The organism is Streptomyces iconiensis, from assembly GCF_028657195.3.
GTDB lineage: Bacteria > Actinomycetota > Actinomycetes > Streptomycetales > Streptomycetaceae > Streptomyces > Streptomyces iconiensis.
In genome coordinates, this window is sequence record NZ_JANCPR020000044.1 from 1 (window position 1) to 57,406 (window position 57,406).

The 57,406-nt window shown below is 71.9% G+C and carries 49 protein-coding genes (1 of these 49 cut by a window edge); 19 read left to right on the top strand and 30 right to left on the bottom strand.

Annotated elements, in window-relative coordinates; all coding sequences use genetic code 11:
• Nucleotides 1–127 precede the first annotated feature (127 nt).
• The 4 genes from NMN56_RS32825 to NMN56_RS32840 form a co-directional block, all read right to left on the bottom strand.
• Nucleotides 128–484: a hypothetical protein gene (locus tag NMN56_RS32825; protein ID WP_274040800.1), complete on the bottom strand. Its 357-nt coding sequence runs from the start codon at nucleotides 482–484 to the stop codon at nucleotides 128–130.
• Nucleotides 481–849: a WhiB family transcriptional regulator gene (locus tag NMN56_RS32830; RefSeq protein ID WP_274040801.1), complete on the bottom strand. Its 369-nt coding sequence runs from the start codon at nucleotides 847–849 to the stop codon at nucleotides 481–483. The genes NMN56_RS32825 and NMN56_RS32830 overlap by 4 nt, the downstream gene beginning before the upstream one ends.
• A gap of 133 nt (nucleotides 850–982) precedes the next feature.
• Complete coding sequence (locus NMN56_RS32835) at nucleotides 983–1,258, bottom strand: hypothetical protein (protein ID WP_280842670.1); 276 nt, start codon at nucleotides 1,256–1,258, stop codon at nucleotides 983–985.
• A 217-nt stretch (nucleotides 1,259–1,475) separates the two neighbouring features.
• Entirely contained in the window at nucleotides 1,476–3,680 is a 2,205-nt protein-coding gene (locus tag NMN56_RS32840; protein ID WP_274040803.1) for an ATP-dependent DNA helicase UvrD2, read from the bottom strand.
• A 152-nt stretch (nucleotides 3,681–3,832) separates the two neighbouring features.
• Between NMN56_RS32840 and NMN56_RS32845 the strand changes: the two genes are divergently transcribed.
• A complete protein-coding gene (locus tag NMN56_RS32845; RefSeq protein WP_274040804.1) occupies nucleotides 3,833–4,075 on the top strand; it encodes a mycoredoxin in 243 nt (80 codons plus the stop codon).
• A 143-nt stretch (nucleotides 4,076–4,218) separates the two neighbouring features.
• Here NMN56_RS32845 and nudC read toward each other — a convergent pair whose 3' ends face one another.
• The 5 genes from nudC to NMN56_RS32870 form a co-directional block, all read right to left on the bottom strand.
• Entirely contained in the window at nucleotides 4,219–5,175 is a 957-nt protein-coding gene (gene nudC / locus NMN56_RS32850) for an NAD(+) diphosphatase (protein ID WP_274040805.1), read from the bottom strand.
• Nucleotides 5,176–5,292: 117 nt separating this feature from the next.
• Entirely contained in the window at nucleotides 5,293–6,702 is a 1,410-nt protein-coding gene (locus NMN56_RS32855) for a dipeptidase (protein WP_274040806.1), read from the bottom strand.
• A gap of 10 nt (nucleotides 6,703–6,712) precedes the next feature.
• Nucleotides 6,713–10,153 (bottom strand): ATP-dependent helicase, encoded by a 3,441-nt coding sequence (locus NMN56_RS32860; RefSeq protein WP_274040807.1) that lies wholly within the window; start codon nucleotides 10,151–10,153, stop codon nucleotides 6,713–6,715.
• Nucleotides 10,154–10,195: 42 nt separating this feature from the next.
• Nucleotides 10,196–13,831 (bottom strand): ATP-dependent helicase, encoded by a 3,636-nt coding sequence (locus tag NMN56_RS32865; protein ID WP_274040808.1) that lies wholly within the window; start codon nucleotides 13,829–13,831, stop codon nucleotides 10,196–10,198.
• 161 nt (nucleotides 13,832–13,992) lie between these two features.
• Complete coding sequence (locus tag NMN56_RS32870) at nucleotides 13,993–14,385, bottom strand: MGMT family protein (RefSeq protein WP_280842672.1); 393 nt, start codon at nucleotides 14,383–14,385, stop codon at nucleotides 13,993–13,995.
• 170 nt (nucleotides 14,386–14,555) lie between these two features.
• Between NMN56_RS32870 and NMN56_RS32875 the strand changes: the two genes are divergently transcribed.
• The 3 genes from NMN56_RS32875 (at nucleotide 14,556) to NMN56_RS32885 (ending at nucleotide 21,420) form a co-directional block, all read left to right on the top strand.
• The gene (locus NMN56_RS32875) at nucleotides 14,556–17,561 is read left to right on the top strand and encodes a flippase-like domain-containing protein (protein WP_274040810.1); all 3,006 of its coding nucleotides are present in this window, start codon (nucleotides 14,556–14,558) and stop codon (nucleotides 17,559–17,561) included.
• A 365-nt stretch (nucleotides 17,562–17,926) separates the two neighbouring features.
• Entirely contained in the window at nucleotides 17,927–19,636 is a 1,710-nt protein-coding gene (locus NMN56_RS32880) for an alpha/beta fold hydrolase (RefSeq protein WP_274040811.1), read from the top strand.
• An 89-nt stretch (nucleotides 19,637–19,725) separates the two neighbouring features.
• Nucleotides 19,726–21,420: an alpha/beta hydrolase gene (locus NMN56_RS32885; protein ID WP_274040812.1), complete on the top strand. Its 1,695-nt coding sequence runs from the start codon at nucleotides 19,726–19,728 to the stop codon at nucleotides 21,418–21,420.
• A gap of 151 nt (nucleotides 21,421–21,571) precedes the next feature.
• Here the strand turns inward: NMN56_RS32885 and moeZ are convergent, their stop codons facing one another.
• The 7 genes from moeZ to NMN56_RS32920 all read right to left on the bottom strand — a co-directional run bounded on the left by moeZ (nucleotide 21,572) and on the right by NMN56_RS32920 (nucleotide 31,032).
• Nucleotides 21,572–22,750: an adenylyltransferase/sulfurtransferase MoeZ gene (gene moeZ / locus NMN56_RS32890; RefSeq protein WP_274040813.1), complete on the bottom strand. Its 1,179-nt coding sequence runs from the start codon at nucleotides 22,748–22,750 to the stop codon at nucleotides 21,572–21,574.
• A gap of 84 nt (nucleotides 22,751–22,834) precedes the next feature.
• On the bottom strand, nucleotides 22,835–23,632 hold the full coding sequence (locus tag NMN56_RS32895) for a spherulation-specific family 4 protein (protein WP_430542773.1): 798 nt from the start codon (nucleotides 23,630–23,632) through the stop codon (nucleotides 22,835–22,837).
• Nucleotides 23,620–24,606 (bottom strand): NAD-dependent epimerase/dehydratase family protein, encoded by a 987-nt coding sequence (locus tag NMN56_RS32900; protein ID WP_274040814.1) that lies wholly within the window; start codon nucleotides 24,604–24,606, stop codon nucleotides 23,620–23,622. The genes NMN56_RS32895 and NMN56_RS32900 overlap by 13 nt, the downstream gene beginning before the upstream one ends.
• A 175-nt stretch (nucleotides 24,607–24,781) precedes the next feature.
• On the bottom strand, nucleotides 24,782–25,942 hold the full coding sequence (locus NMN56_RS32905) for a hypothetical protein (protein ID WP_274040815.1): 1,161 nt from the start codon (nucleotides 25,940–25,942) through the stop codon (nucleotides 24,782–24,784).
• Nucleotides 25,939–28,089 carry a DUF3492 domain-containing protein gene (locus NMN56_RS32910; protein ID WP_274040816.1) on the bottom strand — a complete coding sequence of 717 codons (2,151 nt, stop codon included), beginning with the start codon at nucleotides 28,087–28,089 and terminating at the stop codon, nucleotides 25,939–25,941. Before NMN56_RS32910 ends, NMN56_RS32905 begins: the two co-directional genes overlap by 4 nt.
• 196 nt (nucleotides 28,090–28,285) lie before the next feature.
• Nucleotides 28,286–29,986: a DUF3152 domain-containing protein gene (locus NMN56_RS32915; RefSeq protein WP_274040818.1), complete on the bottom strand. Its 1,701-nt coding sequence runs from the start codon at nucleotides 29,984–29,986 to the stop codon at nucleotides 28,286–28,288.
• Entirely contained in the window at nucleotides 29,986–31,032 is a 1,047-nt protein-coding gene (locus NMN56_RS32920; protein ID WP_274040819.1) for an alpha/beta fold hydrolase, read from the bottom strand. The genes NMN56_RS32915 and NMN56_RS32920 overlap by 1 nt, the downstream gene beginning before the upstream one ends.
• Nucleotides 31,033–31,224: 192 nt before the next feature.
• Between NMN56_RS32920 and NMN56_RS32925 the strand changes: the two genes are divergently transcribed.
• The 4 genes from NMN56_RS32925 to NMN56_RS32940 all read left to right on the top strand — a co-directional run bounded on the left by NMN56_RS32925 (nucleotide 31,225) and on the right by NMN56_RS32940 (nucleotide 33,094).
• Entirely contained in the window at nucleotides 31,225–31,452 is a 228-nt protein-coding gene (locus tag NMN56_RS32925) for a hypothetical protein (RefSeq protein WP_274040820.1), read from the top strand.
• A 120-nt stretch (nucleotides 31,453–31,572) separates the two neighbouring features.
• Nucleotides 31,573–32,196: a TetR/AcrR family transcriptional regulator gene (locus tag NMN56_RS32930; RefSeq protein ID WP_274040821.1), complete on the top strand. Its 624-nt coding sequence runs from the start codon at nucleotides 31,573–31,575 to the stop codon at nucleotides 32,194–32,196.
• Between the two features lie 159 nt (nucleotides 32,197–32,355).
• Nucleotides 32,356–32,583, top strand: coding sequence for a DUF3107 domain-containing protein (locus NMN56_RS32935; RefSeq protein ID WP_274040822.1), 228 nt, complete (start codon nucleotides 32,356–32,358; stop codon nucleotides 32,581–32,583).
• Nucleotides 32,584–32,725: 142 nt separating this feature from the next.
• Entirely contained in the window at nucleotides 32,726–33,094 is a 369-nt protein-coding gene (locus NMN56_RS32940) for a hypothetical protein (protein ID WP_274040823.1), read from the top strand.
• Here the strand turns inward: NMN56_RS32940 and NMN56_RS32945 are convergent.
• Nucleotides 33,045–33,791, bottom strand: a complete 747-nt coding sequence (locus tag NMN56_RS32945; protein ID WP_274040824.1) for a ferritin-like fold-containing protein — start codon at nucleotides 33,789–33,791, stop codon at nucleotides 33,045–33,047. The genes NMN56_RS32940 and NMN56_RS32945 overlap by 50 nt on opposite strands.
• A 495-nt stretch (nucleotides 33,792–34,286) precedes the next feature.
• On the opposite strand from NMN56_RS32945, the gene NMN56_RS32950 reads away from it, so the two are divergent.
• Together NMN56_RS32950 and NMN56_RS32955 are read left to right on the top strand one after the other, a co-directional pair.
• Nucleotides 34,287–35,960 carry a DEAD/DEAH box helicase gene (locus NMN56_RS32950; protein ID WP_430542774.1) on the top strand — a complete coding sequence of 558 codons (1,674 nt, stop codon included), beginning with the start codon at nucleotides 34,287–34,289 and terminating at the stop codon, nucleotides 35,958–35,960.
• A gap of 85 nt (nucleotides 35,961–36,045) precedes the next feature.
• Nucleotides 36,046–36,963, top strand: coding sequence for an alpha/beta fold hydrolase (locus NMN56_RS32955; protein ID WP_274040825.1), 918 nt, complete (start codon nucleotides 36,046–36,048; stop codon nucleotides 36,961–36,963).
• Here NMN56_RS32955 and NMN56_RS32960 read toward each other — a convergent pair.
• From NMN56_RS32960 to NMN56_RS32970, 3 genes are all read right to left on the bottom strand, one after another.
• Nucleotides 36,935–37,543, bottom strand: a complete 609-nt coding sequence (locus NMN56_RS32960; protein ID WP_274040826.1) for a MarC family protein — start codon at nucleotides 37,541–37,543, stop codon at nucleotides 36,935–36,937. The two genes, NMN56_RS32955 and NMN56_RS32960, sit on opposite strands and share 29 nt — an antisense overlap.
• 152 nt (nucleotides 37,544–37,695) lie before the next feature.
• On the bottom strand, nucleotides 37,696–38,541 hold the full coding sequence (locus tag NMN56_RS32965; RefSeq protein WP_274040827.1) for a PHP domain-containing protein: 846 nt from the start codon (nucleotides 38,539–38,541) through the stop codon (nucleotides 37,696–37,698).
• 214 nt (nucleotides 38,542–38,755) lie between these two features.
• Entirely contained in the window at nucleotides 38,756–39,394 is a 639-nt protein-coding gene (locus NMN56_RS32970) for a DUF6758 family protein (protein WP_274040828.1), read from the bottom strand.
• 190 nt (nucleotides 39,395–39,584) lie between these two features.
• On the opposite strand from NMN56_RS32970, the gene NMN56_RS32975 reads away from it, so the two are divergent.
• The gene (locus tag NMN56_RS32975; RefSeq protein WP_274040829.1) at nucleotides 39,585–40,829 is read left to right on the top strand and encodes an MFS transporter; all 1,245 of its coding nucleotides are present in this window, start codon (nucleotides 39,585–39,587) and stop codon (nucleotides 40,827–40,829) included.
• A gap of 90 nt (nucleotides 40,830–40,919) precedes the next feature.
• Here the strand turns inward: NMN56_RS32975 and NMN56_RS32980 are convergent, their stop codons facing one another.
• A complete protein-coding gene (locus NMN56_RS32980; protein ID WP_274040830.1) occupies nucleotides 40,920–41,513 on the bottom strand; it encodes a suppressor of fused domain protein in 594 nt (197 codons plus the stop codon).
• Between the two features lie 463 nt (nucleotides 41,514–41,976).
• On the opposite strand from NMN56_RS32980, the gene NMN56_RS32985 reads away from it, so the two are divergent.
• Both NMN56_RS32985 and NMN56_RS32990 read left to right on the top strand, forming a co-directional pair.
• Entirely contained in the window at nucleotides 41,977–43,104 is a 1,128-nt protein-coding gene (locus tag NMN56_RS32985) for a magnesium and cobalt transport protein CorA (protein WP_274040831.1), read from the top strand.
• A gap of 28 nt (nucleotides 43,105–43,132) precedes the next feature.
• On the top strand, nucleotides 43,133–43,681 hold the full coding sequence (locus NMN56_RS32990; protein ID WP_274040832.1) for a hypothetical protein: 549 nt from the start codon (nucleotides 43,133–43,135) through the stop codon (nucleotides 43,679–43,681).
• 118 nt (nucleotides 43,682–43,799) lie between these two features.
• On the opposite strand, the gene NMN56_RS32995 is transcribed toward NMN56_RS32990, so the two are convergent.
• Complete coding sequence (locus NMN56_RS32995; protein WP_274040833.1) at nucleotides 43,800–44,564, bottom strand: hypothetical protein; 765 nt, start codon at nucleotides 44,562–44,564, stop codon at nucleotides 43,800–43,802.
• 227 nt (nucleotides 44,565–44,791) lie between these two features.
• Here NMN56_RS32995 and NMN56_RS33000 point away from each other — a divergent pair, with 227 nt between their 5' ends.
• From NMN56_RS33000 to NMN56_RS33010, 3 genes are all read left to right on the top strand, one after another.
• Entirely contained in the window at nucleotides 44,792–46,090 is a 1,299-nt protein-coding gene (locus tag NMN56_RS33000; protein WP_274040834.1) for a magnesium transporter MgtE N-terminal domain-containing protein, read from the top strand.
• The gene (locus tag NMN56_RS33005; RefSeq protein ID WP_274040835.1) at nucleotides 46,083–46,586 is read left to right on the top strand and encodes a DUF1003 domain-containing protein; all 504 of its coding nucleotides are present in this window, start codon (nucleotides 46,083–46,085) and stop codon (nucleotides 46,584–46,586) included. The genes NMN56_RS33000 and NMN56_RS33005 overlap by 8 nt, the downstream gene beginning before the upstream one ends.
• Before the next feature lie 176 nt (nucleotides 46,587–46,762).
• On the top strand, nucleotides 46,763–47,920 hold the full coding sequence (locus NMN56_RS33010) for an Mrp/NBP35 family ATP-binding protein (protein ID WP_274040836.1): 1,158 nt from the start codon (nucleotides 46,763–46,765) through the stop codon (nucleotides 47,918–47,920).
• Between the two features lie 150 nt (nucleotides 47,921–48,070).
• Here the strand turns inward: NMN56_RS33010 and NMN56_RS33015 are convergent, their stop codons facing one another.
• From NMN56_RS33015 to sigE, 5 genes are all read right to left on the bottom strand, one after another.
• Complete coding sequence (locus tag NMN56_RS33015; protein WP_274040837.1) at nucleotides 48,071–48,724, bottom strand: hypothetical protein; 654 nt, start codon at nucleotides 48,722–48,724, stop codon at nucleotides 48,071–48,073.
• 210 nt (nucleotides 48,725–48,934) lie between these two features.
• Nucleotides 48,935–49,516, bottom strand: a complete 582-nt coding sequence (locus NMN56_RS33020) for a sec-independent translocase (RefSeq protein WP_274040838.1) — start codon at nucleotides 49,514–49,516, stop codon at nucleotides 48,935–48,937.
• A gap of 84 nt (nucleotides 49,517–49,600) precedes the next feature.
• Nucleotides 49,601–51,637, bottom strand: a complete 2,037-nt coding sequence (locus tag NMN56_RS33025) for a S1C family serine protease (protein WP_283742532.1) — start codon at nucleotides 51,635–51,637, stop codon at nucleotides 49,601–49,603.
• Nucleotides 51,638–51,742: 105 nt separating this feature from the next.
• Nucleotides 51,743–52,786, bottom strand: coding sequence for an anti-sigma factor family protein (locus NMN56_RS33030; RefSeq protein WP_274040840.1), 1,044 nt, complete (start codon nucleotides 52,784–52,786; stop codon nucleotides 51,743–51,745).
• Nucleotides 52,783–53,556 (bottom strand): RNA polymerase sigma factor SigE, encoded by a 774-nt coding sequence (sigE, locus tag NMN56_RS33035; protein WP_274041078.1) that lies wholly within the window; start codon nucleotides 53,554–53,556, stop codon nucleotides 52,783–52,785. Before sigE ends, NMN56_RS33030 begins: the two co-directional genes overlap by 4 nt.
• A 148-nt stretch (nucleotides 53,557–53,704) precedes the next feature.
• Between sigE and NMN56_RS33040 the strand changes: the two genes are divergently transcribed.
• The gene (locus tag NMN56_RS33040; RefSeq protein ID WP_274040841.1) at nucleotides 53,705–54,391 is read left to right on the top strand and encodes an O-methyltransferase; all 687 of its coding nucleotides are present in this window, start codon (nucleotides 53,705–53,707) and stop codon (nucleotides 54,389–54,391) included.
• A gap of 198 nt (nucleotides 54,392–54,589) precedes the next feature.
• Here the strand turns inward: NMN56_RS33040 and NMN56_RS33045 are convergent, their stop codons facing one another.
• Complete coding sequence (locus NMN56_RS33045; protein ID WP_274040842.1) at nucleotides 54,590–54,757, bottom strand: DUF3117 domain-containing protein; 168 nt, start codon at nucleotides 54,755–54,757, stop codon at nucleotides 54,590–54,592.
• Between the two features lie 309 nt (nucleotides 54,758–55,066).
• Between NMN56_RS33045 and NMN56_RS33050 the strand changes: the two genes are divergently transcribed.
• Nucleotides 55,067–55,855, top strand: coding sequence for an enoyl-CoA hydratase-related protein (locus NMN56_RS33050; RefSeq protein WP_274040843.1), 789 nt, complete (start codon nucleotides 55,067–55,069; stop codon nucleotides 55,853–55,855).
• Between the two features lie 72 nt (nucleotides 55,856–55,927).
• Here the strand turns inward: NMN56_RS33050 and NMN56_RS33055 are convergent, their stop codons facing one another.
• Nucleotides 55,928–56,599 (bottom strand): DNA-3-methyladenine glycosylase I, encoded by a 672-nt coding sequence (locus NMN56_RS33055; protein WP_274040844.1) that lies wholly within the window; start codon nucleotides 56,597–56,599, stop codon nucleotides 55,928–55,930.
• The gene (locus NMN56_RS33060) at nucleotides 56,596–57,006 is read right to left on the bottom strand and encodes a cell division protein DivIVA (RefSeq protein WP_274040845.1); all 411 of its coding nucleotides are present in this window, start codon (nucleotides 57,004–57,006) and stop codon (nucleotides 56,596–56,598) included. The genes NMN56_RS33055 and NMN56_RS33060 overlap by 4 nt, the downstream gene beginning before the upstream one ends.
• A gap of 146 nt (nucleotides 57,007–57,152) precedes the next feature.
• Between NMN56_RS33060 and folP the strand changes: the two genes are divergently transcribed.
• Nucleotides 57,153–57,406: the beginning of a dihydropteroate synthase gene (gene folP / locus NMN56_RS33065; RefSeq protein WP_274040846.1), read on the top strand. Its footprint extends 625 nt past the window's final position; 254 of the gene's 879 nt are visible here — the first part of the coding sequence; it begins with the start codon at nucleotides 57,153–57,155; its stop codon lies off the right edge, out of view.

Consider the following 57,406-nt stretch of genomic DNA (forward strand, 5'->3'; position numbering starts at 1 on the left):
GGCCCCGAGAACGGCGGAGAGCCGGGGCCATGGACCCCGGCTCCCCGGTGTGAATCGTTCACGTCGCTGGCTCGCCTGACCGCGGTGGTCGGTACGGCGGTGCAGGACGTCGCACGTGTCGCGGGCGTCACTGCATGACAGCCATGGCGAGTGCTCGCCGGGCGCGGCGCGTGGCGCGCTCGGCCTTCCGCTGGAGGCGCCGCGCGTTGACTACCCGCAGCGCCCTGCGTTCGGATTCGGCCTCGCGCGATCTGTGTTGCATCTGCGCCCGGGCCATGGATTCTGGCAGGAGTTGCATGTCACGGGTCCTGTTCTGACGGACGGCTGTCGCGTCGGAGTGTGTACGGGTGGTGGTTTCGTGGGTGGTCGCCATCGTGGGGTCCTGCTTCGTGAGGTGATGCGTACGCGGGTCGAGCGCCGACGGGTTGTCGATCGTTCCGGCCGCCGGGCGGCGGGCGGGCCTTCCGGGCCGGCGGGTGTTCACGCCGACACCGGGTTCTTGCGGGGACGCCCGCGGGGCCGCTTCTTGGGGACGACGACACCCTGGACGAACAGCTCGCCGCCCCAGACTCCCCAGGGCTCGCGGCGGTCCTTGGCACCCGCCAGGCATGCCTCGCGCAGCGGGCAGGTCTGGCAGAGCGACTTGGCGTACTCCACGTCGGCCGGGGACTCGGCGAAGAAGACCTCGGGGTCGTAGGAGCGGCAGGGAACGTCGACGCCGAGACGCTCGATGGCGTCGTCGAGTTCGGTGAGAGTGGTGAGCGGGGCAGTCAAGGTGTCCTCCGTGGTGGCATCGGGCGGCAGAGAAGGCGCGGGGCGCAGCGTGTGTGTGTGCGTCTCGGTGTGCACTGTCGGTTCTTCCTCGTCTGTTGGTGTCTGTTGTCTTGTCGGTCCGGCTGGTGGCCGGTCGGGGCAAACAGAAGGGCCGCGGATCCCTGTATGGGTTCCGCGGCCCTGGAAGGTGCCGACCTGATCTCGCCGATCAGGCTGGATCTCTCCAGGGTTCGAGCCCACGGAAGGCCCACATCGTCTGGTGCTGCGTCTTCTGGTGTCCCTCACCGGCACCGTTGACCGCGACGGCAAAGACATCGGCGCGTGCCTGTGCCTGTGCTGCTGCTACCGCGGGTGCCTTGGTCGGTCGCTCATTGCCGCCGGGGACGACACCGGACACACCGGTGCTGTAGAGGCGAGAGCCGAGCAGGCAGGTGTAAACGACCGAGTGACCGGTCATTTTGGTGATCGTCATGAGTTCGCTCACTGGTCTCGCCTCCTCTCGGCGTCTCAAGGGACCGGCCGCGAGGCCAGTCCGGGAATGTTCGGGACTTAGTACAGCATGGATCAGGCAGAAGCGAAAAGCCCCGCCCTCTCCATGTCCGGAAGGCTATGAGGCTTCGGACGGCAGGCGCAAACTATTTTTCCCGGCTTTCTGTCACAGCTTCTGTGACATGGACGGGGCCGCCGGCGGGCGGGCGGGGTCAGGGGGTTCCGGTGTCGTCCTGCTGTGCCCTGTGCAGCTCCTCGCCTGCGCACAGGGCGAGGACGTCGGCCCCGAACTGCTGGATCTTGCGGCCTCTGACGCCCGAGATCCTGGACAGCGCGGCCTCGTTGTCGGGCACCGTCTCGGCGATGGCGAGGAGCGTCTTGTCGGTGAAGACGCAGTAGTCGGGCTGGCCGAGCGAGGTGGCCTGTTCCGATCGCCACTGGTGGAGCCGCTCGTAGAGCAGTTCGTCCAGCTCCGAGGGGCAGTCCTCGCAGCGCATCAGCTTCACCTCGCCGGGGTCGGTGAGGGAGCGTCCGCAGATCCGGCAGCGCGCCGGGGCGCGCCGCACGCGTGTACGGGAGGCCGTGCCGGGGCGTTCGGCGCCGCCGGTCACGCTTCCGGTGGGGGCGCCCGCACGCGGGGCCGCACCGGAGCCGCCGGGGCGCAGGCCCTTGAGGAAGCGGCTCGGCTGACGGTTCGGGCGGCCTCCGGGCGAGCGGGCGAGGGCCCAGGAGAGGGTCAGGTGGCGGCGGGCGCGGGTGACGCCGACATAGAGCAGCCTGCGCTCCTCCTCTATCTGTTCCTCTGTCTTGGCGTAGGTGATCGGGAGCATGCCGTCCGTGAGGCCGACCAGGAAGACGGCGTCCCACTCCAGGCCCTTCGCCGCGTGCAGGGAGGCGAGGGTGACGCCTTCGACGGTCGGGGCGTGCTGGGCCTTGGCGCGCTCGTCCAGCTCGGCCACCAGGTCGGAGAGGGTGGCCTCGGGCTGTGCTGCGGAGAAGTCGACGGAGAGCCGCACCAGTGCGGCCAGGGACTCCCAGCGGTCGCGGACGGCGCCGGAGCCGGCGGGGGCCTCGGCGGTCCAGCCCTTGGTTCCGAGGACGGCGCGTACCTGGGAGGGGAGGTCGACGGCGTTGTCGAGCAGCGCGTCGTTCCCTCCTGCGCGTGCGGCTCCGCGCAGGGCGACGCCCGCTTCGCGGACCTCGGGGCGCTCGAAGAAGCGCTCGGCGCCGCGGAGCTGGCAGGGCACGCCGACGTCGGCGAGCGCCTGTTCGTAGATCTCGGACTGGGCGTTGATACGGAAGAGCACCGCGATCTCGCTGGCGGGGACGCCGGCGTCGATGAGGCCGCGGATGCGCCTGGCCGCGCCTTCGGCCTCGCCCGGTTCGTCGGCGAATTCGGCGTATACGGGGTCGGGGCCCGGGTCGCGCTGGGAGATCAGTTCCAGTCGCTGGTCGGCGGCGCGGCCACTGGCCTGGGCGAGCAGTCCGTTGGCGAGGTGGACGACCTGGGGGGTGGAGCGGTAGTCCCTGACCAGCTTGACGACGGTCGCGCCGGGGTGGTGGGTGCGGAAGTCGAGCAGGTGGTCGGGGGTCGCGCCGGTGAAGGAGTAGATGGTCTGGCTGGCGTCGCCGACGACGCACAGGCTCTCGCGGTCGCCGAGCCACAGCTCCAGCAGGCGCTGCTGGAGCGGGCTGACGTCCTGGTACTCGTCCACCACGAAGTGCTGGTACTGGCCGCGCACGGTCTCCGCGATGTCGGGCCGGTCCTGGAGCACGCCGACCATGAGGAGCAGGACGTCCTCGAAGTCGATCACCGGACGCTCGCGCTTCAGCTGCTCGTAGAGCGCATAGATCCGGCCGATCTCGGCGGGGTCGCGCGGGGCCGCACGGCCGGCCTTCGCGGCGGCTGCCGGGTAGTCCTCGGGGACGGTCTGGGTGACCTTGGACCACTCGATCTCACCCGTCACGTCCCGCAGTTCGTTGCGGTCCAGCCTGATGTGGTGGCGGGCCGCCGCCTCGGCGACGAGCTGGACCTTGCGCTCCACCAGCGGAGGCAGCTCTCCGCCCACGGCGCGCGGCCAGAAGAACTGGAGCTGGCGCAGCGCGGCGGAGTGGAATGTCCTGGCCTGGACGCCGGTCGCTCCGAGCTGGCGCAGCCTGCCGCGCATTTCCCCGGCCGCGCGGTGCGTGAAGGTGACAGCCAGCACGCTGGTGGCGGGCAGGATGCCGGCTCGCACGCCGTATGCGATGCGGTGGGTGATCGCTCTCGTCTTGCCGGTGCCCGCGCCCGCCAGCACGCACACGGGACCGTGCAGGGCCGTCGCCACCTCGCGCTGCTCCGGGTCGAGTCCTTCGAGCACGGCGTCAGGGGAGTCGGGGACCTGCGGGAAGAGTGTGGAGTCCGTTGCTGCTGTCACACGGCCATGCTGCCAGGTCGCCGGTGACCCCCGAGCCGCTTGTCCACAGGCGGGCGGGGTTTGTCATATGAATGCGCGTGGGGTGGGGAATGGCCGGGCATGGTCACGCGTTCACCCACTGCACTCACCGATCACGAAGGAGCACTGGACAGATGGCGGGCACTGTGACGATGTACAGCACCACCTGGTGCGGCTACTGCCGTCGGCTGAAGGGCCAGATGGAGCGCGCCGGGATTCCGTACACCGAGGTCAACATCGAGCAGGACCCGGATTCGGCGGATTTCGTGGAGAAGGCGAACGGCGGCAACCAGACGGTGCCGACCGTGCTCTTCCCCGACGGGTCCACGCTGACCAACCCTTCCCTGGCGCAGGTCAAGGAGAAGGTCGGCGCGTAACGCTCCGGCACGCGGATACGGGCGGCCCGGCTCGCCGGACGCCCGTATGCGTGCGTTCAGGGCGCCCGCCCGTGCTGGGCGCCCGTACGGACGCGTTCCGGACGCCCATCCTGAACCGCCCGTATCCGCGTGCGTTGCGGCGGTCAGGCGCTGCCGAGGGGCCGCGGCAGCGGCTCTCCGTACCAGAGCTCGACCAGGCGGGCCGCGATCGAGATCCCTGAGGGAGGCAGAACCTCCCCGGACTCGATCGCGGCCCGCAGGTCGTGGCGGGAGAACCAGCGGGCCTCTTCGATCTCGTCGCCGTCGACCTGGATGTCGGGCGAGGTGGCCCGTGCCATGAAGCCCAGCATCAGGCTGGAGGGGAAGGGCCAGGGCTGGCTGGCCACGTACTCGACGGAGCCGACCGAGACACCCGCCTCTTCGGCGACCTCGCGGACGACGGCCGCCTCGATCGACTCGCCGGGTTCGACGAAGCCGGCGAGTGTCGAGAAGCGGCCCTCGGGCCAGTGCACTTGGCGGCCCAGTAGCGCGCGGTCCTGGTCGTCGGTGACGAGCATGATCGCCGCCGGGTCGGTACGGGGGTAGTGCTCAGCGCCGCAGGCCGGGCAGCGGCGCACGTGTCCGGCTGCTGCGATGACCGTACGTTCGCCGCAGCGCGAGCAGAAGCGGTGGGTGCGCTGCCAGTTCTCCAGACCGATGGCGTGGACCATCAGTTCGCTGTCGCGGTCGGAGAGCAGGACCCCGGCCTCGCGCAGCCCGGCCGGGCGCGCGATGGCGTCCATCCGGCCCGGGAGGGTGTCCTTCTGGAGCGCGAAGTAGCGCACACCGTCGCCGTCGATGCCCAGGAAGTAGCGGTGGGCCTCGGTGAACGGTGCGTCGAAGGACGGCATCATCACCAGCTCGGTGCTGCCGTCGTCCTTGTCCTCGACCAGCGCCTGGCCACCGGAGACCACGAAGACGCGCGTGGTGGGGTGGCTCCACGCCGCCGCCAGCCACGCCTCGTCCATCCGGTGGTGGGAGGCGCGGTCGATGCCGCCTGTGGTGGTGAGGGTGATGGGGCGGCGGTCTGCGGCTGCGCTCTGGTGGGTCGAGGTGGTCACTGGTGCTTCCTACTCCCCCTGGGATCAGGGTCTCCCTGCCCGGATGCCGGGTCAGGGGACGGTGGGCCGGACATGGACGGTGTGCGGGCGTGCGTGGCGGTGGGGGTCGCGCCGGGGTCAGCGCCCGTTCCAGTGTTCCGCGAGGTCTCCCCACAGGTAGGCGGAGGTTTCGACGCCTTTCATGAGGAGGCTCAGTTCGACCTTCTCGTTGGGCGCGTGCCATCCGTCGGAGGGTACGGAGATGCCCAGGAAGAGAACGGGTACGTCCAGCACGTCCTGGAGGTCGGCCGCAGGGCCCGAACCGCCCTCCCTGGTGAAGCGGACCGGCTTTCCGAAGGAACGCCCCATGGCGCGTACGAGCGACTGGAGCGCGGGGTGGCCGAGCGGGGTCAGGCAGGGGCGTGTGGTGCCCCAGAACGTGATCTCGTGCCCGATGCCGGCGGGGAGGCGGTCGGCGACCCAGGTGCGCAGCGTCTCCTGGATCTTTTCCGCTTCCTGGCCGGCGACCGTACGGAAGGAGAGCTTGAGTTGCGCGCGTGACGGCACGATCGTCTTGCCGCCCGGTCCCTGGTAGCCGCCGGCGATGCCGTTGACCTCGGCGGTCGGCCGGGCCCAGACGCGCTCCAGGGTCGTGTGGCCGCGTTCTCCGAGCGGGGCGTGGGAGTGGGCAGCGCGCAGCCATGCCTTCTCGTCGAAGGGCAGTTCGGCGAAGAGTGCGCGTTCCTCGTCGGTCAGCTCGACGACGCCGTCGTAGAAGCCGGGGAGGGTGACACGGTGGTCCTCGTCGTGGAGGGCGGCTGCGAGCCTGGCGGCCTCGTTGGCCGGGTTGGGTACGGCGCCGCCGAAGGATCCGGAGTGCACGTCCTGGTCGGGCCCGTACAGGTCGATCTGGCAGTCGGTGAGCCCGCGCATACCGGTGCAGACCGTGGGGGTCTCCGGGTCCCACATGCCGGTGTCGGAGACGACCACCGCATCGCAGGCGAGCCGGTCGGCGCGCTCGCGCACCAGGTCGGGGAAGTGCGGTGAACCGGACTCCTCCTCGCCCTCGATCAGCAGCTTGAGGTGGACCGCCGGTGCGGTGCGGCCCGTTGCGGCGAGGTGGGCGCGCACTCCCAGGGTGTGGAAGAAGACCTGCCCCTTGTCGTCCGCCGCGCCGCGCGCGTACAGGCGGCCGTCCCGTTCCACGGGTTCGAAGGGGTCGCTGTCCCAGCCGTCGGCGACGGCGGCGGGCTGCACGTCGTGGTGCCCGTAGACGAGCACGGTGGGTGCGTCGGGTTCGTCGGAGGGCCACTCGGCGAAGACGGCGGGTGCGCCCTCGGTCTCCCAGATCTCGGCCACGGGGAACCCCGTGCTCCGCAGGCTGCCGGCGAGCCATTCCGCGCTGCGCCGTACGTCGTCCGCGTGCTCCGGATCGGCGGAGACGGAGGGAATCCGCAGCCATGTGGTCAGGTCCGAAAGGAACGCGGAACGGTGGTCTTCGATGAAGGCCCGGACAGCGCTGTCCGGGGGAGCCGGGGTGGTGCTCATGCCATCGACCTTATCGGGCGTCCGCGCTTCCCTCCGCATCCGGCCGCTCACCACGTAGCAGCCGCTCCAGCTCCGCGCGGCCGGGAAGCACGCCGGGTCGCACGAGTTCGCCGCTGCGCACATAGAGGAACGCGGCGCTCACAGCGCTCAGCGGGACGCCCTGCTGTTCGGCCCAGGCGAGGCGGTAGACCGCGAGCTGGAGTGGGTCGGCGTCCTGGCTGCGGCCGGTCTTCCAGTCGACGATGTCGTATCTCACACTCCCCTCGGCGCCGGGGTCGCGGTAGACGGCGTCGATACGGCCGCGTACGACCCGCCCCGCGAGGCTCAGCTGGAAGGGTGCCTCGACGCGGTAGGGCGTGCGGTGCGCGTACGGGGTGCGTTCGAAGGCTTCCTTGAGCGCTTCCAGGTCGCGCTCGTCGGCGATACGGGGAGGCTCGCCGCCGTCGGGGCCCTCGCCGTCCAGCCCGGGCAGCTCGTCCGGGCCGAGCATCGGGAGCGTCAGTTCCTCGAAGCGGGACTCCACCCACGCGTGAAAACGGGTTCCCCTGCGCGCGGCCGGCTGCGGCGGGCGTGGCATGGGGCGGGCCAGCTCGCGCGCGAAGCGCTGGGGGTCGGCGGCGACGCGCAGAAGCTGCGAGGCGGTGAGCGTACGGGGCAGCGGTACGTCGCGCACAGCGGTACGGGAGCGGCGCAGCTCGGAGGTGAGCGCGTCCAGGTCCCGGTCCCAGGCGGCGGCCAACCTGGCCTCTTCCGGGGCCAGTTCGCTTCCGGGGCCCTCGTGGTATTCGCGGGCGTGGCCGTCGTCGGCGTCCCCGTGGTGTTCACGTTCCCCGTCTCCGGGGTGCCCCGGATCCGCGTACTCCTCTTCCGCGTACTCCGGGTCCACGTACTCCGGGTCCGCGTGTTCCGGAGCCGTGTGCGTGCTCCCTGTGTGCTGCGGAGGTTCGGGCGCGGCGTCCAGGTAGTGCAGCACCCGGTCGGCAGCCGCCCTGCGCAGGGCCATCGCGTCGCGGTCCAGGGGCAGCGGCCACACGCGGTCCTCGGCGGGTTCCTCCAGTGCCGGGTTGGCCTCGTCCTCGGCCGGGGGGTCTGCCCAGTGGTCGACCTCGCCGTGTCCTGGGCCGGCCTCGCAGTGGGCGCGGAGCGCCTCCAGGAACGCCGAAGGGCCACGGGGCTTCTTCTGGGAGGGGCCCCACCAGTGGCCCGAGCCCAGGAGAAGGGAGCGGGGACGGGTGAACGTCACATATCCCAGCCGCAGTTCCTCTGTTGCCTGGTGGTCGCGCAGGGCCGTGTCGTGGTTCTTGAGCCCCTTGGCGCTCCATTCGTCCACCTCGGGGAGGGTCGCGGTGTCACCGCGCAGCGCGTAAGGAAGCACCTTGGGCTGGGAGAGCCAGGAGTCCTGTGCCTGCTCGCTGGGGAACTGTTTGGCGACCAGTCCCGGCACGGCGACCACGTCCCACTCCAGGCCCTTGGACTTGTGCGCCGTCAGGACCTTGACGGTGTTCTCGCCCCCGGGCAGTGAGCTGTCGAGTCCCTTCTCGTACTGCACGGCGGTACGCAGGAACCCCAGGAAGGCCAGCAGGGTGGCCTCGCCGTCCAGCGAGGCGAAACCGGCGGCGATGTCGAGAAACTGGCCGAGCGTCTCGCGCCTGCGGGCCGCCACGGCGTGCGGCGAGGCGGCGAGTTCGACCTCCAGCCCGGTCACGGTCAGCACGCGGTGCAGCACGTCCATGAGGGGGTCGGCGAGGGAGCGGCGCAGGTCACGGATCTCGGCGGCCAGCCGCGCGAAGCGCACTCTGGCCTCGGCGGAGAACGGCAGTTCGTCCTCGTACCCGTCGGAGTCCAGGAAGGTGTCGAGCGCGTCGGCGAGCGAACTCAGCTCTGCCGGGTCGGCGCCCTCGACGGCGGCTGCGAGGCGCACGTCGGGATCGTCGTCGGGGGAGGCACGCTGGTGGCGTACGAGGAGGCCGGCACGCCGTCCCAGCAGGGCCAGGTCGCGCGGGCCTATGCGCCAGCGCGGCCCGGTCAGCAGCCGGACCAGGGAGGCGTTGGCCGTGGGGTCCTGAAGGACCTCGCAGACGGCGACGAGGTCGGCGATCTCGGGGAGGTGCAGCAGTCCGGACAGGCCGACGACCTCCACGGGGATGTCGCGTTCGACCAGCGCGCCCTGGATCTCGGCGAAGTCGGCCGCGCCCCTGCACAGGACGGCGATCTCGCCGGGCGGCGTGCCCGTGCGGACGAGGTGGGCGAGCGAGTCGGCCAGCCACTCGGTCTCCTCTGCCCGCGTCCCCAGAAGGGCGCAGCGCACCCGCCCGTCCCGTTCGGCGCCCGGGGCGGGCCGCAGCGCCTCGACGCCCGCGTGGCGCTCCCTGAGGGGCGCGGCGAGGCCGTTGGCGAGGTCGAGGAGGCGCCCGCCGCTGCGCCGGTTCTCGCTGAGGGACTGGCGGCGGGCGGGGGTGCCATCGGCGAGGGGGAAGTGCCGGGGGAAGTCGTCCAGGTTGGCGACGGACGCACCGCGCCAGCCGTAGATGGCCTGGCAGGGGTCGCCGACGGCGGTGACGGGGTGGCCCGTTCCCTCTCCGTAGAGCCCCGCGAGCATGACCCGCTGGGCCACGGAGGTGTCCTGGTACTCGTCCAGGAGTACGACGGAGAACTGCTCGCGCAGTGAGCGGCCGACCTCCGGCATACGGGCGAGCCGGGCGGCCAGCGCGATCTGGTCGCCGAAGTCGATGCGCTCATGGGCGCGCTTGCGGGAGCGGTACTCCTCCACGAGGCCGAGCAACTCGCCCCGCGCGAGCGCCGCCTGGGGCACCTTGCGCAGCTTCTCGTTGGTGAGCTGTACGCCCTCAAGTTCGCCGAGCAGGTCCGCGTCGTAGGCGCGCAGTGCGTCGGGTTCCACGAGGTGTTCGGACAGTTCGCCGTCGAGGGCGAGGACGTCCTCGACCAGCGCCGTGACGGACTTGGTGAGGGCGTGGAAGGGGCCCCGGGCGGCGCGCAGCACGTTGGCGGCGAGCTGAAAGCGGGTGGCGTCGGCGAGGAGCCGTACGGAGGGCTCCATGCCGAGCCGCAGCCCGTGCTCGGTGAGGAGCCGCCCCGCGAAGGCGTGGTACGTGGAGATCTGGGGCTCGCCTGGCGCGTGCTCGGAGTCGGCGGGTCCTGCGGGGTCCGGTTCGGTGACCCCGGCGCGTACGAGGGCCTTGCGTACCCGCTCCGCCAGCTCGCCGGCCGCCTTGTTGGTGAATGTGAGGCCCAGGACGCGTTCGGGAGCGACCTGTCCCGTGCCGACCAGCCAGACGACGCGGGCCGCCATGACGGTGGTCTTGCCCGAGCCGGCGCCGGCGACGATCACCTGCGGCGCCGGCGGCGCCGTGATGCAGGCCGTCTGCTCCGGGGTGAACGGGATGCCCAGCAGCTCATTGAGCTGCTCGGGGTCGGTGAGCTGTGGGGACACAGGAGAGACGCTAGCGCCCGGCTCTGACAGCCGGGACCGGGGTCACTCGACGATCTGGCGGCCCTCGGGCCGCGCCGAGCAGGCGGCACGGAAGGCACAGTGTGTGCAGTGCTGGCCGGGGGACGGCGCGAACCGTTCGTCCAGTACCTTGCCGGCCGCCGTCGCCAGCAGCTCGCCCACCCAGTCGCCACCCTGGGTGCCCTGCGTGCCCTCCGCGCTCCCCGTGGTGCTCGGATCGCTTCCCGGGGTGCCAGGTTCGCCGTCCGCGGCTCCTGGTCCGGCGTCCGCGGCGCCCTGTTCGGTGCCCTGCGCTCCCAGGGGGTCCTGGCGCTGTACGGACGGCAGGGTGTCGCCTCCGTCACGCTTGGCCGCGCCCAGACGCAGGTGCACCAGTTCGGCGCCGCCCGGCTCGGGGCGCTCGCCGTCGAAGAGGGAGTCGGCCGCGCCTTCCCGTACGGCGAGCTGGTAGACGGCGAGCTGGGGGTGGCGTGCCACTTCGGGGCCCGTGGGCCGCGTACGGCCTGTCTTGAAGTCGACGACGTAGGCGCGGCCCTGGCCGTCCCGTTCGACCCTGTCCATGCTTCCCCTCACACGGACGGTGTGCTCGCCCGCCTCCAGGGTCACGTCGAAGCCGTGTTCGCTGCCCACCGTCTCGCGTCCCTCGCCGCGCGCCATGACGTGCCAGCGCAGGAACCGCTCCAGTGCCGCGCGGGCGTTCTCCTTCTCCTGGCGCGACTTCCAGGGTGCGTCGAAGACGAGTCCGTCCCAGACCGCGTCCAGGCGTTCCATGAGGACGGACAGATCGGCGGGCGCGCTGCCCGAGGCGACCTCGTCGGCGAGTACGTGCACGACGTTCCCGAAGCCCTGCGCCGCGGTCGCCGGCTCGTCGGCCCGCACCTCACGGCCGAGGAACCACTGCAGCGAGCAGGTGTGCGCGAGCTGTTCGAGCGCGCTGCCGGACAGCGCGACGGGCTGGTCACGGTCGCGCAGGGGTACGTCGGAACGCGTGGGCGCGTTCAGGCCCCACCAGCGTTGCGGGTGCGCGGACGGTACGAGCGCGTAGCCCTCGTCGTCACGCTCGGCGGCGAGCCGTGCGAGCCGCCGAGCCGCGGCGTCGCGCAGCGCCGGCGAGGCGTCCTGGTCGACCGTGGTGGCGCGCAGCTCAGCGACGAGCGCGGGCACCGACAGGGGACGGCGCGGGCGGCTGCCGACCGCCTTGGGCTCGACGCCCAGTTCGTTCAGGAACCGGGACGGCTGGTCCCCGTCCTCGGTCTGGGCGCGTACGGCGGTGACCACCAGGCGCTCCTTCGCGCGGGTGGCCGCTACGTAGAACAGCCTGCGCTCCTCGGCGAGGAGCGCACCAGGAGAGAGCGGTTCCGCGATGCCGTCGCGGCCGATGCGGTCGGCCTCCAGCAGCGAGCCGCGGCGCCGCAGGTCGGGCCACAGCCCTTCCTGCACACCGGCGACGACGACCAGCCGCCACTCCAGTCCCTTGGAACGGTGCGCCGTCATGAGCCGTACGGCGTCGGGGCGCACCGCGCGGGCTGCCAGGGTGTCGGCCGCGATGTCCTGGGCCTCCAGCTCCTCAAGGAAGTTGAGCGCGCCTCTGCCGCCGCTGCGCTCCTCCGCGCGGGCGGCTGCCTCGAACAGGGAGCACACGGCGTCCAGGTCACGGTCGGCGTTGCGCCCGGCGGGGCCGCCTCTGCGCGCGGCCCGTTCGAGGCGTTCCGGCCAGGAGGTGCCCTCCCAGAGCGCCCAGAGCGCCTCTTCTGCCGTGCCTCCTCCGGCGAGCAGTTCGCGCGTCTTGCGCAGCAGCAGTCCCAGCGCGTGCGCGCCCTGTCCGTGGCCGCCACCGGGGCCGCCGGAGGCGGGGGTGTGCGCCACCAGGCGTTCGGGTTCGGCCAGCGCCTCGGCGAGGAGCACGTCGGAGGGGCGCGGCACCTTCACTCCGGCCGCGCGTTCCTCCTCGCGCAGCGCCCGCCCGAGGCGGCGCAGATCGGCGGCGTCCATGCCTCCCAGCGGCGAGGAGAGGAGTGCCAGCGCCGTCTCGGTCGCGGTTCCCGTCCCGGTTCCGGTCGCGTTCCCGGTCGCGGGCTCCGCGGTGGTCCCGGAGGCGGCGGGCTCCCCCGCACCGAGACCGGACCCGTCGGCGCCGGGCTCCGGATCTCCGGGGGCGTCGGAGCCGTCGGGTCCGCCGGGCTCGTCCGGCTCCTCGGGGCCGGGCTCCCCCGCGCCGCCTTCCGTGCCGCCCACGCCGTCCAGCGCGCCCGTGGCCGCCACTCTCAGGGCCGTCAGCAGCGGTGCGACGGCCGGCTCATGGCGCAGCGGTACGTCGGCGCCGTCCACGTCCAGGGGCACGCCGGCCGAGGTGAGGGCACGGCGCACCACGGGCAGCGAGCGCCCGCCTGCGCGTACGAGGACGGCCATCTCGCTCCAGGGCACGCCGTCTTCGAGGTGGGCGCGGCGTACCAGGTCGGCGATGTTGTCCAGTTCGGCGCCCGCGGTCGGACAGGTGAACACCTCGACCCTGCCGCCCTCGCGTGCGGGGGTGAGCGCGCGGTGTGCGCGTACGGCGGCTGCGGGGAGGCGGGTGAGCGGCATCCGGGCCGTGAGTTCCCGGGTGGCCGCCAGTAGGCGTTCACCGGACCGCCTGTTGGCGCGCAGCACATGGACCGGGGCCGGGTCGCCTGACGGCTGGGTGAAGGTGTCGGGGAAGCCGAGGATGCCGTTGATGTCGGCGCCGCGGAACGCGTAGATGGACTGGTCGGGGTCGCCGAAGGCCACGAGCGTACGGGCGCCGCCGGAGGCGAGGGCACGCAGCAGGCGGACCTGGGAGGGATCGGTGTCCTGGTACTCGTCGACGTACACCGCGTCGTAGGCGGCGCCCAACTTGGCAGCCACCTCCTCGCGCTCGGCGAGGAGTACCGCGCGGTGCACCAGTTCCGCGTAGTCGAGCACCCCTTGGGCATCCAGTACGTCCAGGTACTCGGCGAGGAACTGTGCCGCCGCGCCCCAGTCCGGCCGTCCCGTGCTGCGCGCGAAGGCCGCGAGCGCGTCGGGCCCGAGCCCCAACTCCCTGCTACGGGCGAGCACCGCCCGGACCTCGTCTGCGAAGCCCCTGGTGGTGAGGCAGGCGCGCAGCTCGTCGGGCCAGCGTGTGGCGGCACGGCCCTTGCGCTCCAGTACGAGCTGGCCTTCGAGCAGCTCGCGGATGTGCAGGTCCTGTTCGGGCCCGGTCAGCAGCCTGACGGGCTCGGCGAACAGGTCGGCGTCCTGGTGTGCGCGGACGAGCCCGTAGCAGTACGAGTGGAACGTCGTCGCCTGCGGGGCGCTCGGCCTGGGCCCGGTGGCGTGGCTCTCCTGGGCGCCGTGGGAGAGCCTGGCCGCCATCCGGTCGCGCAGGTCGACGGCGGCCTTACGGCTGAAGGTGAGGACAAGGATGCGCTCGGGGTCCACGCCCTCGTGCACGCGGGCAGCGACGGACTCGACGAGGGTGGTGGTCTTGCCCGTGCCCGGCCCCGCGAGGACGAGAAGCGGTCCGCCCTTGTGGTCAACCACAGCCCGCTGCGCTGCGTCACACGCAGGGAGATCGACCGGTCCCTCCAGAGCGCGCACCAGCCGGTACGCACCGGGCTCGCGGGGCCGCTGATGCGCATCGGACGGGATGGAGGAGCTCACGTGGGTCGCCTAGGGGAGGGTCTGTGCGGGGTGGTGCAGACGCTACGCCAGCGGGCACACGAGTCGCAGCGCATCGCTCCTGTACTCCGTACGGCCTGCTCAGCGCATGGGCCCGTTCGGCATGACGGAAGCTGGGACCTGTGAGCAGCCGCAGCGGGGGGTCACCCGCCGTTCCCGTCCCACCGGGCCCGGCGTATGTCGATACGCGGCACGTGACCCCCGGCGCGGGACGAGCGGCCCGCGGTCTCCCGCAGGGGTGTGCCCTCCGCGTGGTAGTGCTCCAGCGCCTCCCGCTCCTGCCCCGGCAGTGGAACGCCGTCGGCCCGCACCACGCGCCACCAGGGCACGGCGCCGCCGTACAGCGCCATGGCCCGGCCCACCTGACGCGGGCCGCCCTCCTCCAGCCACTCCGCGATGTCGCCGTACGTCATCACGCGCCCCGGCGGGATCAGGTCGGCCACGTCCAGTACGCGCTCCGCGTAATCCGGCAGCTCGGGGGGAGCGCCGTCACGGAGCGCGGCGTGCCCTTTCGGCAGCCCCTTGTCTCCAGACATGCGGGACATGGTGCCTCATGCCACCGACAGCCGTGCCGACTTGAGGCCCGGAAGCGCCGGTGGGCAGCGGCGGGAACGGTCGTGACGCTCCCGTACCCCCCGCCCCTGGAATGCACCCTCGTGCCACCAGAAGCCGTCCCCTCGTGCCACCATCTTCCGGGCGGTGACGAGTGATACGGGACCAGGACGAGACGAGAGCCGGGAAGCGGCAGGGCGAAGAGCCCCTCACAGAGGGCTCCCCTGCCGCCGGAAGTGCTGCCCCGGCCGACGGTTCCGAGCAGGACCGGAGCCCCGTCGGGAGCCGGCGCGAGCGCCGCGCCTTCCCGTGGTGGCGCAGGCGGTCGGCCCGGCCGGCCGGGTCCGCCGCACCGGCCGGAGCTGCCGGGTCCGCCGCGGGCGGGGACACTCCTGAGGAGGACGGCCCGGAAGGAGCCACCCCCGCGAAGGACGCCCCTGGGGATGACACCCCGGCGAACGGCCCGTCCGCACCCACGGAAGACCCCGGCGGTCCGACCCGTAAGAGGGCCACGGAGACGCTCGCGCCCGGCGAGACGCTGGAGGCCGTGGCGAGCGCCGACCGTATCGAGATCGAGAGCGACGAGCCGCTGCTGTCCGCGCGGGTGCACCGCCCCTCCGACCTGCTCCGGCTGGTGCTCGGTCTGCTCGGGATCGCCCTCGTCCTCACGGTCGCCAACTTCGCGCACGGCACCACGGCGGGGCTCACGGAGGACATCAAGAAGGGCACGGGGGAAGCTCCCGACCTGCTGATCAGCCTGACGGGGCTGGCCTCCAGCATCGCCGTTCTCCTGGTGCCCGTCGCCTTCGCCATCGAGCGCCTGATCAAACGGGACGGGCTGCGGATCGCGGACGGCGTGCTCGCCGCCGTACTGGCGCACGGCGCCTCCCTTGCCGTGGACCTGTGGGTCACACAGGCGGCCCCCGACTCGCTGCGCCAGGCGCTCATCAAGGCCAGCACCTCCGGTGACGCCTCCAACCCGGTGCACAGCTACCTGGCGCCGGTCATCGCCTACATGACGGCCGTGGGGATGGCACGCCGCCCGCGCTGGCGGGTCCTGCTGTGGGCTGTGCTGCTGCTGAACGCGTTCGCCGTGCTGGTCCCCGGGTACACGACGCCGTTCTCCATCCTGATCACGATCCTCATCGGCTGGTCCGTCGCCTACGGCACCCTCTACGCGGTCGGCACGCCCAATGTCAGGCCGACCGGGCAGACCCTCCTGGCCGGGTTGCGCCGGGTGGGTTTCAAACCGGTCAGCGCGCTGAGGGTGGAGGACCCCACAGAGTCCGACAGGCGCGACCACAACGACCGGGGACGGCGCTACCGCGTGACCCTGGAGGACGGTCCGCCCCTCGATGTCACAGTCGTGGACCGCGAACAGCAGGCGCACGGTTTCTTCTACCGCGTCTGGCGCAGGCTCGCGCTGCGCGGGATCACCCAGCGGCGCAGCCTCCAGTCGCTGCGTCAGGCGCTGGAGCAGGAGGCCCTGCTGGCGTACGCCGCCATCGCCGCCGGCGCCAACGCGCCCCGGCTGATCGCCACGTCCGAACTGGGCCCCGACGCCGTGATGCTCGTCTACGAGCACATCGGCGGGCGCAGCCTGGACTCGCTGCCCGACGAGGAGATCACCGACGGGCTGATGCGGACGGCCTGGCGCCAGGTCAAGTCGCTCCAGTCACGCCGTATCGCGCACCGCAGGCTGGTGGGCGACGCACTACTGGTGGATCGTTCCGGCGCCGTCTACCTGACCGACCTGCGGGGCGGTGAGATCGCGGCGGGCGACCTGATCCTGCGGATGGACGTGGCGCAGTTCCTGACGACGCTCGGACTGCGCGTCGGCGCCGAACGGGCCGTCGCCGCGGCCGTTGACGTGCTGGGCCCCGATGCCATCGCCGACAGCCTGCCGCTGCTCCAGCCGATCGCGCTCAGCCGCAGCACCCGTACGACCCTCCGCAGGCAGGCCAAGGAGCGCGCGCAGCGCGAACGCCAGGCGGTCATCGAGGCGTCGCGTGCCAACAAGGAGATGAAGGCCAGGGAGGCGTCGACCGAGACGGGGCCCGAGCCGGAGGGCGAGCCGGGCGGGCGTGCGCACCGCAAATCGCTGCGCGCGGAGAAGCACGCCGAGAAGAAGGCCATAGACGAGGCGCTGGAAGGTGCACGCGAGGAGGACATGCTCGCGCAGATCCGCGAACAGGTGCTGCTCATCCGGCCGCAGGCGCCCATAGAGCCGGCCCGCCTGGAGCGCATCAAGCCCCGTACGCTCGTCAGCTTCATCGCGGGCACCCTGGCCGCCTACTTCCTGCTGACCCAGCTCAGCCAGGTGCCGCTCGACCGGGTGCTCGCGGCCAACTGGGCGTGGGTCGGCGGCGCGGTGATCTTCTCCTCGCTCACCTACCTGTGCGCGACGATGTCCCTGCTCGGGTTCGTCCCCGAGAAGGTGCCGTTCTGGCGCACGGTGCAGGCCCAGGTGGCCGGCTCGTTCGTGAAGCTGGTCGCACCGGCCGCCGTCGGGGGTGTCGCGCTCAACGCCCGCTTCCTCCAGCGTGCCGGTGTGCGCCCCGGGCACGCGGTGGCGAGCGTGGGCGCCTCACAGCTCTTCGGGCTCGGCAGCCACATCACCCTGCTGCTGCTCTTCGGGTACATCACGGGGACCGAGCACACCCCCACCCTGTCGCCCTCGCGCACGGTCATCGCCGGGCTGCTGACGGCCGCCGTGCTGGTGCTGATCGTCACGGCGGTCCCCGCGCTGCGCCGCTTCGTCTCCGACCGGGTGCGCTCCCTGTTCGCCGGCGTGGTGCCGCGCATGCTGGATGTCGTGCAGCGCCCGCAGAAGCTCCTCACGGGCGTGCTGGGCATGCTGCTGCTGACGCTGGCCTTCGTCATGTGCCTGGACGCGTGCATCCGCGCGTTCGGCTACGAGACGAGCTACGCGAACCTCGCCGTGGTCTTCCTGACGGCCAACGCGCTCGGCTCCGCGGCGCCCACACCGGGTGGCCTGGGCGCCGTCGAGGCGGCGCTGATCGCGGCACTGATCGCCTTCGGTGTCCCGAAGGAGGTCGCGACGCCCGCCGTACTGCTCTTCCGGCTGCTGACACTCTGGATGCCGGTGCTTCCCGGCTGGCTGTCCTTCACCCAACTGACGCGCAAGGGTGCGCTGTAGCGCGCGGGCTCCCTGTAGTACGCCGCCCGTAGTGGCCCGGCGCGCGGCCGGGCAGCGTGCCGCCAGTGGATGTCCAGTACGCGGCCGGGCAGTCCGTCACCTGTAGGTGACCAGTAGGCGGCCGGGCGGCACGCCACCAGTGGATGACCACTACGCGGCCAGGCAGTAACGCGCCTCCAGTAGTGGCCCGGCAGCCCGTCGCCGGTACGGGCCGGTGCGGACCGGCAGGGGCCGGTACGGGCCTGCCACCCGCCCGGCGCGCCTTCCTTGCGCACGGTCACCACCCGTACGCATCACACAGCGCGCTCCGGCGCCGGTCCCGTACGCACGATGAATCTCCCAGCCATCCGTCGGGAGGACGTCCCATGCCCGCTCTCCGCTCCGTACGGCCGACCCGCTCCGCGCGGGCGGTGGCAGCGCTGGCCGCGGCGCTCGTGCTGGCTGCCGCCGGGACGGCGGGATGTGGCGACGACCCGGACCGAGGGCAGAAGCAGGACACGGGGAAGACCGGCAGCACGTCCCGCCCGCCCGCCTCCAAGTCCGCGTCCAAGAAGACATCGCGGTCCACGCCCCCCTCCACCTCCAGGAGCGCCTCCCCCAGGCGCTCCCCCGCGCTGCCCGACGCGCTGACCCGGCAGCGCCCCGCGTGGTCGCGCTGCCCCGCGCCGAACGCCGCACAGGGCGAGGACGCCGGGTCGCCCACGCCGCTGCCGGGCGGCGCACGGTGGGAGTGCGCGAAGCTGAAGGTGCCGCTCGACTACGACAAGCCACAGGGAAAGACCATCGGGGTCGAGATGATCCGCGCCAAGGCGCGCAAGGGCGGCGGGAAGCGCATCGGTTCCCTGGTGTTCAACTTCGGCGGCCCCGGAGGCTCGGGCGTGGCGACCCTGCCGTCGTTCGCGGACGACTACGCCAGGCTGCGCGGGCGCTACGACCTGGTCAGCTTCGATCCGCGCGGAGTGGGGCGCAGCGAGGGCGTCAACTGTCTGAGCGACAAGAAGCTGGACGCCTACTTCGCGGCCGACTCGACGCCCGACACCAAGAACGAGGAGAAGGGGCTCTTCGCCCGCCAGGGCTCCTTCGCGGACGGCTGCGAGAAGAAGGCGGCCGACCGCCTCCCCCACCTCACCACCGAGAACACCGCCCGTGACATGGACCTCATGCGACATGTGCTCGGCGACAGGAAACTGCACTACTTCGGCATCTCCTACGGCACCGAACTGGGCGGCGTCTACGCGCACCTGTACCCCGACAAGGTCGGCCGCGCGGTCTTCGACGCCGTCGTCGACCCGACGTCCTCGCCCGTGCGGGGCGCGCTCAGCCAGACGGGCGGCTTTCAGCTCGCGCTGGACAACTACCTCAAGGACTGCGCTTCACGGGGCGGAAGCTGTCCGGTCGGAGAGGACCCGGAGGAGGGCAAGCAGCAGATCTCCGAGCTGCTCACCCAGCTCGACGCCGAGCCGTTGCCGACCGACAGCGGTCGCAAGCTGACCGAATCGCTCGCCCAGGGAGGCATCGCGCAGTCCCTGTACTCCAAGGACATGTGGGAGATGCTCTCGCAGGGCCTGGAGGAGGCCATGACGGACCGCAACGGCACCACGCTGCTGATGCTCGCGGACGCGCTCAACGGCCGTAACCAGAACGGCACCTACAGCACGCTCCAGTCCTCGCTGACGGCGATCAGCTGCGCCGACGCCAAGCAGCGCTACACGGCGGACGACATCAGGTCCAGGCTCCCGGACTTCACCCACGCCTCCCCCGTCTTCGGCCCCATGTCGGCCTGGGGTCTCGTGCAGTGTCACGACTGGCCGGTCAAGGGCCAGTGGAAGGCACCCACGGTGGGTGCGCAGGGCTCCGACCCGATCCTTCTGGTGGGCACGACGGGCGACCCCGCGACTCCCTACGGGGGCACCCGCAACATGAAGAAGCAACTCGGCGAGGGCGTCGGCGTGGAACTCACCTACAGGGGCGAGGGGCACGGCGCGTACGACAGCAAGGACAAGTGCGTGCGCGCCCGTGTCGACGGCTACTTGCTGAACGGCAAGGTTCCCGCCGACGGCAGCACCTGCGCATGACCCGAGACCGCCGTGCGGTGCGCGGCGTACGTAAAGTGCCGTACAGGGAAGGTCCGTACGGTCGGTGGGGTTCGGGGAGGGACATCACGATGTCGGCAGGTATGTCCGCATGGGTACGGCGGGGCCTGGCACGCGAACGCGACGCCAGTGGTGCGCACGGCAGAAGCGCGCACACAGGAGGTGCGCGAAGGGCCGGTTCCGTACCGCGCGGTGCCGCGCTCCTGGCCGCTGCCGCACTGGTGCTCACGGGGTGCACGGACGGCGGCGGGGACCCCGAACGGACCGGCAAGGGGCCAGGTGAGCAATCCAGCGAGGGCGGCCCGGCCGCACCCGGTGGGGGCAAGCTCGCCTGGAAGTCCTGCCCGGGGCCGACCGCGAAGCAGTACCAGGTGCGCACCGCACCGGAGCAGCTGCCCGACGGCACCTCCTGGCAGTGCGCCAAGCTGCGGGTGCCGCTCGACCACGGCAAGCCGGACGGCACGCACATCGACCTCGCCGTCGTCCGCGCACAGGCCGCCAAGAAGGCGCGCTCGCAGGGCAAGCACAAGGGTTCCCTGGTCTTCAACTTCGGTGGCCCCGGAGGCTCCGGCGTCGCCGTGCTGCCGCTGACGGCGCCCAAGAGCTACGAGAAGCTGCGTGAGGGCTACGACCTGGTGAGCTTCGACCCGCGCGGAGTCGGCGAGAGCGCGGGCGTGAAGTGCCGTACGGACAAGCAGGCGGACGCGGATTTCGCCGCCGACACCACCCCGGACAGCCCGGCCGAGGAGAAGGCGCTGCTCGCCCTCCAGAAGGAGTCCGTAGCGAGCTGCGAGAAGCGCGCCGGCAAGGTACTGCCGCATCTGACCACCGAGAACACGGCCCGCGACATGGACCTGCTGCGGGCCGCTCTCGGTGAGGAGCGGCTGAACTACTTCGGCATCTCCTACGGGGCGCAGCTCGGTGGCGTCTACGCGCACCTGTTCCCCGAGCGCGTCGGCCGTACGGTCCTGGACGCGCCGGTCGACCCCACGCTGGGCATGCGTGAGATGGCCGTCCGCCAGACCGCCGGCTTCCAGCACGCGCTGGACAACTACCTCAGGGACTGCGCCGAGAAGCTGCCCCGCTGCCCCATGGGCAAGGACCCCAAGAAGGGTCCTGAGCAGCTGAGCGCACTGCTCAAGAAGATCGACAAGAAACCCCTGTCCACGGCTTCGGGCCGGAAGGTGACCGAGTCGCTGGCGCTGACGGGCATCGGGGCCTCGCTGTACTCGCAGGAGACCTGGATGCCGCTGAGCATGGCCCTCCAGGAGGCCAAGAACGGCAAGGGAGACACCCTGCTCACCCTCGCCGACGCCTACACGGGCAGGGGCGAGGACGGCAAGTACACGAACTCCCAGGAGGCCGGTACAGCGATCAACTGCGCCGACAGCAAGACCCGTTACACGCCCCAGGAGGCCAAGAAGTACACATCCGACTTCCGCGCGGCCTCGCCGGTCTTCGGGCCCTCCCAGGTGTGGGGACTGGCCATGTGCGACGGCTGGCCGGTACGGGGCAGCAGCGACAGGGTCGAGGTCGGCACGGAGAGCGACGCGCCGATCGTCGTGCTGGGTAACACGGGCGACCCCGCGACGCCGTACGCCGGTGCGCGCAAGATGACCGACGCGATCGGCGGCGGCGCACGCCTGGTGACCTACAAGGGCGAGGGCCACAGCTCCTACGACGCGGGTGACACCTGCGTGAAGGCCGCCGTCGACGGCTTTCTCCTGGACGGCAAGGCACCCAGGGGCGGCACTGTCTGCCCCTGACCGGGCCGCCTGTGGTGCGCGAGAACGCCGAAGGCCCGTACGCGTGGTGCGTACGGGCCTTCGTTCCGGGTCGCGTGCGACCACGTGTGCGCCTGTGCCGGTCGCGGGCCCGCGCCGGTGGCGGGCTGCCGCGCCGGTGGACGGGCTCGGGTCAGTAGACGGGCTTGTCGGGCTCGATCTGGTTGACCCAGCCGATGACCCCGCCGCCGACGTGCACGGCGTCGGAGAACCCCGCGTTCTTCAGCACGGCCAGGACCTCGGCCGAGCGGACGCCCGTCTTGCAGTGCAGGACGATCTTCTTGTCCTGCGGCAGGTCCTGGAGCGCGTTGCCCATCAGGAACTCGTTCTTCGGGATGAGCCGCGCGCCGGGGATCGAGACGATCTCGTACTCGTTCTGCTCGCGGACGTCGATGACGTCGATGCTCTCGCCCTCGTCCATCCACTCCTTGAGCTGCTTGGGAGTGATGGTGGCCCCGGCCGCGGCCTCCTGCGCCTCGTCGGAGACGACGCCGCAGAACGCCTCGTAGTCGATCAGCTCGGTGACCGTCGCGTTCGGGCCGCACACCGCGCAGTCGGGGTCCTTGCGGACCTTGACCTGGCGGTAGGTCATCTCCAGCGCGTCGTAAATCATCAGACGCCCGACCAGGGGGTCACCGATGCCGGCGAGCAGCTTGATGGCCTCGGTCACCTGGATCGACCCGACGGAGGCGCACAGCACGCCCAGGACGCCGCCCTCGGCGCAGCTCGGCACCATGCCGGGCGGCGGGGGCTCGGGGTACAGGCAGCGGTAGCAGGGGCCGTGCGCGCTCCAGAAGACGCTGGCCTGGCCGTCGAAGCGGTAGATGGAGCCCCATACGTACGGCTTGTCCAGCAGTACGCACGCGTCGTTGACCAAGTAGCGGGTGGCGAAGTTGTCCGTGCCGTCCACGATCAGGTCGTACTGCGCGAAGATCTCCATCACGTTCGAGGAGTCGAGGCGCTCCTCGTGGATGTTGACCTGGGTGAACGGGTTGATCCCGAGCACCGTGTCCTTGGCCGACTCGGCCTTGGGGCGGCCGATGTCCGCCTGGCTGTGGATGATCTGGCGCTGGAGGTTCGACTCGTCGACCTCGTCGAACTCCACGATGCCGAGCGTCCCGACGCCGGCCGCCGCCATGTACATCAGCGCCGGCGACCCGAGCCCGCCGGCGCCCACACAGAGCACCTTCGCGTTCTTCAGGCGCTTCTGTCCGTCCATCCCGACGTCCGGGATGATCAGGTGGCGCGAGTACCTGCGGACCTCGTCGACGGTGAGCTCGTCGGCTGGCTCGACCAGGGGTGGCAGTGACACGGGGACTCCGTTGGTCGGTGGGACGTACGGGGAACCACCCGCGCGGGGGCGGGTTTTCCTCTCGTAACACTGCCACGCCCGATCTCATTCCGAGACACCTGGTCCAACGCGCGAGACGAGTTCGTCCCAGTAGCCGGGCAGCGCGTCCCAGGGCTCCTGACCTCGGCACCGTGTCCTGTCCGTGAAGCAGACCGTGCCGGCGCCCTGCCAGCGGGCGATCCGCAGCGCCTCTTCCAGGTGGGTGCGGGGCAGCGAGTGCACCAAGTGGCAGAAGCGCTCGGGTGGATGGCCCGCCGTCCACTCCTCCGCCTGCGACCAGCGGTAGTCGGCCCAGCTCCCGGAGAACGTGACCAGCTGGTCGCCGCACTCCGCGTACCCCTCGTGGGGATGCGTCCCATGGGACAGAACGATGTGTCCCGCCTCACACAGGGCACGCAGGGTGGTCACCGCGCGGCTGGTCTCCGGAAGCAGCGCACTGCTGGAGGGGCACCGCGACACGTAGAAGCCGTCCACGCGGTACCACTCCAGGAAGCGGTGCGCCTCGGAGACCAGGTCGCCGAGCGTCCGCGCACCGTCCCGCATGTCGAGATGCCCGAGTACGGCGACCCCGGAGGCGCGCAGTGCGCAGGCGGCGGGCGCGCAGTACGGGTCGGGGCGCGAACCGGGCCCGCCTGCGATGTCGAGCACGGCCCACCGCAGTGGTCCCGTACGCCCCCTGGGGCCGGGGAGCGCACCGAGGCCGGGCCGGGCCAGCTCGCCCCACTCCATGGGCGCCAGCATCGGGTGGGCACAGCCGGGAACGCCCAGCGTCAGGCGCTCTCTTCGCCCTCCGGCGGCGCCGCCCAGCGGCGGCGCTTCACCCGGCGTCGTCAGATACGGCACGCCGCCTCCATCCAGATGTCGGCCAGCGACTCCTCCAGCCCGATGCGGGGCCGCCAGCCCAGCCGGTCACGTGCCGTACGCACGTCTGCCTGCTGCCAGCTCCCGCAGCCGTCCGGGTACGGGTAGGCGCCCGGCGGAGGCACGTGCTGCGCGTGCGCCTGCGCGGGTACGACCGGCGCGTTCCCCGGGTTGCCCTCGCCCCCGGCCGGCCCGGCGGTGCCCGTACCGTGCTCGTGCACGGCGCCGGTGTACCCGGCGACGCGTGCGAGCAGCGAGGCGGCGTCGCGCAGCCTTACGGCACGGCCTGTGCCGATGTTGACGACCCCTTGCGCCGCTGAGAGCGAGGCGGCGTGCACGGCGCGGGCGATGTCCCGTACGTCCACGAAGTCCCGCTGCACGCCCAGACCGCTGAGCTTCAGCTCACCGTCCCCCTGCTGCATCGTGCGCCGCATCGCCTCGGCCAGCCTCCCCAGGGGCGAACCCGCGGGTGTGCCGGGCCCGATGGGCGAGAAGACGCGCAGCACGACGGCGTCCAGGCCCGAGGCGAGAACCAGCTCGGTCCCCGCCAGCTTGCTCACGCCGTACGGTCCTCCGGGGCGCGGCACGGCGTCCTCACCCGTGGAGGAGCCGGACTGGGAGGGGCCGTACTCGGCGGCGCAGCCCAGGTGCACCAGCCGGGCGCCGCACCCGCTGCGGCGCAGCGACTCACAGACCGTGGCGGTCGCCACGGCGTTGTGCCGGATCAGCTCGCGCCCGCCGCCCCTGGTGGCACCCGCGCAGTTGACGACGACGCCCGGGTGCACGGCGTCCAGGAAGCGCGTCAGCGCCCCCGGGCTGCCGGTGGACAGGTCGAACCGTACGTCCGCCTCGTCGCTCCTGCCGAGCGCGGTGAGCTGGACGGCGGGGTCGGCCAGCAGCCGGTCGGCGACGAAACGGCCGAGGTAGCCGGTGGCTCCCAGCAGCAGCACTCTCATCGTGTGCCCTCCTGGTCTCCGGCCGGGCCAGGCCGCCGGTCTTCTGGGCCGGTCAGCGACCGGGTGTTTCGGGGTCCCAACTGCGCGCTGGTCATGCGGTCTTGCTCCTTGTCGGTGTCACACGGGCGGTGGTGTCGTCCCGTGCCGGAACGGTGAACGGAGGGCGGGGCCGCTGTCACGTGGGCGCCGCCTCCCGGTGGTGTGCGGAGGCGCGGGTCAGCGCCGTGCAGGCGTACGCCAGGAGGCCGAGTGCGGCGCACCCGCAGGCGACGAGGGGGACGGCCGGGGTGCCCAGTAGTGCGACGCCGCGCTCCACGGGGCGGCCCAGCACGTCGAGCCCCGGCAGCCGCGCGGCGAGCACGCACATGAGGGCCCCGGCCTCCCCTGCGCACGCGGTGGCGAGCCCGGCGGAGGCCACGCCGCCGAACCCGTGCGCCGTCAGCAGCAGCGCGGCGAACAGCAGCAGGGCCAGGCATGTGGTGGCGGCGGAAGCGGTCGGTGCGGGGCCGCCGACGGCACCGGACCGCCCGAGCGCGCGGGTGCACGCCTCTACGGCCCACTGGAGCGCGAGGAGGAACCCGGCGAAGAGCGCGACGGCTGCGGCCAGCAGTGGCCGTACCGCGGCGGCGAACTCCTCCAGGCTGCGGCTGCCCGTGAGCCCGCGCAGCGCGGCGTGGGAGAAGCCGCGCGCGCACCAGAGGGCGGGTGCGAAGGCCAGGGCGAGAGTGAGCGGGACACCGTGCGGGAGCGCGACCGGTGTGGCCGACGGGATGTCGGGCCCTCCTCCGAGCAGTTCGCCGAGCAGCCAGTCACCGAACAGTGCGTAGGCGAACAGCCAACACGCGCACAGCACAAGGGGCTTCGGAAGCGGCAGCGCGCGCAGTGCCATACGTACGCCGGCGCACACCGCGACGGCTCCCACAGCAGCGACCGCGAACCGCGCGTAAGAAGGCGTGTCCCGCACCAGCGCGAGCACACCGAGCGTGGACCCGCACAGCGCACCGGGCAGCAGCGGCAGCAGCGCTGCCGGGGCGGGGCGGGGGCGGTGCCCGAGGGCCACGGCGCGGGGCTTCTCAGCGGCGGCCACTTGGCCGCCGTCAGCCGTGAGGGTCACGCCGCCCACGGCGCCGGGGCCGGTGTGCGGCACCCGCGCGTACAGCTCCTCGGCCAGCGAGAAGACGTCACGGTGCTTGAACCGCGCCGCCGTACGGTCGGTGACGCCCCGTGCCTCCAGTACCGCCGCGATCTCCAGGGGATCGACGGCACGCTCGCACAACTCCCGGTGCTGGTACAGCAGTTCGCACACGGGGTCGGCCGGCCCATGGTGAGCGGTCACCGCGCCTCGGCCTCCCCCATGTCGGCACCCACGGTGACGGACGCGCTCTCCTCGTCCCCCGCGCCCTCATGGCGCCCCGCGGACTCATGTCCCCCCACGACCCCGTGGCGCCCCGCGGACCCGGAGCGCCGGGGCCCGGCCTCGGAGTCCCGTCCGGCTCCGCCGCCCGAGCCACCTGACGGGCTCCCCGACGCGTCTCCGGGTACGGGCTCTGTGGTGCGCCCGGCGGGACGCCCGGCTGGGGCGCCGTCACTGGCGCGCTCGGGCGTGGCCCAGCTCGGCACCGGCGGGAGCGCGCCGCCGTGCGCATCTGCGGGGGTACGGGGCGGCCTCGTACCGGTGCCGGCACGGCGTCCGCCCGTGGCCACCGCCGCGACCCTCCGCGCCGTGCCCGCCCAGCGGCCGGGCACGTGCGCTTCTGCGGGGCACGCGAACGGGAGCGAGGCGTCCTCACCTCCGGGGGCGGCCACGGCGCCCCCGGCTCCCCCGTCCGCGCGCACGGACCGGTGCGACATCAGCTCCAGGTAGATGCCGCGGAAAGCCTCGGTGTTCTGCTCCACCGTGAACAGCTCCAGCGCACGTGAGCGTGCGGCAGCACCCAGCAGCGCGCAGCGCGCGGGATCCCGCAGCAGCGCCACGCAGGCGTCGGCCAGCGCCCTCGGGTTGCGGGGCGGAACGACGAGCCCCGTACCGCCGATCACCTCGCACACAGCGCCCACATCCGTGGAGACGGTGGCGCGACCGCAGAACATCGCCTCCACGAGCGGGACGGGAAAGCCCTCCACGACACTCGACAGCACCACGACCTCACCCGATCCGTAGGCTTCGGCGAGCGTGGGGGCCGCCGGGGAGCCCAACTCCTCGAAGGAGACCGGGCCTTGCCCACCGGACAGCGCGTCACTGGCCGCGCAGGGGAACATCCGCGCGGCCAGTGCCCGGCAGTGCGCGCCGTAGTCGGCCGCGCCTCCCGGCCCCTCGGCGGCGGCACCCGCCCCCGTCTCGACGATCCGCAGCCTCGCCTCCGGCACCGCCTCACGGACCCGCGCGAAGGCGTGCAGGAGGGCGACCAGATCCTTCGAGGGCTCGCCGCGGCCCACCCACACCAGCGTCGGAGCCGCGCTGCGCCAGGGACCGCCGCTGGGCCCGGCGGGCGCGGCCCGTTCACCGACGGCCTCGAACGGGGCGGCGTCCATGCCCGGATAGACGGTGCGCAGCCGCCCGGGGTGCGCACCGCAGCGCTCCTGCCAGCGCCGCGCGTGCGCGTTGCCCGGAGTGATCAACTGGGCCTGTGCGTACGCCTCGCGGGTCAGCCTGCCCTGGAAGGAGGCGAGCAGCGCGCGTACGGGCGCCCCGGCGCTCCTGGGGGCCACGGCACCCGCCGCGCTCGCGAGATAGTGCTCGCGCAGCCGTACTCCGTACTCGGTGATCAGCAGCGGTACGCCGTAGGCACGCGCGGCCAGCAGCCCGGGCAGCGCGGCGAGGCCGCCCCCGACGGCGTGGCACAGATCTGCGGCCGACAGCCCGGGGTCCTCGCCCCGCGCCCCGTACCAGTCGAGGGAGAGCGGGCGCAGGGCTCGCTCCAGCCGTTCGGTGACCGCGAGCAGGTCGGCGACCTGCGCGGCGTGGGCGGCACGGAGCGCACCGGGCGCGCGGCAGGCTGACTCCAGGATGCGCACGGCGAATTCGGAACGGAGCGCCGGGGCGAGCCCACCCCGCTCGGAAGCCAGCTCAGCGAGTCCGTACAGCCCTGCGGCGAAACGGTCCGCCTGCGCCGTGCTCTGCCGTACGCCCGCCTCCTCGGCGGCCGGGCCCTCGCCGCCGTCCTCCGCCTCGCCGGCACAGACGGCCTCGGCGAGCGCCGTGAAGTGCTCGGCGAAGCGCCGCCGTTCACGCCGCCCGTACGAGACGGCGCCGCCGTCGCTCCCCGGGCCCGGTCCAGGACCGGGGCCCCACAGCGGCGCGGTGCGTACGCGGACGACGTTGCGGGGCAGTTCACGCCAGCCCGCGGCCTCCTGGCGGGGCCCGCGGCTCAGTGCGTAGACCCCGAACTCATGGCCCTCCAGCCCGCGCAGCAGGCGGTCGCACCACAGCGCGGACTCACCCCGCGCGTAGGGGAAACCACCCTCCGTAAGCAGTGCGACGCGCACGCGCGCACCCCCGATCGCTCCTCGTGGCAGGCCACCGGCGGTTGGTCGCGGCGCGGTGGCGGGACGCGGAAGACGCTATGCGCGAGCCCCACCCGCGTGATGGACGGTTGTCCGTCGCGCCATCAGAAGGGGTGAACAGCCGTGACTTTCCGCACGCTCACGCGTTGGCGGGCGCCCGGACGGGACACCGGGAGCCTCAACCGCGCGGGAACGGCCAGGCGTTGGTGCGGCAGATGTCGTTGCCCGTCGTCAGGGTCTTGGTCTGCTGCATCATGACCGGCGCGATGGCGCCGTTGGCGGGGCAGCCGACATGGCCCTTGCCGAGCCGGTGTCCGACTTCATGGTTGATGAGCATCTGCCGGTAGGCGTACATGTGCCCGGGACCGTAGGTCTTCGCGCCGCGCGCCCACCGGTAGGCGTTGATCATGACGCGCTCGGTGGTGGCCGAGTCGCAGGAAACCTTCTCCTGACTGGTGTCCAGCCCTGACTTCGCACACCACACGTCGGTCGTACCGGGGCTGGCCAGCGTGATCACGAAGTCGGCCTTGCCCGAGGAGACCCGCTCGAAGCTGCGCTCACCGCCGTGTGCCCAACTGCGCTTGTCGTTCAGCGTCTTGTGCACCGCCTGTGCGAACAGCCCGCCTTCCAGGGGGAGGTCCTTCTCGACATCCACCTTGTAGCGCACGGTTTCGCCGCCGCGCGGGCCGTTGGCATGGCCGCCGACGGTGGTGAAGCCGCCGGGTCCCTTGAAGTCGGCCGCCAGTGGATAGCTCTTGGTCATCTTCTCCTCGTAGGGCAGCGGTTTGTCGCCCCGCGCCGCCTTCTCCGGAGTCGAGGGCCGTGCGGCCGGCCGGCTGTTCTGGTCGGCCGCCGCGCGCTGTCCCGTCTTCAGCCCGTGGTCGCCCTCCGCGCTCTTCTCGCCGCCGGTCACCTGCCCCGCGATGAGGAACGCCAGTACGGTCGTGACAGCCGCCGCGGCGACACCTGTGAACGTCCGCCCCTTGCCGCCCTTACCCCTGGGCGGCGGAATCGGGGCGAGCGGCGCCAGCGGCTCGTCCCCGGGCGGCTCGCCCTGACCGGCCCCCGTACCCGGCACCTCGGGCGCCGGGCCCTCCGGCACACCGGTCTGCCGCTGCTCCCCCGCGCCCTCGGATCCCTGGCCCGTACGGGGCCCCTGCCCCTGCGCGGCCTGGCGCTGCCCCGGCATCTCGGGGTGCGCGGGCTGCGCGGGGTGCGGCCCGGCCCCGGGCGCGCGCACCGCACCGGGCGCACCGGCGGCGAACACGTCCTCCCCGAAGGCGTCCAGGTACTCCTGCCGGGGCCCGCGCCCGCGACGCTGCCCTGGTGCTGGTCCCTGCGGCTGCCGGCCCGGCTGGGGCGCCTGGCGCTGTCCCGGCGCGGAACCCTGACCCTGCTGCCCCTGCTGACCGGGCACTCCGGGCCCCTGGCCCTGCTGGCCGGGTACGGGCCCCTGGCGCCTGCCGCCGCGTCCGCCGCGCGGCGCGGGGTAGCCGCCGCCCGTCTCGGGCTGCTGCGGATGGCCGCCGCGCGCCGGGGTCACCTGAGGCACCCCGCCTGCCGGTGTCGGGCCGCCGTACACCGGCGAACCGTGCGCGGGCGTCACGGGCCCGCCCACGTGGGGCGTGCCCTGGGGCGGTGTTCCGGGCCCTCCCCCGGGGCCTGCCGCGCGGGGCACGCCGTGCGCCGGGGTGCCGTAGGCGGGCACACCGTGCGCGGGCGTCCCCGCGGGCCACTGGCGTTCCCTGGACTGCCCGGGCGGTCCTGAGGGTGCCGGAGGCATGGCCCGGGGAGAGGCGCCCTCGGACCCCGCGGGTATCCCGGAGGTGTCCTCGGCGTCGGCGATGTCGGCCTTGCCTCTACGGCTGTGGCGTCCCACTAGTCACCTTTCGGGTTTGCCGGAGTCGGCTCGGCAGGGTCTCGGTCGCCCGTGCGCCGCGTCAACCGAGCGGTGTCGTCCATCAGTTCACGCACCGCGCCCGCCACGATCTCGGGGTACTCCATCATCGCGACGTGCCCGGCGTCCGGCAGCACGAGCACCCGCGAGTCACGGAAGGCCGCGGAAGCGCGCCGCAGCATCCGGAACGCGACCAGTTGGTCACGCCCGCCGTAGACCAGGAGGGTCGGTGCCAGCACCCGCTCGGCCTGCCGCCACAGCGCGTGCTGCCCGCCCAGCGTGTACGCGTCCACGATCCCACGGGTGGAGCGGACCATCGCGTCCCAGAAGTAGGGCAGCTCCAGCCTGCGCGCGTATTCCTCCGCAGCGGCGGCGAAGTCCTCGGGGGAGACCCGCGCCGGATCCCCGTAACAGAGGCCCAGCACACCGCCCGTACGCCGCTCGGCCGGCCAGTCCCTCGTCAGCCTGTCGAACAGCCCGGCCACACCCGGTACCGCGAGCAGCGCCGTGGGCAAGGCCGTGCGCTGCGGCGGGATCTCGGGGAGCGCGGGCGAGACGAGCGTCAACGTCCGCACGAGGTCGGGCCGTACGGCGGCGACGCGGGTGGTCACCGCGCCGCCGAGGGAGTTGCCCACGAGGTGCACGGGGCCTCGCCCGCTCGCGTCGAGGTAACGGATCACCGCGCGGGCGTGCCCCGACACCGAGTAGTCACCGTCGTCGGGCGGCGGGGAGTCACCGAAGCCGGGCAGGTCGAGTGCCTCGCCGTCCACCTCGTCAGCGAGCTCGCGCATCAGCGCCGTCCAGTTCAGCGAGGAACCGCCCAGACCGTGAACGTACAGCGCGGGAGCACGGGTGTCCCTGCCCTCGCCCGAGCGCTCTCCCCGCGCGCCCCGCACGGCCACCGTCAGACCGGGCAGCGGCACCATACGGAGCGTCTCCCCCTTGCCGACCCGCGAGCCGCAAGGGGGAACGGAGGCGGCGGAACGGGGATGGGCGGTACGGGTTCCCGGCTCCTGGGTGGGGGACATGGGGCAATGTTACGAGACGATCACATGTGCCCTCACGTGTTCACCGTCACAGACGGAAACACACGGATTCACGGCGGAAGCACAGAGCCTGCGCCGTGCGTTCCCTGGGACGGGGACGCCTGTGGCGTGCGCCCCCGGACAGTGGCTCCTAGTCTCGAATGAAGGGCGCCCGCCCTGGAAAGGGGAGCTGGCATGCCTGTGGATCCGACAGACCCCGAAACCTTCGAAGACGTCTACGAGGAAGAACCGGAGGGCCCGGACGACCCCGAGGCCCCCGAGGCGGACGCCGCAGAACAGCAGGCGGAACTGCTGCGGCAGCGGGACGCTCCCCTGACCGAGCCCGCTTCGCAGGAGGTCGACCCCGCCGATGCGGCGGAGCAGGCACGGGTGGTCGAGGAAAACGAGGACGATTACCGATAAAGCGCCCGGCCATGGGGGCCGCGCGTGAAATTCTCCGCCCGTGACCCACACACTCCTGTTACCGAAAAGTACGATGGCGGGCGCAGCGCAGTTCGCGCTCAGAAAATTCAGGGAGGCGGCGTGACAGCCATCGAGCAGACCGAAGCGCGCCCGCGTGGCACGCGTCTGCCCCGTCGGGCTCGACGCAACCAACTGCTGGGCGCTGCTCAGGAGGTCTTTGTCGCGCAGGGTTACCACGCGGCGGCCATGGACGACATCGCCGATCGCGCCGGGGTCAGCAAACCGGTGCTCTACCAGCACTTTCCTGGCAAGCTCGACCTCTACCTCGCGCTACTCGACCAGCACTGTGACGCGCTGCTCCAGGCCGTGCGCGCCGCCCTGGCCTCCACGACGGACAACAAGCAGCGGGTCGCGGCCACCATGGACGCCTACTTCGGCTTCGTCGAGGACGAGGGCGGTGCCTTCCGGCTGGTCTTCGAGTCGGACCTGACCAACGAGCCCGCCGTGCGCGAACGCGTCGACAAGGTCAGCCTCGACTGCGCCGACGCGGTCAGCGAGGTCATCTCCGAGGACACCAAGCTGCCCCGCGAGCAGGCGATGCTCCTCGCCGTCGGGCTGTGCGGCATGGCACAGATCACCGCGCGCTACTGGCTCGGCGCCGGGCAGAAGATCCCGCGTGACACGGCGTCCAAGCTGATCTCTTCCCTCTCCTGGCGCGGTATCGCCGGTTTCCCGATCCAGTAGCTTCCTGGCCTGCGCCTCGCGGTGTTCGCTGCCGGCGTGCAACCACGCCGCCTCGGGGCGTTCGCTCCGGGCTAGGGTTGCTCCGTACGGCGCGGCTGACCGCGCACCACACCCCAAGGCTTCGCCATGGGGAATTTGGACCGTCGGAGGGACATAGCCGTGGAGGTCAAGATCGGCGTGCAGCACGCGCCTCGCGAGATCGTCATCGAGAGCAAGCAGACTCCTGACGAGGTCGAGAGCGCGGTTTCGGCGGCACTTGGCGGCGGCTCAGAACTGCTCAGCCTGCAGGACGAGCACGGCCGCAGGATCCTGGTCCCGTCGGACCGCATCGCCTACGTCGAGATCGGCGAGACATCAGGACGCAAGGTCGGCTTCGGCGCGATCTGACCGTTCCGCGCCATGTGAAGTGGAAACGGCGGCCCCGGGATTCTTCCCGGGGCCGCCGTTTCAGCGTCCGGCCCCACGGGGAGTACGGGAGCGATCGATACGCACCTCGGTCCCGCACCGTCCACACCCCGGGGAGGTCCCCATGTTCTGGGAGGCACTCGGTTCCGCTGCCCTCGGGCTCGCCCTCGCGTACGCCGTCGACAGGCGCTGCGCCGCGCGGCTCCCCGACCGGCGGCTCGTGCTGGCCACAGGCCCCGTGGCCGCCCTCGTCGGCGGGCTCATCGCCCGTACCGTGCTCGGTCCAGGTCATGTGGTCGTCACGCTGGTCTGCGCGCTCGGTGTGAGCGCCGCGCTGCTCTCGCTGCTGTTCAGGGACGAGGGCCCCGGGCACAGGCAGTGGCGCAAGGACCCGCTGCGTGCCTCCGGCCCCCCGCGCGGCAACGGCGGTTCGGCGGCGGCCGTCAGGCGGCCAGCCCCAGCGCGGCCATCCGCTTCGTATGGGCCTCGGTGATCCGGGAGAACATCCTGCCGACCTCGGCCAGATCGAATCCGTCGGCGACCCCGCCCACCAGCATCGTGGAGAGCGCGTCCCGCTCGGCGACCACCCGCTGCGCCTGGGAGAGCGCCTCCCCCATCAGCCGTCGCGCCCACAGCGCGAGCCGTCCGCCCACGCGCGGATCGGCGTCGATCGCGGCGCGTACCTTCTCGACGGCGAAGCTGGAGTGCCCCGTGTCGTCGAGGACGCTCAGCACCAGGCCCCTGGTGTCCGCGTCCAGCCTGGCGGCGACCTCGCGGTAGAAGTCCGAGGCGATCGAGTCGCCGACGTACGCCTTGATCAGCCCTTCCAGCCAGTCGGAGGGCGCGGTCTGCCGGTGGAACTCGTCCAGGGCGGCGGCAAAGGGCTCCATGGCGGCCGTGGGCTCCGCGTCGATCTCAGCGAGCCGCTCGCGCAGCTTCTCGAAGTGGTGGAACTCGGCCGAGGCCATCGACGCCAGCTCCGCCTTGTCCGAGAGCGAGGGCGCGAGCTTGGCGTCCTCGGCGAGCCGCTCGAAGGCCGCCAGCTCGCCGTACGCGAGCGCGCCGAGCAGGTCGACGACCGCCGCGCGGTACGTCGGCTCGGCGGATGCCTGGTTCCAGTCCTGGGTGGCGATCCCCGTGGGCCGGGGTTCTTCTGCGGATTCGGCGGCGGTCTTGTCAGGCGTCTCCATACCTCGCACGATAGCCCTCGTGGCCTGGTCGGGAAGCCCCCAGCCCTGCTCGGGCACCCGCTTCGGCAGCCTCGCAGAACTCGTACACAACAATCGCCCCGGTACACATGCGCGGATCCGGGGTACAGTGATATTGGGCCTGCCGGACACGCGGGCCTGTGCATGCATGAAAATGCGGATGCCCGGTCGGTGGCCCGATCGGCTCCGACCCGACAGCCTTCTGCCTGACCCGCGCTCCCCGCACGGGTCGCGCTGAGAGGGACCGCTCGCGCGAGAAGGGCGCTTGAGCGAGAGCCAGTGGTCCCGCACCGCCAAGGCGGGCCGATATGACGGCCGCTTCGGTGCGGTACGACCCTCTCCTCGCTCCGCTGGGTTGCCCAGACGCTGCTGCCCACGCTCGCGCGTCACACAGAAGAGGCAAGCATCCTGTCCACCACGTTTCGAGATCTCGGAATTCTCTCCGAGACAGCCGAGGCCCTTGAGGCCGTCGGCATCATGTCCCCCTTTCCGATCCAGGAGATGACGCTTCCCGTCGCCCTCGCGGGCAACGACGTCATCGGCCAGGCGAAGACCGGCACCGGCAAGACGCTGGGCTTCGGGCTGCCGCTCCTGGAGTCGGTCACCGTCCCCGCCGATGTGGAGCTGGGCCGCGCCAAGCCCGAGGAGCTGACCGACGCGCCCCAGGCTCTCGTCGTCGTCCCCACCCGAGAGCTGTGCCAGCAGGTCACCAACGACCTGCTCACCGCGGGCAAGGTCCGTAACGTCCGGGTCCTGTCCATCTACGGCGGCCGTGCCTACGAGCCGCAGGTCGAGGCGCTCAAGAAGGGCGTCGACGTCGTCGTCGGCACCCCCGGCCGGCTGCTCGACCTCGCGGGCCAGAAGAAGCTGCGGCTCTCGGAGATCAGGACGCTCGTCCTGGACGAGGCCGACGAGATGCTCGACCTGGGCTTCCTGCCCGACGTCGAGAAGATCATCCAGCTGCTGCCCGTGCGCCGCCAGACCATGCTGTTCTCGGCGACCATGCCGGGCCAGGTCATCTCCCTCGCACGCCGCTACATGAGCCAGCCCACGCACATCCGCGCCACCGCGCCGGACGACGAGGGCCTGACGGTGGCGAACACCACACAGCACGTCTTCCGCGCGCACTCCATGGACAAGCCCGAGATGGTCGCGCGCATCCTGCAGGCGGACGGCCGCGGCCTGGTCATGGTCTTCTGCCGCACCAAGCGGACGGCGGCCGATGTCGCCGATCAGCTCGCGCGGCGGGGCTTCGCCTCCGGCGCCGTGCACGGTGACCTCGGCCAGGGAGCGCGCGAGCAGGCGCTGCGCGCCTTCCGTAACGGCAAGGTCGACGTGCTGGTGTGCACGGACGTCGCGGCGCGCGGTATCGACGTCGACGGCGTCACGCACGTGATCAACTACCAGACGCCCGAGGACGAGAAGACCTACCTGCACCGCATCGGCCGCACCGGCCGCGCGGGCGCGTACGGAATCGCCGTCACGCTGGTCGACTGGGACGACATCCCGCGCTGGCAGCTGATCAACAAGGCGCTGGATCTGGACTTCAACGATCCGCCGGAGACCTACTCCACCTCGTCGCACTTCTTCGAGGCCATGGGCATCCCGGAGGGCGCCAAGGGCGTTCTGCCGCGTGCCGCGCGTACGCGTGCGGGGCTCGCGGCCGAGGAGGTCGAGGACCTCGGCGAGACCGGCGCCAAGCCGCGCGGCAAGCCGGCAGCGGCAGCGGCGCCCGCCGCCGAGCGCGAGCGCCCCGCACGTTCCCAGCGTGAGCGGCGGCGCACGCGCGGCGGTCTGCGCTCCGAAGACGGTCAGGGCAAGCCGGCCGCTTCCGGTGCCGAGCAGGCGACCGCGACGGCCGAGGCCGGCGAGGAGACTGCCACGCGCAAGCCCCGCAGGCGTCGGCGTACGCGTTCGGGAGCCGCGGCTTCCGAGGCGCCCGCAGCGCGCGAGGCGTCCCCGGAGTCCGGGGCCCAGGCGCCCTCCGCACCGAAGGCCAGGCAGGCCCAGCAGGCGGAGCCGGCGGCTGTTACGGCCCCGGCCGACTCCGCATCGGCTGAGCCCCGTAAGCCCCGGCGCCGCACCAGGTCCCGTGCCGGCGCGGGTGCGGCGGCGAAGCAGTCGCAGGCCCCCGAAGCCTCGGACGGCTGAGCGAGCGGGCTCACGGTCACCGAAGGCCCGGCACCCCTGGAGGGTGCCGGGCCTTCGCATGTCCGGGCCCGGTAGCGTCCTGGCCATGAGCAAGCCCCCCTTCCTCGACCTGCCCGCAGGGGTTCGCGCGTACCGTCTGGCCACGGCGCGCGGCGAGTTCGCCGTGCACGACACGGGCGATACGCCCGCGACGGCGGGACATACGGCGCTGCTGCTGCCCGGGTTCACGGGCAGCAAGGAGGACTTCATCGGCCTCCTGGAGCCGCTGGCACGCGCGGGAGTGCGGGCCGTGGCCGTCGACCAGCGCGGGCAGTTCGAGACGGGAGGGCCACGCGCCGAGGGCGCCTACACGCAGGAAGAGCTGGCCGGTGACGTGCTCGCGCTGGCCGACGCGCTGCTGCGGGAGCGGCCTGGGGAGCCCGTACATCTGCTGGGGCACTCGCTCGGCGGGCTGATCGCGCGCGCCGCCGTGCTGCGTGCGCCGTCGGGGTTTGCCTCACTGACGGTGCTGAGCAGCGGCCCCGCCGCCGTGTCGGACTCGCAGCGCGAGCGCCTGAACCTGCTGCTGAGCGCGCTGCCCGCCATGAGCATGGAGGCGATCTGGAACGCGATGCGCGAGCTGGACCAGTCGCTGGGCGCCGCGGGTGAGGCGCCCTACTCGGAGCGGGAGGCGGAGGAGATCCCGCCGCTGATGGCCGACTTCCTGCGGCACCGCTGGCTGAGCAACATTCCCGAGCAACTGGCCGCCACCGGGCGGCAGTTGATGACTGAGCCGGACCGGGTCGGTGAACTGGCCGCGCTACCGCTGCCGTTCCACGTGGTCTCGGGTGCGCAGGACGACGCCTGGCCTGTGCCGCTGCTGGACGGGATGGCCGTACGGCTGGGCGCCCGGCGCTCCGTCGTCGCGGACACGGGGCACTCCCCCAACGCGGAACGCCCCGGCGAGACGGCCAGGATCCTCGCCGACTTCTGGCTCAGCCTTTGCCCTGTACGAACTGCGTGACGCCGTTGGCGATCTGCTGTACGGCGATGGCGGAGAGCAGCATTCCGGACAGCCGGGTGACGAGTACGACGCCGCCGTCCTTGATCACGCGGATGATCAGCAGCGAGTAGCGCATCACCAGCCACAGCACCAGGTGCATGGCCACGATCGCCGACCACACGGAGAGCTGTCCGCCCATGCCGTCGGCGTGCTGCACGGCCAGGATGACGGAGACGATCGCGCCGGGGCCCGCCAGCAGCGGCATGCCGAGCGGTACGAGGGCGACGTTCACGTCCTTCGTCTGGGTCGGCTCGTCGGTCTTGCCCGTCAGCAGGTCCAGCGCGACGAGCAGGAGCAGCAGCCCGCCGGCGACCATCAGGGCCGGGATGGAGACGTGCAGGTAGTCGAGGATCTGCTTGCCGCAGATGCCGAAGAGCGTGATCACCCCGAACGCGACGGTCGCGGCCTGCCACGCCATTCTGCGCTGCACCTTGACGGGCCGCCCCGAGGTGAGCGCGAGGAAGATGGGCGTGGTGCCAGGCGGGTCCATGATCACGAAAAGCGTGACGAACACGGATCCGAAGACGGCGAAGTCGAACACAGTGGTGCCTTGCTGAGAGCGGGGAAAGGGAACGGGGTCCGGGCGGAGCCGGGGCGTGACGGCGCACGGAAACGGCGCAGGCCACAGAGGAGTGCTGGGGTGCCGGAGGCGGCGCCGCCGGGGAGGGGCGGCGGGCGTACGTACGGTCCGGGTCAGCCCCTGACGGGGGGAACGCCGGAGCCGCGCGCCGCGATCTCGGCGTAGACGTCGGGCGCCGTGGTGTGGTCGCCGAGCCGGATGTCCTTGCGGCTGCCGTGGTAGTCGCTCGATCCGGTGGCGAGGAGGCCGAGTTCCCCGGCGAGCGCGTGGAGTCTGCGCCGGGTGGCGGGTTCGTGGTCGGCGTGGTCGGCCTCGATGCCGTCGAGCCCGGCGGAGGCCAGGTCCGCTATCGCGCTCTCCGGCACCGTGTGGCCGCGCTTCGAGGCCAGGGGGTGTGCGAAGACGGCGACCCCGCCCGCGCCCTTGATCAGCCGCAGTGCGTCGAAGGGATCCAGCTCGTGCTTGCCGACGTGGGCGCGGCCGTCGTTGGCGATCCACTCGGGGGTGAAGGCGTCGGAGACGCTCTCGATGACGCCCGACTCGACCATGGCCGCCGCGATGTGCGGGCGCCCGACCGAACCGTCGCCCGCTGTCCGGGCCACCTGCTCCCAGGTGACGGGGACGCCCAGTTCGCGCAGCCGCGCGACGATGGCCTGCGCGCGGGGCACGCGGTCGTCGCGCACCAGCTCGCGCTCACGCGCCAGTTCGGGCTCGTCGGGGTCGAAGAGGTAGGCGAGCATGTGCAGGCTGATGCCGTCCAGCCGGCAGGACAGCTCGGCTCCGCGTACGAGCGTGAGGCCCGGGGGCAGTGCCGCGAGGGCCTCGGGGTGCCCGGCCACCGTGTCGTGATCGGTGAGCGCCACCACGTCCAGACCCGCAGCCGCCGCGTTACGGACCAGCTCCGTGGGGGAATCGGTGCCGTCCGAGGCGGTCGAGTGGGTGTGCAGGTCGATGCGCACGGGACGGGCTCCCTCTACGGGATCTCTCGGGATCTCCGGATCTTGCACGGCGGATGGCGGGCGTGTTCCAGGATAGCCGTACGCCCCTCCCGCCCCGGGTCACGCCCGGAACCGGGCCGCACAGAACGGGAGGCGGCCCCACGGCAGGCACGCGACCGTACGGAAGGCACGCGGCCGTACGGAGGGCGAGCGGCCGGAGCGCAGCGGGAACGTGTCAGCCGATGAGCCGGGGTGAGAGGGCGCCGCACGGCAGCAGATCGACCTCGGCGCCGGCGTCGCGCAGGTCGGTGAGGACCAGTTCGTCGTAGAGCATCAGCCCGGACTGCTCGGGCCAGACGATCGCCCAGAGCCACAGCCCTCTGGCCTCACCCGCGAAGACGGCACGGTCGGGGGGCGAACCGCTCACGTGCCACAGGGGCGTGGGCCGTCCAGCGGCGAGCACCTTGACCTGTGGCGGCTTGCCCGCACAGATGCCGGGTCCGGGGTCGGGGCCCTCGATCCCGGCGTACCGCGCGCCGAGCCCGACGCCCAACTCCTCGGCCACGAGCAGCAGTTCACCGGGGCCGCCGAGCGGTCCTGGACCGGAGCAGGCGACCACGGTGGCGCGGCCTCCGCTTCTGTCGTCCCCCGCCGACATGACGCCGGTGAACAGCCAGCCGACGGGCAGTGGCCAGGGCATCCACACCGGGACCTGCGTACGCCCCACGACGACGGCGAGCGCTTCGACGCTGGGCGGGATGACCGGCTGGAGCGGATGCACGGCGCCATGCATGTCGCACTGCCAGGTGTCGGCGAAAAGACCGGGCGCCCTGACCCGGCCACCACACTTCGGGCAACTGGGTTCGCCCCTCATGGGCCATAACGGTCCTACCGGGCCGCTCTCCCGTCAAGGACGATCACTCACCTGGCCGGGACGCCCCGGGAGAGCCGTGGGGAGGTCCATGCCGACGGCATGTACGTGTAGTTTGCATTAATTAGCTTGGCTAACTTATCGTGTGTATACGTCAACGACTTCCAGGGCTCGCATCTAAGGAGCGGCAGGCATGAGTGGTGATCCGTTCGACGAAGGCGGGGGCAGTATTCTGCGCCAGCCGAAGGCCGTGTGGGCCACGGCAGGCGCATCCGTCGTCGCCTTCATGGGCATCGGTCTGGTCGATCCGGTCCTTCCGTCCATCGCCAAGGGACTGGAGGCGACGCCCAGTCAGGTCTCCCTCCTGTTCACCTCGTACTTCCTGATCACGGCCGTCGCGATGCTCGTCACGGGCTTCGTCTCCAGCCGCATCGGCGGCAAGAAGACGCTGCTCGCCGGCCTCGCACTCGTCGTGATCTTCGCTGCGCTCTCCGGAACCTCCGGTTCCGTCGGCGAGCTGGTGGGCTTCCGCGCGGGCTGGGGACTGGGCAACGCGCTCTTCGTCTCCACGTCGCTCGCCGTGATCGTCGGCGCCGCGGCAGGAGGCAGCGCCGCCGCGATCCTGCTCTACGAGTCCGCGCTCGGGCTCGGCATGGCGTGCGGTCCGCTACTGGGTGCCGTACTCGGTGACGCGAGCTGGCGCTTCCCGTTCTTCGGCACCGCGATCCTGATGGCCATCGGCTTCATCGCGATCACCCTGTTCCTCAAGGAACAGCCCAAACCGGCGCGGAAGACCTCACTGCTGGACCCGGTCAAGGCACTGGGGCACGGCGGGCTCGCCTCCGCCGCGGCCTCGGCCTTCTTCTACAACTACGCGTTCTTCACGGTGCTGGCCTTCACGCCCTTCGTGCTGAACATGTCGCCCTACAGGTCAGGTGCCGTCTTCTTCGCCTGGGGCGTACTGCTCGCCGTGTTTTCCGTACTCGTGGCACCGAAGCTCCAGGAGCGCTTCGGCTCACTCAGGGTGCTGGGCGGATCGCTCGTCCTGATGGCGATCGACCTGGTGCTGCTCGGCTACGGGAACCACACGATGGCGGTCGCCGGCACGATCGTCTCCGGCGCCTTCATCGGCCTCAACAACACCGTCTACACGGAGCTGGCCCTCGGCGTCTCGAACGCGCCCCGCCCCGTCGCGTCCGCCGGCTACAACTTCGTCCGCTGGTTCGCCGCGGCAGCCGCGCCGTTCCTGGCGCCGAAGATCGAGGAGTGGACCGACATCCACATGCCGTTCCTGGTCGCCGCGTGCGCTGCCGTGGTCGGCGCCGCGATCGTGGGCGTACGGCGGAAGTCGCTCACCATGGAGGCCGAAGAGCTGCTCCCCGAGCACGACCGGGAGGACGCGGCCACACCGGCCGGCGCCGCCCAGCCCGTCAGCTGAGCCCTCGGGGAACCCGGCCGGCGAGCCCGTCATCCCGGCTCCCCCGCGCCGTCGCGGTCACGCACCGTGGCGGCGTGCCGCTGTGCCCGCTCAATCGCCCAGTGGTACGGACCCGCGTACGGGGTCGCGCAGGTCCGTGCCGTGCCGCAGCCAGCGTTCCTGTAGCGCCTCGGCGCCGTGCACCCGCTTCCACGCCGCCTCGTTGGGCGTCATCGGCAGCAGCGGGAGAAAGCGCACGGGCTCCAGGGGCGCTTCGAGTTCCAGGTCCTCGACCAGACCGCCCGGCTCGGCCACGAGAACGGAGGTGAAGGGCGCCCCCGGCCACAGCGCCTCCCCCGTGTCGAGGGAGGCGCCGGGAGCGATCACGATGCCCTCGACCTGCGGCGAAGCGGCGAGGACCGCGAGCGGGCGCAGCGCCTTGTCGGTGTCGGCCGATCCGGCCCTCACGGTCAGCAGCAGCTCGGCACGGGGGCCGCGGTCGGGGTCGGCCAGCACCTCGGCCGGGTCGGCCATCGGAGCCGCCGACATCCCGCGGGTGACGTAACGCACCGTGCCCGCCCCGGCGTCCAGGAAGCGGAGAACCTCGATCCGCTCGGTACCGAGGAACGTCACCGAGGCACGCGCTCCGGGCTCACCGAAGGTGTCCCGCAACCGCGCCTCGACCAGTGTCAGAACGTCAGCCATCCCGCGAGCATAGATCGCGTGAGAACGCGGCAAAGGGGCACCCGGGTTGGCGGATGCGGGCGCCGGGACGGTACGCGCAGTGCTACCGTTGACCGCCGGTCAAGGCGTGTACACATCGTCCCCCACGGGGGCCCGGCCGGAGGAGGTGGGACCTGACATGGATCCGAGTCGACCGTGCAGTACCAGCCGCTCTTCCCACCGGCAGCGCCACCGCTCCTGAGGCCCCCACTCCCCAGCAGCCACACGGTGAAACCTCCCCACCGGGTTTCCTGTAGCAAGGCGCGCGGCACGGCGGAAGAGCGCCCGCGTTTCGCTTTGTTCCGTCTGTCAGCGAACGCCGTCGCCGCGGCCAGCGAGCGGTGCCCGCTTTGCGGACCTCCGGGTACGCCCTGTAGGTCCTCGTTCCGGGCAGCACTGCGCCCCGAGCCCGTGCACGACGGCATGGCACGCCATGGAGGGCCCCATGTCGATGATCCGAGAGCTGCGCGCCGCTGTGCGCCCGGCACTGCGCAAGGAGACCCGCTCGTACGGGTTCGAGGGCTACCACGGCGTCGGCGGTACGACGAGCAGTGCCGTGGTCGACTGCGCCGTCTACCGCGAGGGCAGGCGCGACCGGAACCACCTCAGCCCTGACGAGGCGCTGCGCACGGTGCGTTCGCACGACGGGCACAACCGCCAGGGCTTCGTATGGATCGGTCTGCACGAGCCGACGGAGGAGGAGTTCGCCGGCATCGCGCAGGAGTACGGGCTGCACCCGCTGGCCGTCGAGGACGCGGTGCACGCGCACCAGCGGCCGAAGCTGGAGCGTTACGACGAAAGCCTGTTCACCGTCTTCAAGACGATCCACTACGTCGAGCACGCCGAACTGACCGCCAGCAGCGAGGTGGTGGAGACCGGCGAGGTGATGTGCTTCACCGGCCGGGACTACATCATCACCGTCAGGCACGGCGGCCAGGGCTCGCTGCGCGCGCTGCGCCACCGCCTGGAGGAGGACCCCGAACTGCTGGCCAAGGGCCCCTCCGCGGTACTGCACGCCATCGCCGACCAGACCGTCGACGGCTATCTGGCCGTCGCCGACGCGGTGCAGGACGACATCGACGAGGTCGAGATCGAGGTCTTCTCCGACCGCTCGGGCAACGGGCGGCGCGGCGGCGACGCGGGCCGCATCTACCAACTCAAGCGCGAGGTACTGGAGTTCAAGCGGGCCGTCTCCCCGCTGATGCGCCCCATGCAGGTGCTGAGCGAGCGGCCTGTGCGGCTGATCGACCCGGACATCCAGAAGTACTTCAGGGACGTCGCCGACCATCTGACACGGGTGAACGAGCAGGTGCTCGGCTTCGACGACCTGCTCAACTCGATCCTCCAGGCCAACCTCGCACAGGCGACGGTCGCGCAGAACGAGGACATGCGGAAGATCACCGCCTGGGCCGCGATCTTCGCGGTGCCGACGATGATCGCGGGCATCTACGGCATGAACTTCGACTACATGCCGGAGACCGACTGGAAGTACGGCTATCCCGCTGTGCTGTTGGTGATCGTCGGTATCTGTTACGCGATCCACCGCGGCTTCAAGCGCAACGGCTGGCTCTGAGCGCGACCGCCGACGGTAGCCTGCCGCCATGACCGAGAGCCCTCAGCAGCACCACAGCACGCTCGACCGGGCACTGATCGAGGAGACGGCCAAGAAGTCCGGCCTCGTCTGGGTACGGGGCCCTGGCGGACCGGCGCGCGCACTGTGGCACGTGTGGCACGAGGGCGCCGTGTGTCTGGTGGGCGACGGTTCCCTGGAGCAGCCGCTGGAGGGACTCGGGCTGACGGACGGCGGCGGCGCGACCGTCACCGTGCGCGGCAAGGACAAGGGCGCGCGCCTGGTGGCCTGGCCCGCGCGCGTGAGCGAACTGCCGCCGCACGGCGAGGAGTGGGAGGCGGCGGTCGCCGAACTGAAGGGCAAGCGGCTGAACGCCCCCGACGCCGACACGGTCACCGACCGCTGGGCCCGCGAGTCCCGCGTCCTGCGCCTGGAGCCCGAAGGAGCGCTCCTGGAGCGCCCGGGCGCCATGCCCGACGCCTCGCACGCCGCCGCCCCGCTCCACACGCCCGCCACCACCCGCAACCCCCAGCCCGCCGGCCTGCCACGGCTGCTCTTCCGGCGGCGCCGCAAGCCCTAGTAGCGGGCCGCGGGCACTACTGGTAGCGCGTCACCGGGCTGTCGCGGTCGGCGGGCCGTAACCGCCGACGCGCCCACGGGGACGCCGTCACCGGGCCGGCCGCGGGAGCCCGCGAGAGTCAGTGCTTACTGGGTGAGATCTGCTTCCCGTAGTCGACGGTTTCGTTCTTCGAGGGGGCGCTCAGCTCGAACCCGCGGTTCCAGCCGCTGAGTTGGACCGTACCGGCGTCGCCGCCACGCTGGAGGCGAAGCGGGTAGGGGGAGCCCTTGAGGGAGACGTCGATGGTGCCGCCGCGGCCGGCGCCCGCGCTGACCCGTACCGTCTTCACCCCGTCGACCTGCCCCCGGTCGCCGGCCTCGCGCTTGCCGTCCATGGCCAGCAGCCCGTCCAGCAGCACGCCCATGTCCGTGAAGCCGCTCAGCTGCTTGTAGGCGGGGTCGTTGCGCGGAACCTTGACGTACTTGCCCTCCAGCTTGCCCGCGGCGGCGACATCGCTCTTGGTGGGCTCGGAGCCGCCCTTCTCCTGCTTGGCCCAGAAGTCGGTGCCCGCCTTGAGGTAGAGATCGCTGCGCACCCGTAGCAGTTCGAAGGTGGCACCGCCCTGCGCCGAGACCTCGCCGACGCCTCCGTCGCGCTTGAGGCGCATCTTGATGCGGTAGGTCTGGCCCTTGCTGACGACGTTGCCCGAGACGCGTACGGCCTCGGCCTTCTCCGCCGCCTTTCTGGCCTTCATCTCGATCTTCGCGGGCGACAGTTTGCCGACGCCGTTGGTGCCCTTGTCCGGATCCTCCTCCGCACCGCACCCGCTGAGCGCCACTGTGGCTCCGGCGCAGACGACCGCGAGCAGCGCAGCACTACGGGGTGCGCGGGCACGTCCAGTCACGGGGTGCTCCTCCTGTGGTCGGCGGCAGGACCGCACCCTACCCGTGCCTGTCGGCGCTTTCGGAAGGCAGCCGTCCGGACCACACCACGGCGCGGCCGTGGCACGGGTCACGCTAGCCTTAATCCGGCATAACGACTAAAGCTCCCAAAGACGTATAGCTCCGTGAGACCGCAGCCCCGTGCGACGCACATGGCGCCACGGCTCACCCGAAGGGAAAGGGGCGGAGGATGGCAGCGGGCGCCCTCCGTGTCTTCGTCTCCCATCTGGCCGGCATGGCCGTCTTCGACCCCAACGGCGACCACGTGGGACGCGTCCGCGACGTGGTCGTCCTGATGGGCGGCAGGCGGCGGCTGCCAGGGGTTCTGGGACTCGTGGTCGAGGTCGTCAGCCGGCGCCGGGTCTTCCTCCCCATGACGCGCGTGACCGGGGTCGAGTCCGGCCAGGTCATCACCACGGGCGTGCTCAACATCCGCCGCTTCGAACAGCGCCCCAACGAACACCTCGTACTCGGCGAACTCCTCGACCGCCGGATCTCGCTCCTGGAGACCGGCGAACCGGTCACCGTCCTGGACGTGGGCATGCACCGGCTGCCGGCCCGCCGGGACTGGGAGCTGGACCGGCTCTTCGTACGCAAGGCACGCACGGGCGGAGGGCTGCGCGCGCGTCGCGGCGAGACGCTGACCGTCGACTGGGACGCGGTCACCGGTTTCGCGCTGGAGGAGCGCGAGCAGGGCACGGCCAACCTGCTGGCCACCTTCGAGCAGCTGCGTCCTGCCGACATGGCCAACGTGCTGCACCACCTGTCCGAGAAGCGCAGGGCAGAGGTCGCCGCCGCGCTGCACGACGACCGGCTCGCCGACGTCCTGGAGGAACTGCCCGACGACGACCAGGTGGAGATCCTCGGCAAACTCCATGACGAACGCGCCGCCGTCGTCCTGGAGGCCATGGACCCCGACGACGCCGCCGACCTGCTGGGCGAGCTGCCCGAGGACGAGAAGGACCGCCTCCTGGACCTCATGCAGCCCCAGGAGGCGGCGCCCGTACGGCGGCTGCTCACGTACGAGGAGGGCACGGCGGGCAGCCTGATGACCACCGAGCCGATCGTGCTGCGGCCCGACGCGAGCGTCGCCGAGGCGCTGGCGCGCGTACGCAACGAGGACCTGCCCGCACCACTGGCCGCGCAGATCTACGTCTGCCGCCCGCCGGAGGAGACCCCTACAGGCAAGTACCTGGGCGTCGTGCACTTCCAACGGATGCTGCGCGAGCCGCCGTTCGAACTCGTAGGCGGCCTCGTGGACACCGACCTGCGCCCGCTGCCGCCCAGCGCCTCGCTGCCGGCCCTGACGAGCTACATGGCGGCCTACAACATCGTCTCCGCGCCGGTGGTGGACGAGGACCGGCACCTGCTGGGCGCGGTCACGGTCGACGACGTACTCGACCACCTGCTGCCCGACGACTGGCGCGAGTCGGCGGACGTGGGCGGGCTGCCCGGACTGGCGCACGAGGAGGCGGTGAACGGTGGCTGAGCGCGAGGGACCCCGGCTGGACGTGCCCCGCACACCCCGGCGCAGCCTGCTGCCCGAGTACGACCCGGACGTGTTCGGGCGCACCTCGGAGCGGATCGCGCGGTTCCTGGGTACCGGGCGGTTCCTCGTCTGGATGACGGTCGTGATCGTCGCCTGGGTCGGCTGGAACGTCGTCGTTCCCGACCCGCTCAAGTTCGACCGCTACCCGTTCATCTTCCTGACCCTCGCGCTGTCGCTCCAGGCGTCGTACGCGGCCCCGCTGATCCTCCTCGCGCAGAACCGCCAGGACGACCGGGACCGGGTCAACCTGGAGCAGGACCGCAGCCGCAACGAGCGCAGCATCGCCGACACCGAGTTCCTGACCCGCGAGATCGCCTCCCTCCGCATGGGACTGGGCGAGGTCGCCACCCGCGACTGGATCCGCTCCGAACTCCAGGAGCTGGTCAGGGAGCTGGGCCAGCCCCCACCGAGCGACCGGAACGACCAGGACCACTGAGGCCCCCCACACCGTCACCCGACCCCCGCCCCTTACCCGACGCGCTCCGCGCGGCCGTACCGCCCACACCGTCGCCCGACCCTTACTCGATGCGCTCCGCGCGGCCGTACCGCCCACACCGTCACCCGACCCCCGCCCCTTACTCGATGCGCTTCGCGCAGCCGTACCATGCCTGTATGGCTACCGTGACCCAGGACTCGACCCCCACCGAAGACGCGGTGCGTGCCGCGCTCGCCACGGTGAATGATCCGGAGATCCACCGGCCGATCACCGATCTGGGGATGGTCAAATCCGTCGCCATCGCGCAGGACGGCACGGTGGATGTCGGGGTGTACCTGACGGTCTCCGGCTGTCCGATGCGCGAGACCATCACCTCGAACGTCAGCGAGGCCGTCCAGGGCGTCCCCGGTGTGACCGGCGTGAACGTCGAACTGGACGTGATGAGCGACGAGCAGCGCCGCGAGCTGGCCTCCTCCCTGCGGGGCGGCAAGGCGGAGCGTGAGGTGCCCTTCGCGCAGCCCGGTTCGCTGACCCGTGTCTACTGCGTGGCCTCCGGCAAGGGCGGCGTCGGCAAGTCGTCGGTCACCGTGAACCTCGCCGCCTCCATGGCAGCGCAGGGCCTCAAGGTCGGCGTCGTGGACGCGGACATCTACGGGCACTCCGTTCCCCGCATGCTGGGCACCGAGGGGCGTCCCACGCAGGTCGAGGACATGATCATGCCGCCGTCCTCGCACGGCGTGAAGGTCATCTCCATCGGGATGTTCACACCGGGCAACTCCCCCGTGGTGTGGCGCGGCCCCATGCTGCACCGCGCGCTCCAGCAGTTCCTGGCCGACGTGTACTGGGGCGACCTGGACGTGCTCCTGCTCGACCTGCCGCCCGGCACCGGCGACATCGCGATCTCGGTGGCCCAGCTCATCCCGAACGCCGAGATCCTCGTGGTGACCACCCCGCAGCAGGCCGCTGCCGAGGTCGCCGAGCGCGCGGGCTCCATCGCCGTGCAGACGCACCAGAAGATCGTCGGCGTCATCGAGAACATGTCAGGGATGCCCTGCCCGCACTGTGACGAGCTGGTGGACGTGTTCGGCACCGGAGGCGGCAAGCAGGTCGCCGAGGGCCTCACACGGACGACAGGGGCCGAGGTGCCCGTACTGGGCGGCATCCCGATCGACATCCGGATGCGCGAGGGCGGCGACGAGGGCAAGCCCGTCGTGCTGAGCGACCCCGACTCCCCCGCCGGATCCGCGCTGCGCTCGATCGCCGACCGGCTGGCCGAGCGCGAGCGCGGCCTGCAGGGCATGTCACTCGGCCTGACGCCCAGCAACAAGTTCTGACCCCTGGCGCAAGGCAGTTGGCCGGAATGCTTCCGGCCGGCGGCCCGCCCGGACATACAGGGACCCCCGCACGGAGAACGTTCCGTGCGGGGGTCCCTGTATGCCGGTCCACGGCAGGCGCGTGCACCCGGAGGCGCGTGCGCCCCGCGGTCAGCGCTCGTAGCCGGTGATGTCCTGGACGACCGCGAAGCCCAGGCCGTACGCGCTCATCCCGCGCCCGTAGGCGCCGAGGTGCACGCCCTCCTGCGCCGAGCCGGCCAGCACCCAGCCGTACTCGGACTCGCGGTAGTGGAAGTCGGTCGGTACGCCGTCGACCGGCAGCGACAGCCCGGACCAGCCCTGACCCCCCAGATCGTCCGCCAGCTCCCACGCGACACCTGTCTGCTGGTCCAGCCAGTCCTGCCGCAGGCTGCGCTCCATCTCCAGCGGCCAGCTGCACGAGAGCAGCCCCGAGCCGGCCAGCCACGCGGCCGTGGAGACGGACGTCGCCTCCAGCACCCCCGTACCGTCGGCGCTGCGCCGTACCGGGCGGCTGGCGACCGTCACCGCGACGGCGAAGCTCTGATCCTCCGGGCTGGTCTCCACCCGGATGGACGGTTCCTCTCCATGCCCGATCGACCCGTGCTCGACCGTGCCGTCGGCGGCTGTTCCGACCTGCATCAGCCAGCGTGGCCCCGTGAATGCCGCATCGAGGCCGTACCACGGGAAGGCGGCCATCAGAAAGCCGTCCACCGCCCGCCGCGCGCCCGGAACCCCTTGCGCGGCGGGCTCGGATTCACCGGCTAGCCGACTCGTCGTCTCCATGTGTGCGACGCCTCCTCATTGCCCTGTGCCATGGGAAGCCAGCTCCGTCGGACGGCGACCCCGGACACAGGGAGGATAGCCACATGGGTCCGCCGTGTCGGGCATGCCGGGGGGATCAGGACGCGGTACGGGGGGTGAGATGGACGGCAAACGCCTCAGATGTCCCAGGTGGTACGCGTCCCGGAGAGCACTCTCAGAGCTGACACACCGTCAGGTCGCGTCCGCGTCGAACGGAGGCGGGTCGCTCTTGGCGAGCGGGTCGCTCTTGCTGAACGCGTCACCGGAACCGCCCTGGTCACGCCCGGCCGAGGAGTCCACCTTCTTGGTCATGTCGGCCCTCTTGGTCATGTCGGCCTTCTTGACCGTGTCGACCTTGCCGTTCGAGCCCGAGCCGTTGGCTCCGCTCTTGCTGAGGCTCGTCCTGCCGCCCGCCGCACCCGCCGTGTCACGGGAGTCGTCGTCGCTGTCCGTGCCGTTCACCGCGTCGGTGACCTCGGCCAGATCCTTGCGCAGATCGAAGCTGTTGCGGATCTCCTTGATGCCCAGGTCGTCGTTCTCCATCAGGTGCTTGCGCGCGAAGGTCTTGGGATTCAGGTCCTCGAACTCGAAGTCCTTGAATTCCGGGCCCAGTTCGGACTTGATGTCTTCCTTCGCGCTGTCCGAGAACGCCCGCACCTTACGGATGAAAGCCGAGACGTCCTGGATCACCTTGGGCAGCTTGTCGGGGCCGAAGATCAGCACCGCGAGAACGACGAGCGCGACCAGCTCCAGTGGTCCTATGTCGAAGAACACCGTGCAGCTCCCTCACTCCGTCCACGGCCCAGTACGGCCAGGTGTCACGGTACCCGCCCACACGCCGTGTGGGGGACCCCGCCCTCATCCTGTGGAAGAACCCAACGTCACCCGCACCGAGCGTTCCTCGCCGTCCCGCCGGACGTTCAGCTTCAGCTTGTCCCCTGGCCTGTGACTGCGGATACGGACGATCAGTTCCTCGCCGCTGTGGACCTCGCGCCTGCCCGCTTGCGTGATCACATCGCCCTCCTTCAGGCCCGCCTTGTCCGCAGGCCCGCCGGGCTCCACGGCCTCACCGCCGGCACCGGGATCAGCGCTGGGGCCGCCACCGGGACCGGCGCCGGGTGCGCTGCCGCCGGGGCCGCCGATGCGGGCGCCGTCACCCGCGTACTGCATGTCGAGCGTGATCCCGATCACGGGGTGCGTCGCGCGGCCCTCGTTGATCAGCTCTTCCGCCACGCGCCTGCCCTGGTTGACGGGGATCGCGAAGCCGAGACCGATGCTGCCGCCGCCGGAGCCCTCGGGCAGGTTCGCATCGCTCCCGGCTCCCTTGATCGCGCTGTTGATGCCGATCACCCGGCCCTTCGCGTCGACGAGCGGTCCGCCGGAGTTGCCGGGGTTGATGGGAGCGTCCGTCTGCAGCGCGTCGACGTAGCTCATCTCGCTGCCCGACTCCTCGCCGCCCGCGGTGATCGGCCGCTCCTTGGCGCTGATGATGCCGGTGGTGACGGTGCCGTCGAGATCGAAGGGCGCCCCGATCGCGACCACCGGGTCGCCCACCCGCGCGGAGTCGGAGTTGCCCAGCGGGAGCGGCTTGAGTCCCGCGACGCCTGACACCTTGACCACCGCCAGGTCGTATCCCCCGTCCCTGCCCACGACCTCGCCCGTCGCCGTCTGACCGCTGTTGAAGGTGACCTGTACGGCGCCGTCGCCGTGCGCCGACTCGACCACGTGGTTGTTGGTGAGGATGTGGCCCCGCCTGTCGAGGACGAACCCTGTGCCCGTCGCCTCCGCCCCGCCGCCGCGCGCGTGCAGGGTGACGACGCCGGGCAGGGTCTGCCGGGCGATACCGGCGATGCTGCCCTCGGGCCTGTCCCCACCCTCACCGGCACGCTCCGACGGTGTCTGGGGCAGCTTCACGTCGCCGACGCTGCCGTTGCGCTCGACATAGGCCCCGGCCAGCCCGCCGATGCCCCCCGCGACCAGCGCCAGCACCACGGCGCCCACCACGATCCGGGCCCTCCCCCTGCGACGGGGCACGCCCTCGCCACTCCCCGCCTGCGGGGGGACGGTGTGCGGGGGAACGGGCGCGTGCGGCGCGTGCGCATGCGGCACGGCGGTCCGGGGTGCGGGTCCCTGCGGTACGGGACCCTGCGGCGGCACGGCGCCCTGGTTCACGGGGTGCGGCGCCCATGGGTCGTGCGGCCCCGCGGGAACCCCGTACGGAGGCGTGGTCGCCATGCCGGGAGGCACGGCGACACCGTGCGGCGGCGTCACGGACGGCAGCTGTACGGGCGGGGCCGGAGCCCAGGGCCCCGGCCCTCCGTACGGGGGTGTCGCGTACGGGTCGGCACGGTGCAGCGGTTCGGGTGCCCTGGCACGCGGCACCTGGGGCGGGGCCGGCTCCTGGGGCTCCGGCTGCTGGAGGCCCGGCTCCTGGGAACGCGGCTCCTGAGCGGGTGCGGGCCCGGCGGCCTCCGGTCCCTTGCCCGAAGGTGCCGTGTCCTGGTTCACCAGGGACGCGGGCCCGGCGTCACGTACGCCACCGACGGACGGCGACTTCGTGGCGGGCCCGCCAGCAGCGCGTTCCGCTGCGGCGTGCGTATCGGCGGCGTGCGTGTCGGCGGCGGACACGGCGGTGAGGGGCCCGAACGCAGCGGACGCCTCGGCAACGGGCGCCTGCGCTGCGGGTACCTGCGCCGTGGGTGCCGACTCCGCCGTGGGTGCCGACTCCGCCGTGGGTGCCTCCGCTGCCGGCGCTCCGGGGGCAGCGGGCACTTCGGCAGTGGGCGCTTCCGGGCTACCGCTTCCGCTTGCCGCAGCGGCGGCCCGCTCGGCCGGACCTCTGCGTGGACGGCTCCACCACTTGGGCACCGGCTTGGTGGCCTTCCCCTCGTCCATGCTCTCCCCACTGTTCACCCGCACTGCTCACCCGCGCTGGGCGACCGGCTTGCCGGACAGCGATTCAACCAGGTGTGGAAGGCCCCGCACAGCGGCGCCGAGGCGTCAGCGCACGGGTGGGACGGCGGTGCCCGAGGGTGCCGTGGCCATCGGGACGCGCCCCGGGAAGGAGCGCAGGGTGGACGAGGGTGCCGTCGCGGAGACGAGAGCTTCGGGGCCACCGGCCTCCGCGTACCAGCTCGTCTCGGTGACGGGCGGCAGGTTCTGCGGGCGCAACCGGGGAACCGGGGCCTGCTGAAGCGGACTCTGCGTTGCCGCGAGAGAGGACAGCAGCGGAGGCGCGGCAGCCGAGGCGCCGGTGCGGCCCCCCGCGAGGCCGCCGCGTGCCGCGCCCGCGGCGAATGTCGAGGCGGAGAGCGAAGCGGCTGCGCTCGCGCTGAGCACGCCGGTGCGGTGTTCACCGAGCGGCGTGCGGCGTCGGCTGTCCCGTGAGGCGCCGCCGCCCGCCGGCGCCGTACGGACGGGGCTGGCCGAAGCGCCGGAACCGTCGCCCTTGGCCGCTGCGGGCGTGCCGGTCGTGCCTGTGGTCAGGGCCCCACCGATGGCGAGGGCCGCGAGCGAGAAGGCACCGGCGGCAGCGAAGGCGAAGCGCCGCCGCCCGCGCAGAGCGGCGCGTTCCGTACGGTCCACGCGGTGGACCTCGTGTATCCGGAAGCCCCTCGGAGGGGTGAGAGGGCCGCGCCCCTCGCTCTTGCCCACCGGCAGATAGTCGAAGGCGAAGGGCGAGCGGCCGGAGCCGCCGGGCAGTGCCACGGGCAGCGCCTCGCGCCCGTCGGCTCCGGGCCCGAACCCGGCGCCCGGGCCGCCGGGACCCCTGTCGGTGTCATCGGCGTTGTCGCCGGCTCTTCCCGCGCTGTCCGCACCTCCCCCGGCGGGCAGCCCCTGGAGCCGCGCGAGCAGCCCCTCGGAGGGCGGGGGCGGCGCGGTGTCGGCGAAGACGTTCTTCAGGCGCCGCTGCGCATCGGCCTCGGCCTTGCAGCTCCGGCAGGTCGCCAGGTGCGAGAGGACACGCTCCCGCGCGTCATGGCCCAACTCGCCGTCGACAAGGGCGGCGAGGCGGTCACCGAGATGGTGCTCAGTGGGCGTCACTCAGCCCCCACCTCCCCGGTCCGGGCCGCAGGCACCACCGCGCTCAGTGCACGCTGCTGCTCGGCCCGCGCGGCGGGTGAACGGTGCTGGAGCGCCTTGCGCAGATGCGAACGGCCGCGGTGGATCCGGCTGCGCACCGTGCCCAGCTTCACGCCGAGGGTCGCGGCGATCTCCTCGTAGGAGAGCCCCTCGATGTCGCAAAGGACCACGGCGGCACGGAACTCGGGCGCGAGGGTGTCCAGGGCCTGCTGCACATCGGCGTCGAAGTGCGTGTCGTTGAAGTGCTGTTGGGGCGTGGGCTCCCGGCTGGGCAGGCGCTCCGCCGCGTCGTCGGCGAGGGCGTCGAACCTGATGCGCTGCTTGCGGCGCACCGTGTCCAGGAAGAGGTTCGTGGTGATGCGGTGCAGCCAGCCCTCGAACGTGCCCGGGGTGTACGTGGACAGCGAACGGAAGACGCGGACGAACACCTCCTGGGTGAGGTCCTCGGCGTCGTGCTGGTTACCCGTGAGGCGGTAGGCGAGGCGGTACACCCGTGCGCTGTGCGTGCTGACGATCTCCTCCCACGACGGAGGGGTCCACGCCTGCGCGTCCGCATCGGTGTCGAAAGTCGCCGTTGTCGCGGAGTCGGCGGTGCGGGCCTGGTCAGCAGTCTTGGTCACGGATTTCGGCTGTCCCGCCGACCTGCGGAATCGCGCAAGCAATCCCCGGTCACGGATCGCAGCCGCACCTCCCCTGTCGGCTCTGGTGGTGTCCAGTGGAGCCCCTACCATAGCCACATCTCCCGTTAGCTCCGGATAAGCTTTTTTGCCCAGCTTTTGCGACGGCTGTCCGGCCCCGCCGGGCTCCTCTTCCCGCTTCCCGTTCTCCTCAACGCCCAGTCCCATCAGCAGGTTCCCGGGCCAACGGATACAGTCACGATTGCGTGAAGGACGGGGACAGGAGAGGGCCATTACCGGCAACCGGCAGACGAGCTGGGCGTTCGCCGACGCGTACGGCGCCGAGCTGGTCGAGAGCGCCGAGAGCGAAGCACTGCGCTGGGCCCAGGACCGGGCCCAGGACGCGGGGCTGCGCTCGGTGTCCCCCGGCACGGGCGCCGCGCTGCGGCTGTTGGCCGCGACCGCCGAGGCGAAGGCGGTGGCCGAGATCGGCACAGGCACCGGCGTCTCCGGCATCCACCTGCTGCACGGCATGCGGCCCGACGGAGTGCTCACCACCGTCGACATCGAGCCCGAACGGCAGCAGTTCGCGCGTGAGGCGTTCCGCGCGGCCGGATTCGCGGGCAACAGGGCGCGTTTCATTCCCGGCCGCGCCCTGGACGTGCTGCCCCGCCTCGCGGACGGCGGCTACGACCTCGTCTTCTGCGACGGCGACCGGATGGAGTGCATGGACTACCTGGGCGAATCGTTGCGGCTGCTGCGCACCGGCGGGCTGATCTGTTTCGCCGGGGTCTTCGCAGAGGGCCGCACGGTCGACTCGGCGGCACAGCCCGCCGAAGTGCTCAGGCTGCGCGAGCTGTTGCGCACCGTACGGGAGAGCACGGCGCTGGTCCCCTCGCTGCTGCCCGTGGGTGACGGCCTACTGTGTGCGGTCAAGCGCGGCGAGTGACACCGGAGTTCTCCGTGTGTACCAGAGCCCCCTGTGTCCGAGGTCACATCAATCCGTTGCGCGCCACCTCGGGCAGAAACAAGAAGAAACACTTAAAAGGGGACAAAGCTGCCCCGGGGTGCACGTACGGATACGTACACCCCGGGGCAGCGTAAGTAAGCCAGCGAAGGGCCGCTTACTCGGCATGGACGGCTTCGCTCAGCCGCAGATCTTCTTCAGCTCCTCGCCGAGTGCAGTCGCCTCGTCCGGTGTCAGCTCGACGACGAGTCGTCCACCGCCTTCGAGCGGAACGCGCATGACGATGCCCCGCCCCTCCTTGGTCACCTCGAGCGGGCCATCACCCGTCCGCGGCTTCATGGCCGCCATGCTCGTTCCCCTTCCTGAAACCAGCCGATCGCAGCCGGCGGTCCCACAAGCGGGCACAGTCTCACCGGCATCGAACAAAATGCTTCTTCGCCATTATCCCGCATGGCAGGACCCAATGACCAACATCAGTCCGCATCTCTTCCGCCCCGGCCCGACACAAAACGGCGCATTGCGGCGATCAGCCTGCGATACTGCCCCGCTTCGCCCCCCATGCGGACCACCATCGGTTTGACGCAGGTCACACCGGAAGGCTCCGGAAGCACGGCCGGGCCTCTGTCCGGGCCCGATGATCTAGGCCATCCTGAGCGCATGTCCGACACCGTGCTCTATGAAGTCAACGAGGGCCTCGCGACGGTCACCCTCAACCGCCCCGACGCGATGAACGCCCTCAACAACGAGATGAAGGTCGCTCTCCGCGACACCCTCCGGCAGGCCGCGGCCGACGACGGCGTACGGGCCGTGCTGCTGACCGGCAACGGGCGTGCGTTCTGTGTGGGCCAGGACCTCAAGGAGCACACAGGGGCGCTCCACGAGGGGGGCAGCGCCGCGCTGAACACGGTCGAGGAGCACTACAACCCCATCGCCCTCGCCCTCGCCGGCATGCCCAAGCCGGTGGTGGCGGGCGTGAACGGAGTCGCGGCCGGGGCAGGCGCGGGCTTCGCCTTCGCCGCCGACCACCGCGTGATGGCGGACACCGCGGCGTTCAACACCTCCTTCGCCGGGGTCGCGCTGACCGCCGACTCGGGCGTCTCCTGGACGCTGCCGCGTCTCGTCGGCCCCGGAAGGGCGGCCGACCTGCTGCTCTTCCCGCGTGGGGTGAAGGCCGAGGAGTCGCTCGTGCTGGGCCTCGCCAACCGCGTGGTGCCGGCGGCCGACCTCGCCGAGGAGGCCGCCGCCGTGGCACGCCGGCTGGCGCAGGGGCCGACGGCCGCCTACGCGGCGCTCAAGGAGTCGCTGGCGTACGGGTCTTCGCACTCACTGGCAGAGACACTGGACAAAGAGTCCGAACTCCAGCTCAGGGTGGGCGGTTCGGCCGACCACAGGATCGCGGTCGAGGCGTTCGTGAAGAAGGAACAGCCCCGCTTCACAGGCCGCTGAGCCGCATCGCGCGGTGCCATTGGTGCACCGCGCGGAGCCCTCGCCGCACCGCGTGGCACACCGCGCGGGCCGTTACGCGGTGCCCAGGTCGCGGCACCAGCAGTCCGCCAGGTGGTCGTTGACGAGTCCGCACGCCTGCATCAGCGCGTACGCCGTCGTCGGGCCCACGAAGCGGAAGCCTCGCTTCTTGAGGTCCTTGGCGAGCGCCATGGACTCGGGTGTGGTGGCGGGCACATCGGACAGCACGCGGGGAGCGGCGCGGCCGGAGTGGTCGGGCGCGTAGGACCATACGAGCCTGTCCAGCTCGCCTGGCTCCCACGTGGCCGCCACGCGCGCGTTGTTGAGGGCCGCGCTGATCTTGGCCCGGTTGCGGACGATGCCGGTGTCGGCCAGCAGCCGCTGCTCGTCGGCCTCGGTGAACCGCGCGACGGACGGGATGTGGAAGTTGGCGAAAGCCGCGCGGAAGCCCTCGCGCTTGCGCAGGATCGTGAGCCAGGACAGCCCGGACTGGAAGCCCTCCAGGCACAGCCGTTCGTAGAGCGCGTCGTCCCCGTGCACCTCCCGGCCCCACTCGGTGTCGTGGTACACGGCGTAGTCCTCGGCCGTCGTGCCCCAGGGGCAGCGCAGATACCCGTCAGGGCCGGGAAGGGCTCCCTCCCCGGTGGCCGCTGGGGCCCCAGCGGCCCCGGCGGCCTCCGCCTGTCGCGCTGCCGCGCCTTCGGTCTGCGGGGTGCCGGTGCTCATCGCTCCATGCCTCCCTGACGCCCGTTCTCCGGGTCGCGGTCGCGGGGCCCCGGCTCCTGGGTGCCGGACGCCTCAGCGCGGCTCATGGCGACCGCCTGGGCGCCCGCGAGCGCCGACTCCAGCTCGGCGATACGCGCGTCGCGCTCGGCCAGCTCGGCGCCGAGCCGGTCGAGGATGTCGTCGACCTGCCGCATGCGGTAGCCCCGCACCCCCACGGCGAGGCGCAGCCCGGCGACGTCCGCGTGGCTCACGGGCCGGTCAGGGGGCAGCGGCTCGTCCAGGAGGTCGGGGGGCGCCTCCTGGAGCCCGCCGCTCGCGCCGCGGTCCGACTGGTCGCCGCTCCCCACGACGGCCAGCGTGACCGCGGCGACGACCACGACAAGCGAGATCAGCAGGAACACGAACACGGACGACTCCCGAGGCGTTTCCGGATGTGGGCGGACCCCGATCGTGCCACGGCCCACCGACGGTTATGGTCAGCGGCGGGGACCGTGCAGAGGCCACGCGGTGTGCGCGCCGCACGCGGTGCCCGCCGAGAAGGAGAGGATGGCTGATGCTGCGCCTGGGCACGCGTGAGTTCGGCGAGAACGAGCCGGTGATCATGGCGATCGTGAACCGTACGCCGGATTCCTTCTACGACCGCGGCGCCACCTTCAGGGACGAGCCGGCGCTCGACCGCGTCGAGCAGGTGGTGGCGGAGGGTGCGGCGATCATCGACATCGGCGGGGTCAAGGCGGGCCCCGGCGACGAGGTCACGGCCGAGGAGGAGACCCGGCGCACGGTGGGCTTCGTCGCCGAGGTCCGCCG

Excerpts from the sequence above, each read along its gene's own strand:
- NMN56_RS32845 (WP_274040804.1), top strand. The coding sequence starts at position 3,833 with ATGGCGGGCACTGTGACGATGTACAGCACCACCTGGTGCGGCTACTGC.
- NMN56_RS32855 (WP_274040806.1), bottom strand. The coding sequence starts at position 6,702 with ATGAGCACCACCCCGGCTCCCCCGGACAGCGCTGTCCGGGCCTTCATC.
- NMN56_RS32870 (WP_280842672.1), bottom strand. The coding sequence starts at position 14,385 with ATGTCTGGAGACAAGGGGCTGCCGAAAGGGCACGCCGCGCTCCGTGAC.
- NMN56_RS32880 (WP_274040811.1), top strand. The coding sequence starts at position 17,927 with ATGCCCGCTCTCCGCTCCGTACGGCCGACCCGCTCCGCGCGGGCGGTG.
- NMN56_RS32885 (WP_274040812.1), top strand. The coding sequence starts at position 19,726 with ATGTCGGCAGGTATGTCCGCATGGGTACGGCGGGGCCTGGCACGCGAA.
- NMN56_RS32900 (WP_274040814.1), bottom strand. The coding sequence starts at position 24,606 with ATGAGAGTGCTGCTGCTGGGAGCCACCGGCTACCTCGGCCGTTTCGTC.
- NMN56_RS32920 (WP_274040819.1), bottom strand. The coding sequence starts at position 31,032 with ATGTCCCCCACCCAGGAGCCGGGAACCCGTACCGCCCATCCCCGTTCC.
- NMN56_RS32925 (WP_274040820.1), top strand. The coding sequence starts at position 31,225 with ATGCCTGTGGATCCGACAGACCCCGAAACCTTCGAAGACGTCTACGAG.
- NMN56_RS32940 (WP_274040823.1), top strand. The coding sequence starts at position 32,726 with ATGTTCTGGGAGGCACTCGGTTCCGCTGCCCTCGGGCTCGCCCTCGCG.
- NMN56_RS32945 (WP_274040824.1), bottom strand. The coding sequence starts at position 33,791 with ATGGAGACGCCTGACAAGACCGCCGCCGAATCCGCAGAAGAACCCCGG.
- NMN56_RS32950 (WP_430542774.1), top strand. The coding sequence starts at position 34,287 with ATGTCCCCCTTTCCGATCCAGGAGATGACGCTTCCCGTCGCCCTCGCG.
- NMN56_RS32955 (WP_274040825.1), top strand. The coding sequence starts at position 36,046 with ATGAGCAAGCCCCCCTTCCTCGACCTGCCCGCAGGGGTTCGCGCGTAC.
- NMN56_RS32970 (WP_274040828.1), bottom strand. The coding sequence starts at position 39,394 with ATGAGGGGCGAACCCAGTTGCCCGAAGTGTGGTGGCCGGGTCAGGGCG.
- NMN56_RS32975 (WP_274040829.1), top strand. The coding sequence starts at position 39,585 with ATGAGTGGTGATCCGTTCGACGAAGGCGGGGGCAGTATTCTGCGCCAG.
- NMN56_RS32980 (WP_274040830.1), bottom strand. The coding sequence starts at position 41,513 with ATGGCTGACGTTCTGACACTGGTCGAGGCGCGGTTGCGGGACACCTTC.
- NMN56_RS32985 (WP_274040831.1), top strand. The coding sequence starts at position 41,977 with ATGTCGATGATCCGAGAGCTGCGCGCCGCTGTGCGCCCGGCACTGCGC.
- NMN56_RS32990 (WP_274040832.1), top strand. The coding sequence starts at position 43,133 with ATGACCGAGAGCCCTCAGCAGCACCACAGCACGCTCGACCGGGCACTG.
- NMN56_RS33000 (WP_274040834.1), top strand. The coding sequence starts at position 44,792 with ATGGCAGCGGGCGCCCTCCGTGTCTTCGTCTCCCATCTGGCCGGCATG.
- NMN56_RS33010 (WP_274040836.1), top strand. The coding sequence starts at position 46,763 with ATGGCTACCGTGACCCAGGACTCGACCCCCACCGAAGACGCGGTGCGT.
- NMN56_RS33015 (WP_274040837.1), bottom strand. The coding sequence starts at position 48,724 with ATGGAGACGACGAGTCGGCTAGCCGGTGAATCCGAGCCCGCCGCGCAA.
- NMN56_RS33025 (WP_283742532.1), bottom strand. The coding sequence starts at position 51,637 with ATGGACGAGGGGAAGGCCACCAAGCCGGTGCCCAAGTGGTGGAGCCGT.
- sigE (WP_274041078.1), bottom strand. The coding sequence starts at position 53,556 with ATGGTAGGGGCTCCACTGGACACCACCAGAGCCGACAGGGGAGGTGCG.
- NMN56_RS33045 (WP_274040842.1), bottom strand. The coding sequence starts at position 54,757 with ATGGCGGCCATGAAGCCGCGGACGGGTGATGGCCCGCTCGAGGTGACC.
- NMN56_RS33050 (WP_274040843.1), top strand. The coding sequence starts at position 55,067 with ATGTCCGACACCGTGCTCTATGAAGTCAACGAGGGCCTCGCGACGGTC.
- NMN56_RS33055 (WP_274040844.1), bottom strand. The coding sequence starts at position 56,599 with ATGAGCACCGGCACCCCGCAGACCGAAGGCGCGGCAGCGCGACAGGCG.